This window comes from Streptomyces sp. CB02959 (assembly GCF_002803155.1).
GTDB lineage: Bacteria > Actinomycetota > Actinomycetes > Streptomycetales > Streptomycetaceae > Streptomyces.
This window is the reverse complement of sequence record NZ_NNBP01000010.1, coordinates 57672-115342: the sequence shown is the minus strand read 5'-3', so window position 1 is coordinate 115342 and position 57671 is coordinate 57672. Positions and strand designations below refer to the sequence as shown.

The following is a 57671-nucleotide window of genomic DNA, read 5'->3' as shown; positions in this document are numbered from 1 at the left end:
AGAGCTGCGCAGGATCGCGACGACGCTCGGCCTCACCCCCGGCACCAGGAAGCGGGAGCGCCTTGACGCGGTGCTCGCCCATCATCGTGCCCCCGACCGGCTGCGGGTACTGATCGACTCCGCGCCACCACGGGCCAGGGACCTCCTGGAGCGGCGCATCCGCCTCGAACGGACACCCGTCATGTACGGCTCGGCCAGCGAGAGTCCCGCGGAACGTTGGCTGTCGGATCGGGTCCTGCTGGTGGGCCGGAAGTGGTCGGTGGAGCCGGCGCGGGTACCTGCCGAGGTGACACGCGCCCTGCGCGGTCCCGGCTGGTACGCCCCTTTCGATCCGGCGCCGCCCGAGATCCCGCTCGTATCTCTCACCGCCTCCGACGTGGAGGGTGAGGCAGCAGCCGCGGCCGTGTCCTTCACGGGGCAGGCCGGCGCGCTGCTGGGAGAATGCGCGGCCCGCCCTGTGGCCGCGCTGAAGTCCGGCGGCGTCGGAGCACGCGAACTGGCCCGCCTCGGCAAGGTCGTCGGGTGTGACGAACCGGTGGTGCGCCTCGTGCTGGAGACCGCGTACGCCACTGGGCTGATGGCCTACGAGAAGCGCGCCCTGTCGGTCACCGCAGGCGTACGACGGGTGGGCCGGACAGGACCCCGCCGACCAGTTCACTTCTCTCCTCCATGCCTGGTGGCTGCTCGGCCGCACTCCCTCCGGCTCCCGGGACGACGACGGCAAGGCGCTGCCGGCCGTGGGGCGTACATCGCCCTGCACCAGTTGCCTGGCTGCCCGCCACGGACTGGTCACCGCGACAGCCGGTCTTTCGGAGTCCCACGGCGTACGGGACCCGGCCGACCTGGGACCGCTCGTGACCTGGCACCGGCCCCTCGCCCACGAACTACCGCAGGACACCACGCCGTTCGCCTGCCTGATCCGGGAGGCCGAACTGCTGGGGGTCCTAGCCCACGGCGCCGTGTCCCCGTTCGGCGCGGCCCTGCTGCACGACGACGAAGACCTCCTGCGCACGCATGCCCGGCGCCTGCTGCCGAGCGCCGCGTCGAAGGCTCATATCGGAGCGGACCTCACCGCGGTGGTGATGGGTACCCCGACCAGCCGCCTCGCGGCGCTCCTGGACTCACTCGCCGACCGGGAGGTCCATGGCACGGCGTCGGTCTGGCGGTTCGGTCCATCATCGCTGCGCCGGGCGCTGGACGCGGGCCGCACACCGGCCGAGATCCAGGCAGACCTCTCCGATGCCGCAGACGGTCCACTCCCCCAACCCCTCACCTACCTGATCGCCGACACCGCCCGAAAGCACGGACGGCTCCGCCTCGCCACCACCGCGTGCGCCATCCACAGCGACGACACAGCACTGCTCGCCGAGATCGCCGCCCACCGCAAACTGTCCCGGCTCGGCCTGCGCACTCTCGCTCCGACCGTCCTGCTCTGCCGCACCCCACTGCCCACGGCGCTGGACGCACTGCGTGCCGAAGGGTACGCACCGGTGGCCGAGGCGGAGGACGGAGCAGTCCGTCTCGAAGGGGCCCAGCAGGCCCGTGCCACGCAGCTCCTCCCCCGCCCCCGACAGCGCCCCCGCCGCACCGCCCCTGCCCCCGGACTCGCACTCCGCCTGCTGTCTGCCCCGGACCACGAGCCGCACCCCGACCCGGGGCACGGCATCCCGTTCCAGACCGACACCGAAGAGATCCTCGCCTGCTATGCGAAGGCGCTGAATCTGACGGACATCCGGCAGCTCGCCCACGCCATCCACGAGCACGAACCCATCACCGTCGAATACCTCGCCGTCTCGGGGAACCGGACCATCCGCACCGTGAGCGAACTCGAACTCGACCCGCCCCTCCTCTCCGCGTACTGCCACCTTCGCGAGGACCAACGGGTATTCACCCTCTCCCGCATCCAGGCCGTCATGCCGGTGTGACCCGGCATCCCGGAGGCCCGGTCGGGCGCGTCGCCGCGGGACGGGCACCACACCTGGGTCTCGGTACCGGCAGCCTGCGCCTGCGCGAGCAGGCTGACAGGAAAGCTCCGCTCGCCGACTCGTCCGGTCAGCCCTCGTCCGGCACCAACCGCAACGAGATCGAGTTGATGCAGTACCGCTGGTCCGTCGGCGTCGGGTACCCCTCCCCCTCGAAGACGTGCCCCAGGTGCGAGCCGCAGCGGGCGCAGCGGACCTCGGTGCGGACCATGCCGTGGCTGCGGTCCTCCAGGAGCTCGACGGCGTCGGTGTCCTTGGGGTCGTAGAAGCTCGGCCAGCCGCAGTGGCTGGCGAACTTGGTGTCGGAGCGGAACAGCTCGGCACCGCAGGCACGGCAGGAGTAGGCGCCGGTGGTCTTGGTGTCGGTGTACTCGCCGACGAAGGCGGGCTCGGTACCGCCCTGACGCAGGACGTGGTACTCGGCCGGGGTCAGCTCGGCGCGCCACTGCTCGTCGGGCTTGTCGATCTCGTACGTCATCGGGGGCCTCCTCAGCTCATGCGCCCAGGCGGGACAGGATGGCGGGGCCGAGGTCGGTCACATCGCCCGCGCCCATGGTGAGAACAAGGTCACCGGGCTCGGTCATTCCGGCAATGAGGTCCGGGATCGCGCTCTTGTCGGACTCGGGGGTGACCCGGGCGCCGGCGGCCCGGGCGGCGTCGGTGATCAGGGCGCTGGTGACACCCGGGATCGGGTCCTCGCGGGCCGGGTAGATGTCCAGGACGACGGAGGCGTCGGCGAGGGCGAGCGCCTGGCCCATCTCGGTGGACAGCTCCTGGGTACGGGAGTAGAGGTGCGGCTGGAAGACGACGAGGATCCGGCCGCCGGCCTCCTCGGTGGCGCCGCGGATGGCCTCCAGGTCGGCGGTCATCTCGGTGGGGTGGTGGGCGTAGGAGTCGATGACCTGGACGCCGGCGACCTCGCCCTTGAGCTGGAGGCGGCGCTTGACGCCGGTGTACTTGCCGAGGGCATCGGCCAGCTGGTGCGGCGGGAGGTCGAGGGCGACCCCGGCGGCCAGTGCGGCGACGGCGTTGCCCGCGTAGTGCCGGCCGGGGACGGAGACGGTGAAGGTGAGGATCTTGCCGCTGGTGAGGCTGACGGTGACGTCGCTGGCCAGGCCGTGCGGGGTGATCTGGAGGATGCGGACGTCGGCGTCCTTGGACTCGCCGTACGTGACGATCTCGATGCCCTCGCGGTCGGCGAGCCGGGCGGTCAGCTCGCGGGCGCCGGGGTGGTCGGCCGAGATGACCAGGGTGCCGCCGGGGCGGATGCGGTCGGCGAAGGTCTCGAAGGAGGCGTAGATCTCGTCCATCGAGGCGTAGTTGGCGTGGTGGTCCAGCTCGACGTTGAGGACGATGGCGACCTCGGGGGCGTACTTGTGGAAGCTGCGGTCGCTCTCGTCGGCCTCGGCGACGAAGATCTGGCCGGTGCCGTGCTCGGCGTTGGAGCCGGGGGCGTCCAGGTCGCCGCCGATGGCGTACGACGGCTTGAGGCCGAGCGCGCCGAGGGAGACCGCGAGCATGGACGTGGTGGTGGTCTTGCCGTGGGTGCCGGCGACGGCGATCGGGCGCAGACCGTCCATGAGGGCGGCGAGGGCGTCGGAGCGGTGCACGACGGGGATGCCGCGCTGCTGGGCGGCGGCCAGCTCGGGGTTGTCGGGGCGGATCGCGGAGGAGACCACCACGCTGGTGGCGTCCTGGGCGAGATGCTCGGCGGCGTGCCCGATGTGGACGGTGGCACCGAGGTCGCGCAGGGCCCGGGCGGTCGCGGAGTCCTTGGCGTCGCTGCCCGCCACCACCGCGCCGCGCTGCGCGAGGATCTTCGCGATGCCCGACATGCCGGCGCCGCCGATGCCGATGAAGTGCGGCCGTTCCATCGAGGCTGGGATGGCGGGTGCCATGGGCGGGTCTCCCTGATCGTCGAGCTGGCGTGCGGGTGGTGCGGTCGTGCCGGTCGTACGTCGTGCTGCGGACGATTCTCGCACCCGGCACCGACAGGGGCGGTCCGCGACCCCGTGGCGGAGTGCCCCGAGCGGCGAAGTGCCCGGTGGGGCGCTCAGCGGCGGATCAGGCCCTGCGCGGTGGCGGCGGCGACCGCGGCGGTGCGGGAGTCGACGCCCAGCTTGGCGTAGATGTGGACGAGGTGGGACTTGACGGTCGCCTGGCTGAGGAAGAGCCGCTTGCTGATCGCCGCGTTGGAGAGGCCGTCGGCGACGAGCTGGAGGACCTCGGTCTCGCGGGGCGAGAGGGCGGTGGCGGGCGTCCGCATCCGGTCCATGAGGCGCAGCGCGACGGTGGGGGCGAGCGCGGACTTCCCGGCCGCGGCGGACCGCACCGCGGCGGCCAGCTCGTCCGGCGGGGCGTCCTTGAGGAGGTAGCCGGTGGCGCCGGCCTCGATGGCGGCGAGGATGTCGGCGTCGCTGTCGTAGGTGGTGAGGATCAGGACGCGCGGGGCGCCGGGGCGGGCGGTGATCTCGGCGGTGGCCCGGGACCCCAGCATCCGGCCGCCGAACTGGAGGTCCATGAGGACCACGTCGACGTCGAGCCGGCCGGCCAGTTCCACGGCCTCCTCGGCGGTCGGGACGTCGGCGGCGATCTCGAAGTCCGGCTCGGTCTCCAGGACGGCGCGGAGTCCGGCCCGGACGACCGGGTGGTCGTCCGCCAGCAGCAGCCGGACGGGGGCGGCGGGTGCGGTCACGGGGCGGCTTCCCGGGGGGTCTCGGGGACGGCGGTCGGGTCGGGGCAGGGCAGGGTGACGGCGAGCGCGGTGCCCTCCCCGGGGGCGGACTCGACGGCGAGGGTGCCCTGGAGGGCGCGGGCCCGGGCGCGCATCGCGGCCAGCCCGAAGCCGGCGCCGCCGGCCCCGGAGCCGGGCGGCGGCACCTCGGAGGGCACGAACCCGGCGCCGTCGTCGACGACGTCCAGGGCCACCTCGGTGTCCATGTAGCTGAGGGTCAGCTCGACGCGGTCGGCGGCGGCGTGCTGGACGGTGTTGGCGAGCGCGGACTGGGCGATGCGCAGCAGGGCGACCTCGTGCGGGGTGGGCAGCGGGGCGGGGGCGCCGGAGACCTGGCAGTGCACGGCCAGCCCGGAGGTGCGGGCGGTGGCGGCGCACAGCCGCTCCAGGGCGGCCGGCAGCGAACCGGCCTCCAGATCGGGCGGGCTCAGGGCGCGGACGAAGCGGCGCGCCTCGGCGAGGTTGTCGACGGCGGCCGTGCGGGCCTGCCGGATGTGGCCGAGGGCGGTCTCCGGCCGCTCCGGTACGGCGCGCTCGGCGGCCCGGAGCAGCAGCTGGATGCTGGAGAGGCCCTGGGCGAGGGTGTCGTGGATCTCGCGGGCCAGCCGCTCGCGTTCGGCGAGGACGCCGGCGGCGCGTTCGGCGGCGGCCAGTTCGCTGCGGGCCTCGGTGAGCTCCTCGATGAGGCGGCGGCGCTGCTCGCTCTCCCGGTAGAGGGCCTGGTAGCCGAGGACGACGGCGACCGCGACCGCCGCGCCCAGGACGGGACCGATGACCGTACCGACGCTGAGGGTGCGGGTGTGCCAGGCGAAGCCGGCGATGGCGAGGGCCGTACTGGCCGCGACGGCGGGCAGCGCCCAGCGCAGCGGCAGCAGGTGCAGTTGGACGAAGAAGAGCGGGAAGGCCAGCCAGACGCCGTCCGGGGTGAGCGCCAGCAGCACCATCCAGACCGCGACCACGGCGGCGAGCCAGAGCGCGGCGGCGCGGGAGGAACTCCGGACCCGGGGCAGCACGGGGCCCAGGACGTAGAGCGCCAGCAGGGCCACGGCGGTGGCGAGCACGGCCGGGGCGGTGGGCCTGCCGTCGGCGACCGCGCGTACGGCGGCGAGCGCGAGCAGCGCGGCCACCATCAGGTGGAGGCACAGGCGCAGCGCGCGCAGCACGGGGGTGAGGGAGTGGTCGGTCCTGGCTTCTTCGGTCACGGCTCCTTCAGGCTACGGGCCGGTGCCGGGCCCGGCATCAATCGAAAGGTGGAGCACGGGCATCCAAAGGTGGAGGTCGGACCGCATCTTTCGGCGGCGGTGAACCACTCCTGGGCGCGATGCCCGGCACCCCCTCCACGGGCGACGGTGGGAGCACGTCGCCGGGCAGCAGGCCCGGCATCGATCCGAGGATGGCCGCGCCGGTGTTCGTCGCCTGGAGAGATCTGAGATTCGCCAAGGGCCGGTTCGCCCTGATGGGAACCGTCGTCACCCTGATCACGGTGCTGGTGGGGCTGCTGTCCGGCCTGACGGCGGGGCTGGGCCGGGAGAACACCTCGGCGATCACCGCGCTGCCCGCCGACCACCTGGTCTTCTCCGCCCCCGCCGGGGACGGCAAACCGTCGTTCACCGACTCCCGGCTACCGGAGCGGACGGTGCGGGAGTGGGCGCAGGTGCCCGGTGTGCGGAGCGCGGACCCGCTGGGCATCGCCACCACGAAGGCCGAGGGTGCCGGCGGGAAGTCGGCGGCGGTGTCGGTGTTCGGGGTACGGCCCGGGTCCCGTCTGGCGCCGTCCTCGGGGCCCGGGGACGGCGGGGTGGTGCTGTCCGAGAAGGCCGCCTCGGCGCTCGGCGTACGGGCCGGCGACCGGGTCGCGCTGGGCGGCCGGAAGGTGGCCGTGACGGCGGTGTCGGGGGCGGCGATGTACAGCCACACGCCGGTGGTGTGGGCCTCGCTGGACGACTGGCACCGGCTGTCCGGGAGCCCCGGCGGCACACAGGCTCCGGGCGCGACGGTGCTCGCCCTGTCCACCACCGCGACGGACGGTCTGGCCGCCGCGGACCGGCGGCTCGACACCCGGACCGTGGACACCGCGGACGCCCTGACGGCGATCGGCTCGTACAGCGCCGAGAACGGGTCGCTCCAGCTGATGCGCGGCTTCCTGTTCGCGATCTCCGCGCTGGTCATCGGGGCGTTCTTCACGGTCTGGACGATCCAGCGCAGCGGCGACGTCGCGGTGCTCAAGGCGCTCGGCGCCTCGACCCGCTACCTGCTGCGGGACGCCCTCGGCCAGGCCGTCGTCCTCCTGGTGCTCGGTACCGGCCTGGGGACCGCGCTGGCGGCCGGGGTGGGCGCCGCGGTGGGCGGCGCCGTGCCGTTCGTGCTCGACCCGTCCACCGTGCTGGTCCCGGCCCTGATCATGATCGCGCTGGGTGCCGTGGGCGCCGCGCTGTCCATCCGCCGCATCACCTCCGTCGACCCGCTGACCGCCCTGGGAAGTGCCCGATGAGCCTCGAACTGACCGATGTCACCCTCACCTACCCCGACGGCGACAGCCGGCTGACCGCACTGGACGCGGTCTCGCTGACCGTGCCGGCGGGCAGCCTGACGGCCGTGGTCGGGCCGTCGGGGTCCGGCAAGTCCAGCCTGCTGGCGGTCGCCGCGACGCTGATCCGGCCGGACCGCGGGCAGGTGGTGCTCGACGGCACGGACACCGCGGGGCTGAGCCGCGGCGAGCTGACGACGCTGCGCCGCAGCACCATCGGGACGGTCTTCCAGCAGCCGAACCTGCTGCCGTCGCTGACCGCGGTCGAACAGCTCCAGGTGATGGCCCACCTGGACGGCCGCTCGCCCCGTACGGCACGGTCCCGGGCGCGGGAGCTGCTGGCGGCGGTGGGCCTCACAGGGCAGGCGGACCGGCGGCCGCACCAGCTGTCGGGCGGCCAGCGGCAGCGGGTCAACATCGCCCGGGCGCTGATGAACGAGCCCGCGGTGCTGCTGGTCGACGAGCCGACCAGCGCGCTGGACCACGAGCGGGGCGCCGCGGTCCTCGGCCTGCTGACCGACCTCACGCACCAGCGCGGCACCGCGACGGTGCTGGTCACCCACGACCGCTCCCACCTGACCGAGGTGGACGCGGTGGCGGAGGTCCTGGACGGGCGGCTGACCACGGGGGCGGGCGCCGGGGTGTGAGCCCCGTACGGGACGGGCGGGGGTGCCGGCCCGTCCCGTACGCCCGTCCCGTATGCCCGTCCCGTATGCCCGGTGGGCGCTCTGCCGGACCGACCTAGTCGTCGCGGTGCGAGAAGGTGGGGAACAGGCCCGGTTTCCCGGCCCCGCGCCCCTTGGCGGGGGCGCTCGCCCCGGACTTCGCCTCCTCGGCCTCCGGGGCGCCCCGCTTCGTCCGGCCCCCGCGATGCTCCTCGTCCCGGGCCCGGTCCTCGTCCCGGCCGCGCTCCCGTTCCGCGTCCGGTTCCCGCTGCTCCGCCATGACGGCCCCTTTCCTCGACTCTCCTCAGACGACGTCGAGGACCTCGGCGCACGCGTTCTCCTCGATGCGCCGGTCCTCGGCTGTGCTGGACGCGGCCCGCTGCGGGCCGCGTTCTGACCAGGAACGCACCGATTCGGGATCGTGGTGCGCTGCAGATGGCCCGTTCGAGTGAAGAGGTGGCGCGAGATTGACGGACGGGTCGGAGCGGACCGCTCCGGTTCAGGCTTCGCCGGGCTCCCGGGGCAGATCGTCGGCGGCGTGTGAGAACAGCTTGAGCACCGGGACGCCGACCTTGTGGCGGGCCCGGGAGGCCCAGTCGCGGTGGAAGAACTCCTCGACGAAGTGCGGGGCGGTCAGCACGATCACCTCGTCCGCACCGGTCTCGTCGACGACCGACTTCAGCAGGTCCAGCGGATGGTCCTCGACCACCTGCCCGACCGCCTCGGAACCGGCGGCACGCAGCGCCTCCAGGGTGTGCGCCAGCCCCCGCCCGGCGGGGACCGCGGCGTTCACCCCGCCGGGCTCCTCGCCCTCCCGCACGGCGTCCTCGAACTCTCCGAGCGCGACGTCGTCGATGGCCCGCAGCAGGACGTCCTGTTTGCCGCGCGGCTGCATGAGGACCACGAAGGAGACCGGATCGTCACCGTGCAGAGTGGTGACGAACTCCACGTCGGCGGGCGTCAGAGGCTTCTCGATCATCAATACGCTCGTGAACACGAAGGACGCCCTTCTTCTCTTCCGCACCGTCTGCCACGGTGCCCACAGAAACCATCCTGCCCCGTCGCCACGCGGGACCTGTCGGCTTTTAGTGTGCCCAACCGAAGCTAAGCGGAACAGATAATTCCGCTCTTTTGCGGACCAGCGGACCTGTCAGGACCGGCGGTAACGGGTGAACAGGAACCCGGACTCCTCCAGTACGGACACCAGCGCGAACCGCTCGGGAACCGCGACGGCGGGCCCGTCCATGATCCGCTGCGCATCGCCCACCGCCACCACCGGGGCCAGCGAGAGGCACATCTCGTCCAGCGCCCCGGCCGCCGCGAACTGCCCCAGCAGACGCGGCCCGCCCTCGGTGAGCAGCCGGGTGTGTCCCCGTTCGGCCATGGCCGCCGCCACCCGCGCCGGGTCGACGCCCCGCCCCTCGCCCGCGAAGACCACCTCGACCCCGGCCGCGCGGGCCGCCCGCACCCGGTCCTCGGGGGCGTCGGCCCCGGTCAGCACCAGGGTGGGCACCAGCGGCTCGGTGAACAGCGGCAGGGAGAAGTCCAGGTCCAGGCCCGCGGTCACCACCGCGATGGCGGGGGCCGGGCCCTGACCGGCCGCGGCCCGCCGGTCGGCGAACGCGGCGCGGGCGCGGGCCGGCCGGTAGCCCTCCCGCCGGACCGTCTCCGCGCCCACCACGACCGCGTCCGCGAGCGCCCGCAGCACCCCGAAGATCCGCATGTCGGCGTCCCCGGAGAGCGGCTGCGACCGGCCCTCGTGGTGCGCCGCGCCGTCCAGGGAGGACACCATGTTGGCGCGCAGCCACCCGGAGCGGCCGGACCGCACCGGGTCGTCCGCCGCCGGATACGCATAGGCCGCGGCCAGCTCGTCCAGGGTCCACTCGCGGTCGGCGGTCAGGTCCCTGCCCGCGGTCCGGTCGGCGGCCGTCGCGGCGTCCACCGGGGTGTCCGGTGCGGGCGGGGCGGGGAGGGGGAACAGGCGTCGCATGGGCGCAGTGTGACATGCCTCGCTCACCGGGTCGGGTGGTACCGCGCAGCGACTAGGCTGGACAGCTGTGTCACCTTCCCAGCCCTCGTCCTCCGCCGCCCCCTCCCCGATAGCCGCGCCCCCGGCCGACGGGGACGGCGCCGCGCGCCCCACCGCGCTCACCTCCCGCGCACCGCATGTGCCGGCCGAGCGCCTGGTCGCCGAGATGGTGCCGCCGCCGCGCTTCCAGGGCGCCCGCTTCGACACCTACCTCCCGGACCCGGGACAGCCCAGCCAGGCCGAGGCGGTGCAGGTCCTGCGGACCTTCGCCGCGGGCATCGACGGCGGGGCGGACGCGGACGCCGGCGGGAAGCGGCGCTGGTTCTCCCGGGGGCCGAAGAAGCCCGCCGCCCCCAAGGGGCCGCGCGGGGTCTATCTGGACGGCGGCTACGGCGTCGGCAAGACCCACCTGCTCGCCTCCCTCTGGCACGCGGCCCCCGGAGAGCCCGAACTCAAGGCGTTCGGCACCTTCGTCGAGCTGACCAACCTGGTCGGCGCGCTCGGCTTCCAGCAGACCGTACGGACCCTCGGCGGCCACCGGCTGCTGTGCATCGACGAGTTCGAGCTGGACGACCCCGGCGACACGGTGCTGGTCTCCACCCTGCTGGGCAAGTTGGTGGAGGCGGGCGTCGCGCTGGCCGCCACCTCCAACACGCTGCCCGGCAAGCTCGGCGAGGGCCGGTTCGCGGCCGCCGACTTCCTGCGGGAGATCCAGGGCCTGAGCGCCCACTTCCGCGCCCTGCGCATCGACGGCGAGGACTACCGCCACCGCGGCCTGCCCGAGGCGCCCGCCCCGTACGACGACGAGACGGTGGCCCGCGCGGCGCACCGCACCCCCGGTGCCTCGCTCGACGACTTCCCGTCCCTGCTGGACCACCTGTCGACGGTGCACCCCAGCCGGTACGGCGCGATGTGCGACGGCATCTCGGCGGTCTGCCTCACCGACGTCCAGGCGGTGCCGGACCAGTCCACCGCGCTGCGCCTGGTGGTGCTCGCCGACCGGCTCTACGACCGCGAGGTGCCGGTGCTGGCCTCCGGCAAGCCCTTCGACGAGCTGTTCAGCGACGAGATGCTGCGCGGCGGCTACCGGAAGAAGTACTTCCGCGCCATATCGCGCCTGACCGCGCTGGCCCGGGACGCCAAGACGCTGGCTTCGTAGGCTGCGGCCGCGACGCCGGTCCTCCGGACGATGCTCGTCCTGTGGGCGCCGCCGGATCGCCGTCCGCGGCAACCGGCGGGTGCCGGGCGGATCAGCCCGAGCAGGCCGAGCGCTGGGCCTCCTGCCACTCGCAGACCGGGCAGCGGACGATGCCCGGCCGGGAAGCCGGGTACTCGGTCGGGCGGCCGCACTCGACGCAGTCGGCGCGCGGCGGACCCGCGGCGGGGCCGGTGGCCTCCGGGCTCCGGTCGGACGGCTCGGGGGCTGGTTGCGGGTCGGTGCGCGGCATGGGGCGAGCCTACGCCGCGCGGCCCGGCGCACCCCCGGCCGGACCGGGGCGGTCAGCCGCGGCGTCCGGTGAGGACGCAGGCCAGGGCCGAGGCGGCGGACGCGAGCAGCAGTGCGGCGGCGAGCGGCAGCCAGGGCACGGTGACGACGCCGCGCTCGGAGCCGGTGATCATGCCGGTCAGGGCGGCGTTGGCGGGCGACGCGCCCAGGACGAGGACCAGCAGTGCGGCGATCAGCCCGGTCGGGACGCCCCAGCCGGGGCGGCGCAGCACCGGCCAGGAGCACAGTGCGCCGATCGCGGTGCCCAGCAGCACGCAGACCAGCGCGGTGAGCAGCCCGGCAGCGGTCGCGGGCAGCACCGGGACGGCGACCCGGTGGCCGGTGGAGTGCGGGTCGGAGAGCAGCGCCACGAAGGCGGTGCCGGCGAGCGCCAGGACCAGTGCGGCGCCGGCCGCGGCCAGGAGGGCGGCCAGGTGCGCCCGGCCGGGTCCGACGGCGGCCGCGGCGCAACTGCGGGCGGCGGGCGGCTCGTTGGTGACGCAGATCCGGGTCAGCCAGACGGTGACCGGCAGCAGCCCGCCGGCGGCGTAGCCGAACGCGTCCAGGATCGGGCCGCCGGTCTGGACGCCGACGGCGAGGAACGCCGCATGGACGAGGAGCGGCGGCAGCCAGCGGTACGAACCGGTGAGCAGCGCCGCCTGATAGCGGACCAGGGCGGTCAGGGAGGCGGTCATGGGCGGGGGTTCTCTCCGGGGGCGGGGGTTCCGGGGCCGGGCACCTCGGCGGTGGCGAGGGCGCGGATGTGCCAGGGCGGGCGCGCGGTGAGCAGGGCGCGGAGCAGGGCGTCGGAGTGGGCGGCCGGGACGGTCAGCCGGAGGGTGCCGTCGGGTCCGGGGACGAGGTCCGGGGCGCCGGGGAGGCCGGTCGGCGGCGGGGTGCCCGGCGGGCCCTGCGCCTCGATGACGGTGCGCGGGCCCGCGTCGTCCTCCGCCGCGGCGACCGTCCCGGGGTCCGGGGGCAGCAGTCGCCCGTCCGCGACGCGGTAGCGGGCGTCCGCGGCCCCGGCGAGCCGGCGCGGGTCGTGGTCGACGAAGACCACGGTGCCGCCGGTGGCGACCCGTTCGGCGACCGCCCGGTCCAGGACGTCCCGGGCGGCCGGGTCCAGGCCGGTCCACGCCTCGTCCAGGACGAGGAGTTCGGGCTCGGCCAGCAGCGCCTGGGCGACCGCGACCTTCTGGCTCGTCCCCTTGGAGAGTTCGGCCAGCGGGGTCCGGGCGTGCCCGGTGGCGCCGAAGCGGGCCAGCCACTCGGCGGCGCGACGGGCGGCTTCCGGTGTCCGCAGGCCGTGGACGCGGCCGAGGTGGGTGAGGTAGCCGGTGGCGGTGAACGGGAGGGCGGCCGGGAACCGCTCGGGCACGTAGGCGGTGCGCGGACGCCCGGTGATCCGGCCGACGGTGGGCCGGTCGATGCCGGCGAGCAGCCGCAGCAGGGTGGACTTGCCGCTGCCGTTGGTGCCTTCGACGCGCAGCAGCGCGCCCTTCGGCACGTCGAGCCGCACCTCGCGCAGCACCCAGGGTCCGCGCAGGCCGTAGCGCCGTCCGACCCCGTCCAGCCGCATCCGCTGTGCCGTCTGCCGCGGCATCGGCCGCACCTCCCCCGCTCCCCTGGTCCCCCGCTCCCCCGGGTTCCCGCTGCCGCCGACGGTAGCCGGTCGGGGGGTGCGGCGCGGGTCCGGTGGCGGGTTCCGCGACCGGGGCGGCCGTGCGGGATTGTCGGTGGCGGCTGGCAGACTTCCTCATGTGACCAGGACCGAGACCGCCGGCGAGCCCGGCGAGCAGAGCCGGCCCGGCCGGGCCGACGACCAGCAGCCGAGCGCCGGCGAGGAGACGCCGCCGGAGTACGTGCTGCCGCTCGTGGTGCGCGTGGAGAAGACCGCGCCGCCCGGGCGCACGGACGCGCTGGAGACCGCCGCACGGGCGGTGCTGGTGCTGCTCTCCGACGAGCGGGCCGTCGGGGCGGGCGAATGGGCCCGGGCGGTGCACGACTGGCAGGACTCCCGGATACGCAAGGTGGTGCGGCGGGCGCGCGGCGCGGAGTGGCGGCGGGCCGCGGCGCTGCCCGGCATCACGGTCACCGGCCGGGAGGCCGAGGTGCGGGTCTTCCCGCCGGTGCCGCTGGACGGCTGGCCGAAGGAGCTGGCGCGGCTCCAGGTCTCCGGGACCGAGCTGGACGAGCCGCAGGCACCCGGGGAGCCGGCGGACGGCACGCCGGTGCTGTGGCTCAATCCGGAGCTGGAGATGTCGGCGGGCAAGGCGATGGCGCAGGTCGGGCACGGGGCGCAGCTGGCGTGGTGGGCGTTGTCCGCGGCGGACCGGGACGCCTGGTGCGCGGCCGGGTTCCCACTGGCCGTGCGGACCGCGGAGCCTTCGGCGTGGGCGGCGTCGACCGGCAGCGGGCTGCCCGTGGTGCGGGACGCCGGGTTCACCGAGATCGCCCCGGGGTCGTGCACGGTGGTCGCCGACCATCCGGCGCTGCGCGGCGCGGCGCTGCCGTCGGCCCGCTGAACACCGGACCCTGAGCGCAGGATCCTGAGCACCGGCCCCCGAGCGCCGATCGCCCCTGCCGGCCGGTGCGGTCCCCGCCGGGGGTCCGGTACGGGGCGGGACGTACCGTGTGCCCCATGCTGACCTCCCTCATCGGCTTCACCGTGGTGGCCGCACTGCTGACCGTCTCCCCCGGCCCCGACTTCGCGGTGGTCCTGCGGACCGCGCTCGGTTCGGGGCGGCGCGCCGCGCTGTGCACCGCGCTGGGGATAGCCGGCGGGTGCTTCGTGTGGGGGCTGGCCGGGGCGGTGGGGCTGACCGCGATGCTGGCCGCCTCGCAGGCGGCGTACGACGCGCTGCGGGTGGCCGGTGCGCTGTATCTGGTGTGGCTCGGGGTGCAGGCGTTGCGCAGTGCCCGGCACCGGCGCGGCGCGGACGCGGCCGCGGCGGACGAACCGGCGGACGGCGGTGCGCCCGCGGTCCCGGGCGGCCCGTGGCGGGCGTTCCGCGGCGGGCTGCTGACGAACGTCCTCAATCCCAAGGTGGGCGTGGTCTACCTCTCCCTGCTGCCGCAGTTCATCCCGCACGGCGCGCCGGTGGTCGCCACGACGATGCTGCTGGTGACCGTGCACGCGGTGCTGGGCGTGCTGTGGCTGGGCGGGGTCACCCTGGCGGTGCACCGGGCGCGGGCGGTGCTGCAGCGTCCGCGGGTGCGGCGGCGGCTGGACCAGGCCACCGGCGGGGTGCTGGTGGCGCTGGGCGCGGCGGTCGGGTTCGAGGTCGCCCGCTGAGCGGACGCCCCCGCGCCGCGGCCGGTCGTACGGGCCCCGGCCCCCGGTGATCGAAGCTCAAATCAACCTCTGAACCGCACGGGTGCGCGATTGGCCCGCCCGTGCGAGGTGATGAGTACTCCGACCAGGGGAGCAGAAGGGGGAGCCGTGCGGCGCTTGGGGACAGGAATCGGCTGGCGGCCGGAGATCGCCGCGGAGATCGCCGCGCTGCCCGGCGTGGACTGGGTGGAGGTGGTCGCCGAGAACGTCTGCCCCGGCCATCTCCCGGACGCCCTGCGGGAGTTGCGGGAGCGCGGCACGACGGTGGTCCCGCACGGGGTCTCGCTCGGGCTCGGCGGCGCGGACCGGCCGGACGCCGGGCGGCTGGCGGCCCTCGCCGAGCGGGCCACCGCGCTGGACGCCCCGTTGGTCACCGAGCACCTCGCGTTCGTCCGGGCCGGCGGCCCGCTGACCGCGTCGCCGGTGCTGGAGGCCGGGCACCTGCTGCCCGTGCCGCGCACCCGGGACGCGCTCGACGTGCTGTGCGAGAACGTCCGGATCGCCCAGGAGGCGCTCCCGGTGCCGCTGGCCCTGGAGAACATCGCCGCGCTGTTCGCCTGGCCCGGCGAGGAGATGACCGAGGGGCAGTTCCTGTCCGAGCTGGTCGCGCGCACCGGGGTGCGGCTGCTCATCGACGTCGCCAACCTCCACACCAACCACGTCAACCGCGGCGAGGACCCGGCCGCGGCGCTCGACGAACTGCCGGTCGAGGCGATCGCCTACGTCCATGTCGCGGGCGGGGTCGAGCGGGACGGGGTGTGGCACGACAGCCACGCCCACCCGGTGACCCAGCCGGTCCTGGACGTCCTCGCGGAGCTGTGCGCGCGGACCGATCCGCCCGGTGTGCTGCTGGAGCGGGACGACGACTTCCCCGAGGGCGGTGCGCTGGCCGGTGAACTCGACGCGATCCGCGCCGTGGTGGAGGGGGCGCGCCATGTCCCGGCGGCCTGAGGTGCCGGCGGGGGCCGGGCTCCCGGCGGCGGACACCGGGCCGGCGCGCGAGCGGCTGGCGCTGGCGCAGGCCGCGCTGCTGTCGGCGCTGGTGGCCGGGACGCCCGCGCCGGAGGGGTTCGACCGGGCCCGGCTGCGGGTGCAGAGCCGGGCGCTGGCCGCCAAGCGGGCCTCGGTGGTCGCCAAGGTCGCGCCCGAGCTGCCGGAGATCCTCGGCGACGCCTACCGGCCGGCGTTCCTGGACTACGCCCACCACCGCCCCATGCCCGGCGGCTACCGCCAGGACGCCCTGGACTTCGCGGCGTTCCTGCTCGCCCAGGACCGCCCCGTGGACCCGGCGGCGCGGCAGCGGCTGACCCGCTGGTGGCGCGACCGGGCCGGGCCGCGGCCGCCGTCCGGGCATCCCGCGTCGCGGCTCGTCCGGGCCGCCGGCGGGCGGGCGCGGACCCTGCGGCGCGCGCTGCGGCGCAGGTGAGGCGGCGTCATGTCCTTCACGCAGTGGGTGTATGCGGGGCTCGGCCTGTCGTCGTCGGCGCTGCTCGTCGGCGCGCTGGTGGTGCGGCTGCGGACGCCGAAGGTCCGGCCTGCGGACGCGCCGACCCATGACCTCCGGGAGCTGGCGTTCCTGGCCGGCGGGCCGGGGCGGGTGGCGGACACCGCGCTCGCGGTGATGCACGAGGACGGGCGGCTGGCGGTGGGCGGGCCGGGCGTGGTGACGGTGCGGCAGCCGGTCGCGCACGATCCGGTCGAGGCGGCCGTGCTGGACGCGGTCGCCGCCACGCCGGGCGGGGCGCTGGCCACCGTTCACGGGCGGGTGATGCGCAGCCCGGCCGTGCAGGAGGTCGGTGACCGGCTGGCGGTCCGGGGGCTGCTGCGGGCCCCGCGCGCCACCCGGGGCCGGCGGCTGCTGGCCGGCCTTCAGGTGAAGGCGAGCGTCGCGCTGTTCTTCGTCGCGGTGCTCCTGTCCTTCGCCGGCGTCCGGGACGGCGGCGGCCCGTGGGCGCCGCCGGTGGCGTTCCGGGTCTTCCCGGCGGTGGCCGGCGGATTGCTGGTCGGCCTGGTGTGCCGGCGGTTGTTCAGCCGCCGGATCACCCGGGCGGGCAGGCTTGCGCTGGCCGCGGTCCGGCCCCGGGCCGTCCGGCTCGCCGATCTCCGGGACGTCGAGGCGGCCTGGCAGGTCGCCGGGCTGGCGGTGGCCCTGGGCGGTACCGCGATGCTCGCGGACGAGCTGCTGCGGGACCACTTCGTGCAGGCGAAGGGGGCGGTGGCGGCCTCGCCGTCGTCCGACGGCGGGTCCGCCGGCTTCGCCGACTCGGGCGGTTTCGGCGGGGACTCGGCGTGGTGCGGTGCGTCCTCGGACGGCGGTGGGGGTTCCGGCTGCGGCGCGTCCTCGTGCGGCAGCGGGTCGTCGTGCGGCGGGAGTTCGGGCTGCGGGGGCGGTTCCGGCTGCGGTGGTGGCGGGTGCGGCGGCGGGGACTGACGGACCGTCAGCGTGGATGGATGATCGAAATGGCAGGTCAGCGCCGGAAGTTCGACGATTCACCACCCCGACCAGGCCGTCCACATCGTGAGATGCCTTTTGGCAGCGGCGGCCGCCGTCCCGTAGAACCAGCGCCATGTGGCTCCTCTTCCTCCTGCTCGCCTGGGTTGCCGCGGTCGTCTCCTGCGTCCGCGTCTGCCGCACCGCTTTCGCCGCCGGCCAGGCCCTGCACCGCGCGGCGGACGCACCGCCGGACGCCGGACCGGCCCCCGACGGCGCCGACGGCGGCCTGACCCTGTACGAGACGGCCTACCTCTCCGGCGGCCCGCACCGACTCGCCGATGTGGTGCTCGTCCTGATGGCCCAGCAGCGCCGGCTGCACCTCGCCCACACCGGCTGGGCCACCGTCGTCGACCCGGTCGGCCAGGACCCCGTCGAGCGCGCCGCGCTCACCGCCATAGGCCCCGAGGGACAGCGCACCATACCGGCCGTACGGCGCGCGCTGTCGAGCACCGACGAGGTCCGCGGGCTGGCCGACCGGCTGGTCCGCACCGGTCTGGCGGCACCCGCCGCGGTCCGCACCGGGATCGGTTCCGCGATCCGCCAGGTGCAGGGCGCCGCCCTCGTGGTGCTGCTGGCGGCCGGCGCGGCCTACTGGATGACACCGTCCGGCGGGGCGGGGCTGCTGCCGGCGTGGTTCGCGCTCCCGCTGATCCTGACCCTCGGCACCTGGGCCATCGCCCGCGCCGACACCCCCGCAAACACCGACTGGGCCACCGAGGCCGGGGCGGCGCGGCTGCGGCACGAGCACCACGGCGGGCGGCGACGGCCGGCCCCGGCTCCGGCCGGACTGACGGGACTGGCCCTGCACGGACCCGCCGTGCTCGCCGATCCCGGTTTGCGCGCGGCGCTCCACTCTTCCGGGGCATAGCGCCCGACACCGCCGTACGGTGCTTTACTTTGCCACCAATCGGCCCAACTATCCCTTTTGTATGCCCACCATGCGGCCTCGTGCGGGCGAGCCCCACCCCGGAGCCCCCGCACCGCGCACCGCGCACCATACGAAGGGACGGCTCGTGAGAGCACTTGCGTTGTACGGCGCCCTCGGGTCGCTGGTCCTGACCGGCCTCGCCTCCCCACCGGCCGGCGGCGCCGTCCGGGACCCGGCCGCGCCGCCCGCCCCCGTCCACCCCCTCACCTTCGGCCGGTGCGCGGCGGTGGAGCACCTCCCACCCTCCGTCGAATGCGGCACCCTCACCGTCCCGCTCGACTACGCGCGCCCGAACGGCAAGAAGATCAAGCTGACGGTCAGCCGGGCCCGGGCCACCGTGCCCGGCGCGCGGCAGGGCGCCCTGGTCTTCAACCCCGGCGGCCCCGGCGCGTCCAGCATGCAGTTCCCGCTCTACGGGACGCTGCCGACCTGGCAGCGGACCGCCCGCGCCTACGACTTCGTCGGCTACGCGCCGCGCGGGGTGGGCCGCAGCGCCCCGCTGTCCTGCCAGGACGCCAAGGACTTCGCCCAGGCACCCACGGACAGCCCGCGGTACCCCAGCGAGTCCTTCAAGCGGCGGAAGGTCGCGGAGGCCAGGGCGTACGCCCACGGCTGCGCCCAACGGGCCGGCGCCGACCTGCCGTTCTACAACTCGGTCAACAACGCCCGGGACCTGGACATGCTGCGGGCGGCGCTCGGCGAGCAGAAGCTGACGTTCATGGGCGCGTCCTACGGGACGTACTTCGGGGCGGTCTACGCGACGCTGTTCCCCGGCCACGTCCGCCGGATGATCTTCGACAGCGTGGTCAACCCGGAGCCCCGGCAGATCTGGTACCGCAACAACCTCGACCAGAGCACCGCCTTCGAGCACCGCTGGAACGACTGGCTGCGCTGGGTCGCCAAACACCACGACGCCTACCACCTGGGGACCGGCAAGGAGGCCGTGCAGCACGCCTACGACACCGCCCTGCAACGGGTGCGGCGCACACCGGTCAACGGGAAGATCGGGCCCGGACAGCTCCAGGCGGCCTTCCTCAAGACCGGCTACAACGACGCGTTCTGGCCGATGCGGGCGGAGGCGCTGTCGAAGTTCGTGCACGGCGACGCCAAACCGTTGATCGCCCAGGCGCTGCCTTCCGGGGACGGCAAGGCCGAGGAGAACGCCAACGCCGTCTACACCGCCGTCGAGTGCAACGACGCCGCCTGGCCGCGCGACTGGCGCATCTGGGACCGGGACAACACCGCCCTCGCCCGCACCGCGCCGTTCGAGACCTGGGACAACGTCTGGATGAACCTGCCGTGCGCCTTCTGGCCGGACCGCCGGGAGTCGGCGGCGGACGGCGTCGAGAAGGCGATCCGCACCGCCACCGGCCGGGCCGCCAAGGGCTCCGCGGACGGCGGCGGCCTGTTCACCGCCTACCAGCAGGCGGCCAACGCCGAACTGGACGACGCACTGCGCGGCCCGCACGGCCCGCTCAACATCCGCACCGAGCCCGGCGCGCTGCCGCCGGTGCTGCTGCTGGCCGCCGAACGGGACGCCGCCACCCCGTACCCGGGCGCGCTGGAGCTCCAGCGGCGGCTGGCCGGCTCGTCGCTGGTCACCGAGCGGGGCGCGGGCACCCACGGCATCGCACTCAGCGACAACGCCTGTGTGAACTCCTACGTCGAGGCGTACCTGCTGCGCGGAAAGGTCCCCGGGCACCGGGTGTACTGCGGCCCGCGGGCCGAGCCGGTGCCGGGCCAGTCGCTCCGGCGGGCCCGGCAGACGCCGATCACTCCGGTGAAGGGGAAGTAGCCGCCCCGGCACCCGCACGACGCACGGGCCGTCCCTCCGCGGGGCGGCCCGTCCGTCTGCGTACCGGCGTGTCCGGCAGGTCAGGCCAGACCGGCGACCAGCTCGGCGACCGGCTTGCGGCGACCGGTGTAGAAGGGGATCTCCTCGCGGACGTGGCGCCGCGCCTCGGAGGCGCGCAGGTGGCGCATCAGGTCCACGATGCGGTGCAGCTCGTCGGCCTCGAAGGCGAGGATCCACTCGTAGTCGCCGAGGGAGAACGACGCGACGGTGTTGGCGCGGACGTCGGGGAAGCCGCGGGCCATCTTGCCGTGGTCGGCGAGCATCCGGCGGCGGTCCTCGTCGGGGAGGAGGTACCAGTCGTAGGAGCGCACGAACGGGTAGACGCTCACGTAGTCGCGGGCGTGCTCGTCGGCCAGGAAGGCCGGGATGTGCGACTTGTTGAACTCGGCGGGGCGGTGCAGCGCCATGTTCGACCAGACGGGCTCCAGCGCGCGGCCCAGGCGGGTGCGGCGGAAGCGGTTGTACGCCTCCTGGAGGTCGTCGGAGTTCTCCGAGTGCCACCAGATCATCACGTCGGCGTCGGCGCGCAGACCGGAGAGGTCGTAGGTGCCGCGGACCACCACGTCCTTGGCGGCGAGCTGGGCGAACAGCTCCTCGACCTCGTCGGCGTAGCCGGACCGGTCCTCGGGCAGGACGTCGCGCAGCTTGAAGACCGACCAGAGGGTGTAGCGGATGACCTCGTTGAGGTCCTTGGCCTTCTTGCCGGCGTTGGGAGTCTTTGCGGAGTCGGGGGTGGAAGCGTCTGTCATGTCGTCCATTCTCACTCGCCGCCGGCGGAGCCCGCCGCCAGGGTCCCGAGGACCTCGTCGGCGGCCCGGCGCGCGGAGCCGATGCACGCGGGGATGCCGACGCCGTCGTAGAGCGCGCCGCAGACCCGCAGCGGTCCCGGCAGGTCCGCGACCGCGGCCCGGATCCGCGCCATCCGCTCCACGTGGCCGACGGCGTACTGCGGCAGCCCGCCGTCCCAGCGGGTGACCGCGGAGGCCACCGGCCGGGCGGTCAGGCCGACCGCCTCGCCGAGGTCCGCGAGGGAGAGCCCGACCAGTTCGCCGTCGTCGCGCCGGAGGTCGGCCTCGTCGCCGTGGCGGCCGAGGGAGGTGCGCAGCACGAAGAGGTCCGGGTCGGCCTCGGCGATCCAGTTCCACTTGTGGCTGGCGAAGGTCGACGCCTTGATCCGGTGGCCGTCGACCGGCGGAACGAGGAATCCGCTGCCGCTGGGGACGGTGGCCAGGTCCGCGCGCCGGAAGGCCATGGTGACCAGCGCCATCGAGGCGTACTCGACGGCGGCCAGCTCGTCGGCGGCGACCGGGCAGTCGGCGCGCAGCAGGCGTTCCGCGGCCGCCGCGGGCGCGGCCATGACCACCGCGTCGGCGGTGAACGTGCGGTCGCCGGCCAGGACCCGCCAGCCGTCCGCGGCGGTCCGGTGCAGTTCGCGCACCGGCGTGCGCAGCAGGATCTCGCCACCGGACCGGCGCACCGCATCGGCGACCGCGCCCGGCAGCGTCCCGATGCCGCCGGCGATGCCCATGAAGACCGAGGTGGGGCCGGTCGCGGCCGGGCCCTCCGGGACGGCGGCCGCGGCGCGCTCCTGGATGCCCCGTACGCCCTCGATCAGTGAACCGCCGCGCCGCGCCGCCTCGAACAGCTGCGGGACCGCGGCGCGCATCGAGATGCGGTACGCGTCGCCCGCGTAGACCCCGCCGAGCAGCGGTTCGACGAGCCGGTCGACGACCTCCCGGCCGAGCCGGGCCGCGACGTACTCGCCGACCCCGACGTCGGTGCCGGCCTCGGTCGTCGGCAGCGTCCGGTCCGCCTCGATCCGCGCCAGGCCCTCGGGGGAGAGCACGCCGGAGGCGGCGAGCGGCCCCAGGTCGCCGGGGACACCCATCACATGCCCCTTGGGCATGGGGCGCAGCGCACCGCGGGTCCACAGCGAGGCGGTGGCGGTGCCGGGTGGCTGGAGGCGGTCGCCCAGGCCCACGGCCCGCGCCAGCTCCACCGCCTCCGGCCGCCTGGCCAGCATCGACTCGGCGCCGAAATCGACCGGTACGCCGGCGATCTCGCCGGCCAGCAGCTTGCCGCCCAGCCGCTCCGACGCCTCCAGCAGGGTCACCCGGGCCCCGCCCGCCAGCAGCCGGTGCGCGGCGGTCAGCCCCGCGATACCGCCACCGACGACCACGACATGACCGGCCGCCCGGCCCGTACCGCTGTGCGCTGTGCTCATGCCCTCCACTCTCTCAGAGCCCCTCCGGCGCCCCCGCGTCCGGGCCGTGACCTCTTCGAGACCCCGGAACGGCAACCCCCGCCCGGGCCGCCCCGTCGAACCGGCGTCACGATCCGGCCACTTGGCCGGGCCGCCCGGATACCGCGCGGCCCGGCGGCCGACGACGCGGAAGGGGAACAGTCTGTGATGTGGGGATCACGGGGGCGGCGGGGGGCCGCGGCGGCGGCGCTGCTGCTGGCGGTGGCGCCGGCGGTCGCCGGGTGCGGCGCAGCGGGCGCCCGGCACAGCGCCGCGGTGGACGCGGCAGGGCCCGGGGAGGCGGCGGTGGCACCCCGGCAGCGGGCCGGCGGCCAGGAGGGTTCGACGGCCCGGACTCCGGGCGGCGGTGCCCGGACCGGCACGCCGCTGAAGGCGGCGCGGTCGCAGATCGTCCGCACCGCCACGCTGACCGTGCAGACCACCGACGTGGCCGGGGCGCTCACCAGGGCGCGCAGTGCCGTCGAGAACGCGGGAGGCTATCCGTCCGACGAGACCACGGACCGGGACCCCGACGGCCGGGACCGCTCGAAGGTCGTGCTGCGGGTGCCGCCGGAGCACTACGACGCGCTGCTGGCGCGGCTGTCCGGGCTGGGCAAGGTCCTCTCCCGCGAGGTGTCCGCCACGGACGTCACCGACCAGGTGGTGGACGTCGACAGCCGGGTGAAGTCCCAGCGGGCGAGCGTCGAGCGGATCCGGGCGCTGATGGACCGCGCGACGTCGATCAGCGACATCACCGCCCTGGAGTCCGAACTGGGCACCCGGGAGGCGGACCTGGAGTCCCTGGAGTCCCAACTCGCGTCCCTGAAGGACCGCACCGGGACGGCCACCGTGACCCTGCTGCTGCGGCAGCCCGGCGCCACCCCGGACCCGAAGCCGGACGACGGCACCTCCTTCGGGGACGCGCTGGCCGACGCCTGGCACGCCTTCACGGCGGCGGTGCGCTGGGTGCTGGTGGCGCTCGCCGCGGCGCTGCCGTTCGCGGCCGCGGCGGCGGCCCTGTACGCGCTGTGGCGGGCGATCCGCGGCCGGGCGGTGATCCGCCCGGCCGGCCGGCGCCGGCTCAAGGGGACGGCCGCGGACACCGGCCCCGTGGAACCGGCCGGGACGGAACCGGCCGACGGCGCACCGGCCGACAAGGAAGCGACCGGCGCGGAACGGACCGAAGCGGATCCGACCGGGACGGACCGGACCACCGCGGACCCGACGGCCACGGACTCCGGCGCCAAGGACTCCGCCGCGACGGAGTCGGGCGTGCCGGAACCGGGCACGACGGATCCGAGCGCCGTGGAACCGCCCGCCGCGGCCGATGCGCCCAAGGCGCCCGGCGCGTCCGGTGAAGGTGGCCGGGCGCCCCGTTGACACCGGGCGGTACCGGGCAAAGACTCGGGTCGGCGGGTGGCGATCTTCGTACCGCCCGGCCGCCGAGCCGGTATCGCGAGGACAGCGAAGACAGCGAGGACACAGCCTGATGACCGAGCCACACGTACGGGACTCCGTGCGGGACGTCTACATCGTCGACGCGGTACGGACACCGGTCGGCAAATACGGCGGCGCACTGGCCGCGGTGCGCCCCGACGACCTCGCCGCCCATGTGCTGCGCGCCCTGGTGGCCCGCACCCCGGAACTCGATCCGGCGCGGATCGACGACGTCTACTTCGGCGACGCCAACGGCGCGGGCGAGGACAACCGCAACGTGGCGCGGATGGCGGTGCTGCTGGCGGGGCTGCCGGTCAGTGTCCCCGGGGTGACCGTCAACCGGCTGTGCGGTTCCGGGCTGGAGGCGGTCATCCAGGCGGCCCGCGCCGTCGCGCACGGCGACGCGGAGATCGCGGTGGCCGGCGGCGTGGAGTCGATGAGCCGGGCGCCGTACGTGCTGCGCAAGCCGGACCGGGCCTTCCCCGCCGGGCATCAGGAGATGTTCTCCTCGACGCTGGGCTGGCGGATGGTCAATCCGCGGATGGCGCCGCAGTGGACGGTGTCGCTGGGCGAGGGCGCCGAGCTGATCGCCGACAAGCACGGCATCACCCGGGAACAGCAGGACGTCTTCGCGCTGGCCAGCCACCAGAAGGCGGTCCGGGCCTGGGCGGCCGGCGCCTACGACGCGGAGGTCGTGCCGCTGCCGGGCGTGGACCTCACCCGTGACGAAACGATTCGGGAGAACTCCTCCCTGGAGGCGCTCTCCAAGCTGAAGCCGGTCTTCCGCACCGAGGGAGGCACCGTCACCGCCGGCAACTCCTCCCCGCTGAACGACGGCGCCGCCGCGCTGCTGCTGGTCAGCGAGGAGGGGCTGCGGGCCACCGGGCGGGAGCCGCTGGCCCGCATCCGGTCGAGCGCGGTGACCGGCATCGAGCCGCAGCTGTTCGGGCTCGGCCCGGTCGAGGCGGTCCGGCGGGCGCTGGAGCGGGCCGGGCGGAGCTTCGGCGACCTGGCGGTCTGCGAGTTGAACGAGGCGTTCGCGGCCCAGGCGCTCGGCTGCGTCGCCCAGTGGCCGGAACTCGACCCCACCGCGGTCAACCCACGCGGCGGCGCCCTCTCCATCGGGCACCCGCTGGGCGCCTCCGGGGCCCGGCTCGCCGGCGCGGTGGCCCACCAGCTCGCCGCACAGGGCTCGGGCACCGGGCTGGCGGCGCTGTGCATCGGCGTGGGACAGGGGTTGGCGATGGTGCTGGAGCGCTAGGCCGTTACGCGAGGGGCGACCCGGCCGTGATCCACCGGGCCGCCCCTCGGCGGGCGTCCGACCGGCCGGCGGTCCGACCGGGATCGCCGACCTACCGGCGCGCGCCACCTCCATGGGGCAGACTCGTCCACCCATCAACTGTCCCCGTTCTTCCGGAGGTTGGCGCGATGTCCCTGCTCGAACCCAACGACTGGCTCGCCCTGCGCGGCGGTCCGGCCGAGGCGGTGGAGCCCGCGACGGGCGAGGGACTGGCGGCGCTGACGCTCGCCGCGCCGGCCGACGTCGCGGACGCCGCGGCCGGGGCCGCCGAGGCGCAGCGGGACTGGGCGCGTCGGCCGTACGCCGAACGGGCCGCGGTACTGCGCCGGGCCGGCGACCTCGTCCACCGGCACGCCGCGGAGATCGGCGCGTGGATAGTGCGGGAGGCCGGCAGCGTCCGGGGCAAGGCCGAGTTCGAGATCCGTACCGCGGCCGAGGAGTGCTACGAGGCCGCCGCGCTCGCCCACCGCCCGCTCGGCCAGGTGCTGCCCTCAGGTGCGCCGCGCCTGTCGTACACCACCCGGGTGCCGGCCGGAGTGGTCGGCGTGATCGCACCGTTCAACGTCCCGCTGGTGCTCGCGATCCGGTCCGTCGCACCGGCCCTGGCGCTGGGCAACGCCGTGCTGCTCAAGCCGGACCCGCGGACCGCGGTGTGCGGCGGGCACGTCCTGGCCGCGGTCTTCGCCGAGGCCGGTCTGCCGGCGGGGCTGCTGCACGTCCTGCCCGGTGGCGCGGACGCCGGGCGGGCGCTGGTCGAGGACCCGCGGGTGCGGGTGGTCTCCTTCACCGGCTCGACCGCGGCCGGCCGCAGCGTCGGCGCGCTGGCCGCGCGGCACCTCAAGCGGGCCCACCTGGAACTGGGCGGCAACAGCGCCTTCCTGGTGCTGGCCGACGCCGACCTGGACGCCGCGATGTCCACCGCCGCCTGGGCGTCGTTCTTCCACCAGGGCCAGGTGTGCATGACGGCGGGCCGGCACCTCGTCCACGCCTCGCTCTACGACGAGTACGTGGCGCGGCTGGCGGCGAAGGCCGACGCGCTGACCGTCGGGGACCCGTTCCGCGAGCAGGTGCACCTCGGTCCGGTCATCGACCGCGGGCAGCTCGGCAAGATCGACGCGCTGGTCCGGGAGAGCGCCGCGGCGGGCGTGCGGATCGCCGCCGGCGGCACCCACCGGGAGCTGTTCTACCGGCCGACGGTCCTCGCCGACGCGGGCCCGGACGCCACCGGGCCGGGTTCGGTGGGCGCCTCCCCCGCGTACGGCCAGGAGGTCTTCGGCCCGGTGGCCCCGGTCCGCGCCTTCCGGACCCTGGACGAGGCGGTGGCGCTGGCCAACGAGTCCTCCTACGGGCTGGCGCTGGGCATCGTCACCCGTGACGCGGCCCGCGCGCTGGACCTGGCCGACCGGATCCCCACCGGCCTGCTGCACATCAACGACCAGACCGTCAACGACGAGCCGGTGGCGGCGTTCGGCGGACTGGCCGACTCCGGGACCGGCTCGCGCTTCGGCGGCGAGGCCAACCTCGACGCGTTCACCGAGACCCGCTGGACGACCGTGCGCGCCACCCCGGCCGGCTACCCCTTCTGACCGACGCCCGATACGGGCCCCGCAACGCATCGAAACGGTCGGAACCGGGCAGTACTGAGCCGCAACCGAGGGACCCGCGAACCCGCGGGACTCCCCGAACACGAACGCGAACACGAACACGAACACGACGAGAGGACGCGGGGATGGCGGCGCCGGAGCGGCTGGTGGTCATCGGCGGGGACGCGGCGGGGATGTCCGCCGCGTCACAGGCCCGTCGGCACAAGGGGCCGGACGCGTTGGCCATCACGGCCTTCGAGCGCGGCCACTTCACCTCGTACTCCGCCTGCGGCATCCCGTACTGGGTGGGCGGACAGGTGGACGGACCGGACGCGCTGATCGCCCGGACGCCGGAGGAGCACCGGGCCCGGGACATCGACCTGCGGCTGCGCACCGAGGTCACCGAGATCGACCTGGACCGGGGCCGGGTGCGCAGCCGGGACCTGGAGGACGGCGGCCGGGAGGCGTGGACCGGCTTCGACAAGCTGGTGGTGGCGACCGGGGCGCGCCCGCTGCGCCCGCCGCTGCCGGGGATCGACGCACCGGGCGTGTACGGGGTGCAGACCCTGGACGACGGGCAGGCGCTGCTGTACGGGCTGAAGGGGGCGTCGGGCCGGCGGGCGGTGGTCATCGGCGCCGGGTACATCGGCGTGGAGATGGCCGAGGCACTGGTCCACCGCGGCTACCAGGTCACGGTCCTGGAGCAGGGCGCGCAACCGATGTCCACCCTCGACCCGGACATGGGCGCGCTGGTGCGCACCGCGATGTGCGGGATGGGTGTCGAGGTGGTGACCGGCGCGCGGGTCACCGGCGTGCTGACCGACACGGCGGACGGCCGGGCCCGCGCGGTGGTCACGGACGACGCCGAATACCCGGCGGACGTGGTGGTGCTGGGGCTGGGCGTCCGCCCGGAGACCGCCCTGGCCGAGGCGGCCGGGCTGCCGCTGGGCACCTCCGGGGGCCTGCGCACCGACCTGGCGCTGCGGGTGTCCGGCCAGGAGCACGTCTGGGCGGGCGGGGACTGCATCGAGGTGCGCGACCTGATCACCGGGGAGCACCGGCACATCGCGCTGGGCACCCACGCCAACAAGCACGGCCAGGTGATCGGCGCCAATGTGGCCGGCGGCTACGCGACCTTCCCGGGGGTCGTCGGCACGGCCGTCAGCAAGGTCTGCGATCTGGAGATCGCCCGCACCGGGCTGCTGGAGCGCCAGGCCCGCGCGGCGGGGCTGCGGTTCGTCACCGTCACCATCGAGTCGACCAGCCGCGCCGGCTACTACCCCGGCGCCCGCCCGATGCACGTGAAGATGCTCGCCGAGCGGCGTACGGGGCGGCTGCTGGGGGTGCAGATCGTCGGCCGGGAGGGCGCGGGGAAGCGGGTGGACATCGCCGCGGTGGCGCTCACCGCGGGGATGACGGTGGAGCAGATGACCGCCCTGGACCTGGGGTACGCCCCGCCGTTCTCGCCGGTCTGGGACCCGGTCCTGGTGGCGGCCCGCAAGGCGGACGCGGCGGTGCGAGCGGCCGGGAGCACGACCTAGCTAGGGCGCGTCCGCCGGCCGGGAAGGGACCAGGAGCGGGGGCGGGCCCGCCCCTTGCAGAGCCGGCCCTCCCCCGTCCCGCTCAGCGCGCGGTCTGCGTGTGGACGTACTCGACGAGGCGGGTCAGCGCGTCCGGGTCGGTGTCGGGCAGCACGCCGTGGCCGAGGTTGAAGACGTGGCCTTCCAGGCCGGCGGCGGCGTCGAGGACCTCACGGGCCTTGGTCTCGACGGCCTCACGGGGGGCGAAGAGCACGGCCGGGTCGATGTTGCCCTGGAGCGCCTTGCCGGGGCCGACCCGGCGGGCCGCCTCGTCCAGCGGGATCCGCCAGTCGACGCCGACCACGTCCGCGCCGGCCTCGCCCATCAGGCCGAGGAGTTCGCCGGTGCCGACGCCGAAGTGGATCCGCGGGACGCCGTAGGAGGCGACCGCGTCGAAGACCTTGGCGGAGGCGGGCATCACCGAGCGCCGGTAGTCGGCCGGGGAGAGCGCGCCGACCCAGGAGTCGAAGAGCTGGATCGCGCTGGCGCCGGCCTCGATCTGGACCTTGAGGAAGGCGGCGGTGATGTCCGCGAGCCGGTCGAGCAGGTCGGCCCACAGCTGCGGGTCGCCGTACATCAGGGCCTTGGTGTGCTCGTGGTTGCGGGACGGGCCGCCCTCGACGAGGTAGCTGGCGAGCGTGAACGGGGCGCCGGCGAAGCCGATGAGCGGGGTGGCGCCCAGCTCGCGGGTGAGCAGGCCGATGGCCTCGGTGACGTAGGAGACGTCGCCGGGCTCCAGCGGGCGCAGCCGCTCCAGGTCGGCGCGGCTGCGGATGGGGTTCTCGACGACCGGGCCGATACCGGGCTTGATGTCGAGGTCGACGCCGATGGCCTTCAGGGGCACCACGATGTCGCTGAAGTAGATGGCGGCGTCCACGCCGTGCCGGCGCACCGGCTGCAGCGTGATCTCGGTGACCAGCTCGGGCCGCATGCAGGAGTCGAGCATCGCGATGCCCTCGCGGACCTTGCGGTACTCGGGGAGCGAGCGCCCGGCCTGGCGCATGAACCACACCGGCGTGTGCGGCACCGGCTCGCGCCGGCACGCCCTGAGAAAGGCCGAGTCGTACGTCGCGGTCTGCTGCTGGCCCGTAAGGGCATCGTTGGCGCTCACGCGGCAAATCTTCGCATGCGCCCGTCGGCACCTCCGAATGGGCGACGCGCGCACCGGGTGTCCTCCCCATATGTACGCCGTCTTCCGCCTACCCTTCCGGGCATGGCTGCGGCTCAAGAACACCTCGCGGACAGCGCGGACGAGACCCCGATCCCCTTCCGTCAGGCGGTCGAGGCGCTCCGCGCGGCACGGCTGCGGCCGGAGATCGAGACCGACCCGACACCTGCACCCAAACGCCTCGCCCCGTACGCCTACGCGCTGGAGGCCGCGGTGGTCGAGCGCGGGGCGGGGCCGGACGGCGAGGACCGGGACCTGGCGGACGGGCGGCTGGTGGTGCTGCACCAGCCGGCCGGCGACGAGACCTGGCAGGGCACGTTCCGGGTGGTGACGCTGGCCCGCGCGGAACTGGAGCCGGAGATGGGCGCCGACCCGCTGCTGCCCGAGGTGTCGTGGTCCTGGCTGACCGGTGCGCTGGAGGCACGCGGGGTGCACTACGGCGCGCCGAGCGGGACGGTCACCCGGGCCGGGTCGTACTACTTCGGCGGGCTCGCGGCGCGGGAGCCGGCGACCCAGATCGAGATCCGGGCGTCGTGGACGCCGGCCGAGGGGCCGGGCGGGGTGCCGGACCTCGCGGCCCATCTGTCGGCGTGGTGCGATCTGCTGTGCCAGGTGGCGGGGCTGCCGCCGGCCCCGCTCGACCCGGTGCCGCGCGGCGGAGTGGTGGCGCTGCCGCAGCGCCGCGGTCCACAGGCCCGCTGAGGGGCTTACACGACGGCGAGGTGCCGCGCGTCCGGGATGTCCGGAAGCGCGGCATCTCGCCGTTTCCGTACGCCTGTGATCACCTCGATGTGCACTCCATGCTCACCTTGATCGCTCACGCATCCGATTTGCCCGAATTGCCCCTAACTAAATCGTGATCAAAGTCTAAAGTCCCGCCGGATTGCTGCCGAAGAGGTCAGTGACCCTTCAAACACGGATCATTCCGGCTTTCCCCAGTCGGCTTCCGTCCCCGCCACTCCCCAGGAGGCCCGGTGTCAGTTCTCCTTGAGCAACCTTCGAGCCTGGTCGCCTACCGCCCGAACAAGCCGACCGCCATGGTCGTCGTGGCCGACCCCCGCGTCCGCTCCACCGTCACCCGCCACCTGTGGGCCCTCGGCGTGCGGGACGTGATCGAGGCGTCGTCCATCGCGGAGGCCCGTCCCCGCGTCGGCAACCCGCGCGACATCTGCGTGGCCGACGTCCACCTGCCCGACGGCTCCGGCCTCACCCTGCTGTCCGAGACCCGGGCGGCCGGCTGGCCCAACGGCCTCGCACTCTCCGCCGCCGACGACATCGGCGCCGTCCGCAACGCCCTCGCCGGCGGCGTCAAGGGCTACGTCGTCACCGGCACCCGCACCAACCTCGGCCTGCCGGGCCGGCCGGGCGCCGCGCCGATCGGCGCCAACGCGGCCCGGATGCAGCGCCGCCCGCCGGGCGCCCCGGGCCACCCCGGTGGCTACCGCGAGCTGTCGGGGCGCGAGGTGGAGGTGTTGCGGCTGGTGGCGGAGGGTCAGTCCAACAAGGCCATCGGCGTCTCGATGGGACTGTCCGCGCTCACCGTGAAGAGCCACCTCGCCCGGATCGCGCGCAAGCTCGGCACCGGCGATCGGGCCGGGATGGTGGCGGTCGCGCTGCGCACCGGCATCATCCACTGAACCCCGCTTCCTGACCCGTCCCGCCCGTCGAGGGAACATTCCCCCGACGGGCGACGTGCATACACAGATACCCTTGACTGGTGACCGACGCCCAAAAGACCGCAGCAGACACGACACTGCGAGCACCCGGAGAATCGCCTCCGGATTCCCGACCGGCGCCGGTACCCCTACTGGAACCCCGCGAGGGCATCCCCCCGGTGACCGCCGCCGGCGAGGCGCTCACCGAGGTCGTCGCCGCCTTCGCGGCCGGCCGAGGCCCGGTCGCCGTGGACGCCGAGCGCGCCTCGGGCTACCGCTACGGCCAGCGCGCCTACCTCGTCCAGCTGCGCCGTGAGGGTGCCGGCAGCGTGTTGATCGACCCGGTCGGCTGTCCCGACCTCGCCACGCTCGGTGGCGCGATCTGCGACGCCGAGTGGGTGCTGCACGCCGCGACCCAGGACCTGCCCTGTCTGCGCGACATAGGGATGGTCCCCACCAAGCTGTTCGACACCGAGCTGGCCGGGCGGCTGGCCGGCTTCGCCCGGGTCGGCCTGGGCGCCATGGTCGAGAACGTCCTCGGCTACGCCCTGGAGAAGGGGCACTCCGCCGTCGACTGGTCCACCCGCCCGCTGCCCGAGCCGTGGCTGCGCTACGCCGCGCTCGACGTCGAGCTGCTGGTGGATCTGCGCGACGCGCTGGAGGAGGAACTGGACCGGCAGGGCAAGCTGGAGTGGGCCCGGCAGGAGTTCGCGGCCATCGCCGCCGCTCCCCCGGCGCCGCCCCGCAAGGACCCCTGGCGCCGGACGTCCGGGATGCACAAGGTGCGCCGGCGCCGGCAGATGGCGGTCGTCCGGGAGCTGTGGACGCTGCGCGACCAGGTCGCCCAGCGGCGCGACGTCTCGCCCGGCAAGGTGCTCGGCGACGCCGCGATCATCGAGGCCGCGCTCCAACTCCCGCCCAACGTCCACGCGCTGGCCGCGCTGCCCGGGTTCGGGCACCGGATGGGCCGGCGTCAGCTGGAGCAGTGGCAGACCGCCGTCGACCAGGCCCGGGGGCTGCCGGACAGCGAACTGCCGCAGCCCGGCCAGCAGCTCAACGGCCCGCCGCCGCCCCGCTCGTGGGCCGACAAGGACCCGGCCGCCGCGGCCCGGCTGTCGGCCGCCCGCACGGCGGTGACCGCCCTCGCCGAGCAGTTGAACCTCCCGCAGGAGAACCTCATCACCCCGGACACCGTGCGCCGGCTGTGCTGGGAGCCGCCGGCCGGCCCGACCCCGGAGACGGTCGCCGAGGCCCTGTCCGCACACGGCGCCCGCCCCTGGCAGATCGAGCTGGTCGCACCGCTCCTGACCGAGACCCTGGTGGCCAACGGCTCCTGACCGGGCCCGGTCCGACGCCACCGAGGGCCCCGGCCGCGCATCCCCCGCGCGGCCGGGGCCCTTTTGCGTGCGCCGGGTCCCCCGGCTTCCTCCCGGCTCCCCGGGCCCTTCGCGCCGGCGGGTTCCGGCCACCGGGCGGTGTGACGTTCGCCGCTCCGGGCGAGGGGGGTGTGCAGCTTGGTTACCCGTAAGTAGCATGGGCGTGTGACGCGTCCTCCGGGGCGCGCCCGCAGCAGTGCCATCCCGCACCTGGAGGAGAGCCAACGTGCCTCGTACCGCTAGGGACGTCGTCTTCGTCGACGGCGTCCGCACCCCGTTCGGCAAGGCGGGCCCGAAGGGCATCTACCACGAGACCCGCGCCGACGACATGGTCGTCAAGTGCATCCGGGAGCTGCTGCGCCGCAACCCGGACCTGGACCCGGCCCGGATCGACGAGGTCGTCCTCGCCGCCACCACCCAGATCGGCGACCAGGGCCTGACCCTGGGCCGCACCGCCGCCATCCTGGCGGGGCTGCCGCAGTCCGTGCCCGGTTTCTCCGTCGACCGGATGTGTGCCGGTGCGATGACCGCGGTGACCAGCGTCGCCGGCGGGGTGGCCTTCGGTGCGTACGACATCGCCGTGGCCGGCGGTGTCGAGCACATGGGCCGGCACCCGATGGGCGAGGGCGTGGACCCCAACCCGCGCTTCGTGTCGGAGAAGCTGGTCGACCAGTCGGCCCTCTTCATGGGCATGACGGCGGAGAACCTCCACGACCGGCTGCCGCACATCACCAAGCAGCGCGCCGACGAGTACGCGGTGCGCAGCCAGGAGAAGGCCGCCAAGGCGTACGCCGACGGCAAGATCCAGGCCGACCTGGTGCCGATCTCGGTCCGCCGCACCAACGCCGAGGCCGGCGAGACCGGCTGGGGCCTGGCCACCACCGACGAGCCGATGCGTCCGGGCACGACGCTGGCGAACCTCGCCGGGCTGAAGACCCCGTTCCGTCCGCACGGCCGGGTGACCGCGGGCAACGCCGCCGGCCTCAACGACGGCGCCACCGCCTCGCTGGTCGCCGCCGAGGACGTGGCGCGCGAGCTGGGCCTGCCGGTCAAGATGCGCCTCGTGGACTACGCCTTCGCGGGTGTCGAGCCCGAGGTCATGGGCATCGGCCCGGTCCCGGCGACCGAGAAGGCGCTGGCCAAGGCCGGTCTGACGATCGATGACATCGGTCTGTTCGAGATCAACGAGGCGTTCGCCGTCCAGGTGCTCTCGCTGCTCGACCACTACGGCATCGCCGACGACGACCCGCGGGTCAACCAGTACGGCGGCGCGATCGCCTTCGGCCACCCGCTGGCGTCGTCCGGTGTGCGTCTGATGACGCAGCTGGCGCGGCAGTTCGAGGAGCAGCCGCAGGTCCGCTACGGCATCACCACCATGTGCGTCGGCTTCGGCATGGGCGGCACCGTTATCTGGGAGAACCCGCACTTCGAGGGGGCAGGCAAGTGAGCGAGCGCAGCGAGCGAACTACGGAGAGGTGCGCACCGTGCGCATGCACGGCCGAGCGAAGCGAGGACAAGGCATGAGCACCACCGCTGAGCTGTTGAAGGGTGCGGCCGAGCTGTTCCCCGACGAGGTCGTGACGCAGGCGCACGTGCGCCACCTCGACCTCCCCAAGGGCGCGGGCCGGTTCGCGCTCATCACGCTGGACAACGGCCTGGACCACACCAAGCCGACGACCTTCGGGCCGCAGTCGCTGGCGAACCTCAACGTCGCGATCGACCAGGTCGAGAAGGAGGCCGCGGACGGCGCGATCGTCGCCGCGGGCATCACCGGCAAGCCGTTCATCTTCGCCGTGGGCGCCGACCTCAAGGGCGTCGAGCTGCTCAAGCGCCACGAGGACGCGCTGGCCATCGGCAAGGGCGGCCACGACGTCTTCAAGCGGCTGTCGTCGCTGGCCGTGCCGACCTTCGCGTACTACAACGGCGCCGCGATGGGCGGCGGTGTCGAGGTCGGTCTGCACTGCACCTACCGCACCGTCTCCAAGGCGCTGCCGGCCTTCTCGCTCCCCGAGGTCTTCCTCGGCCTGGTCCCCGGCTGGGGCGGCTGCGCGCTGCTGCCGAACCTCATCGGCGCGGACCGCGCGGTGAGCGTGATCATCAAGAACTCGCTCAACCAGAACAAGCAGCTCAAGGGCAAGCAGGTCTTCGAGCTCGGCATCGCGGACGCGCTCTTCGAGGGCGCGGACTTCCTGGAGCAGTCGCTGATCTGGACCGCTTCGGTGCTGACCGGCGAGACCGAGGTCGTACGGGCCGAGGTCGACCGCGGTGAGGCGTGGGACGCCGCCGTGGCACGCGGCAAGGCCATCGCCGACAGCAAGGTGCACGGTGCGGCCCCCGCCGCCTACCGCGCGCTGGACATCATCGCGGCCGCCAAGAACGCGGGCTCCGCCCGCGAGGGCTTCGACGCCGAGACGCTGTTCGATCTCGAAAACGTGGCCCTCGCCGACCTGATCATGGGCGGCGAACTGCGGTCCGGCATCTACTCGTTCAACCTGGTGCAGAAGCGCGCCAAGCGGCCCGCCGGCGCGCCGGACAAGTCGCTGGCCCGCCCCGTCACCAAGGTCGGCGTGGTCGGCGCGGGCCTGATGGCCTCCCAGCTGGCGCTGCTGTTCGCCCGCCGCCTGGAGGTCCCGGTCGTCCTCACGGACATCGACCAGGCGCGGATCGACAAGGGCGTGGCGTACGTCCACGGCGAGATCGACAAGCTGCTGCTCCAGGGCCGGGTCAACCAGGACAAGGCGAACCGCCTCAAGGGCCTGGTCTCCGGCCACCTCGACAAGGCCGCCGCGTTCGGCGACGCGGACTTCGTCATCGAGGCCGTCTTCGAGGAGATGGGCGTCAAGCAGCAGGTGTTCGCGGAGGTCGAGGCGGTGGTGCCGGAGCACGCCATCCTCGCCACCAACACCTCCTCCCTCTCGGTCACCGAGATGGCCGCGAAGCTCAAGCACCCCGAGCGGGTCGTGGGCTTCCACTTCTTCAACCCGGTCGCGATCCTGCCGCTGCTGGAGATCGTCCGCGCCGAGAAGACCGACGACGCGTCGCTGGCCACCGCCTTCGCGGTCGCCAAGTCGCTGAAGAAGACGGCCGTGCTGGTGAAGGACGCCCCGGCGTTCGTCGTCAACCGCATCCTGACCCGCTTCATGGGCGAGATCCAGAACGTCATCGACGAGGGCACCCCGGTCGCCGTCGCCGAGAAGGCGGTCGAGCCGCTCGGTCTGCCGATGTCGCCGCTCGTCCTCCTGGAGCTGGTCGGCCCGGCGATCGGCCTGCACGTCTCCGAGACGCTGCACGGCGCCTTCCCGGAGCGCTTCACGGTCTCCCCCAACCTCAAGGCGGTCGTCGAGGCCGGCAAGCGCGGCTTCTACGTCTACGACAGCGGCAAGCCGGAGCTGGACCCGGAGGTCGCCGCGCTGCTCAAGCAGGGCGACTCGGTGCTGACCGAGGAGCAGGTCCGCGACCGGGTGCTGGACGCCGTGGCGCAGGAGATCGGCCTGATGCTGGACGAGGGCGTGGTCGCCGAGGCGCAGGACATCGACCTGTGCCTGATCACCGGCGCCGGCTGGCCCTTCCACCTGGGCGGCATCACGCCGTACCTGGACCGCGAGGGCGTCTCCGAGCGGGTGACCGGCAAGAAGTTCCTGGCCCCGGGTATCGCGAGCGTGCCCGTCTAAGGGCCCGTAGCGGACGGCAGCCCCGCGGAACTCGACGCGCGGACCGGCTCGGTGGAGCCGGTCCGCGCGTCGTGCGTGCGGCGCCCACCGGGCGGCCGGCGGCCCCCCGCCCGTGGCAGGCTGGCGGTATGGATTCCTTGGTCATTGTCGATGCCGCGAACGTCGTCGGGTCGGTGCCCGACGGCTGGTGGCGGGACCGGCGCGGCGCCGCCGAGCGGCTGCGGGACGCGTTGGTCGGCCACGCCGGGACGGGACTGCCGGGGCTGGTCGATCCGCCGCTGGAACTGGTCCTGGTGGTGGAGGGCGCGGCGCGCGGGGTGGCGTCGGTGCCGGGCGTGCGGGTGGTGTCGGCGGACGGCAGCGGCGACGACGCGATGGTGCGGCTGGTGGCCGAGGAGGGCGCGGAGCGGGACTGCCTGGTGGTCACCGCGGACCGCGGACTGCGCGAACGCGTACAGGCCCTGGGCGCCCGCGTGGCGGGCCCGCGGACGGTCCGGGGCGGCAGGGGTCGGGGCGGGGCCTCATAGTCCGTCAGAGCGGCGTCCGCGGCCGCGCACGGGCGGGACCGCGGCGGCCGGCCGGTGCCGTACCGCCGCACTCCCGCCCTCTCGCAACTACGGCCGGGCGTCGGCCTCGTCACGCTGCCGCTGCCGGACGGCGAGGCGGCTGTGGCCGCGCCCGTAGACGAAGTAGACGACGAACCCGAGCGCCATCCAGAGGGCGAAGCGGATCCAGGTCTCGGCGGGCAGGTTGAGCATCAGCCAGAGCGAGGCGAGCACCGACAGCAGCGGGATGTACGGCACGAGCGGGGTCCGGAAGGCGCGCGGCAGGTCGGGGCGGGAACGGCGGAGCAGGACCACGCCGACGGCGACCACGACGAACGCGAAGAGCGTCCCGATGTTGACGAGTTCGGCCAGGACGTCGATGGAGGTGAATCCGGCGACCACCGCGACGACGATGCCGAGCGCGATGGTCGACCGGTGCGGGGTGCCGAACTTCGGGTGCACGCGGGAGAAGACCTGGGGCAGCAGCCCGTCCCGGCTCATCGCGAAGAACACCCGGCTCTGGCCGAGCAGCAGGATCATGCAGACCGAGGTCAGGCCGACCGCCGCGCCGAAGCTGATCAGGCCCGCGAAGAAGGGGTACCCGATGTGCTTGAAGGCGTCGGCGAGCGGGGCGTCCACGGAGAGCTGGCTGTACTTCTCCATACCGGTGACGACCACCGAAACGGCCACGTAGAGCAGCGTGCAGATGGCCAGGGAGCCGAGGATGCCGCGCGGTACGTCGCGCTGCGGGTTCCGGGTCTCCTCGGCCGCGGTGGCGACGATGTCGAAGCCGATGAAGGCGAAGAAGACCACCGCGGCCGCCGAGAAGATGCCCATCACGCCGAAGTGGGACGGGGCGAAGCCGAACATCAGCTGGGAGAGCGGCGCTGCCAGTCCGCCGCCGGCGGCGACGGGCTGGCTCGGCGGGATGAACGGCCGGTAGTTGGCCCCGGAGACGAAGAACGCGCCGGCGATGACGACCAGCAGCACGACGGTCACCTTGACGCCGACGACCACCGCCGTCACCCGGGAGGAGAGCTTCATGCCGAGCACCAGGATGCCGGTGATCACCAGGACAAGGATGCAGGCGAGCAGATCGAAGCCGAACCGCCCGCCGTGGCTGCCGGACAGCACCGGCGGCAGGTGCAGCCCCCCGGTGTCCAGCAGGGAGCGCACGTAGCCGGACCAGCCGACGGCGACCACCGCACAGCCCAGGGCCAGCTCCAGGATCAGATCCCAGCCGATGATCCAGGCGGGCAGTTCGCCCAGCGAGGCGTACGAGAAGGTGTACGCCGACCCGGCGACCGGCACGGTGGAGGCGAACTCCGCGTAGCACAGCGCCGCCAGCGCGCAGACCACGCCGGCGACGACGAAGGAGAGCGCGACGGCGGGTCCCGCCTGCTCTTTGGCGATCTTTCCGGTGAGGACGAAGATGCCGGTGCCGATGACCACACCGACACCGAAGACGGTCAGGTCGAGCGCCGAGAGGGACTTCCTGAGGGCGTGTTCGGGCTCCTCGGTGTCCCGGATCGACTGCTCGATGCTCTTCGTTCGCAGGACGCCGCGGTCGCGGCGCGTCTCGCTCCGGGGCCCCTGCGGCGGGCCCCCTGGTCCGTGTCCCTGTGGTCCGTGCTCTGTGCTCATGGGCGAACCTCCGCCTGGACGACCCTCGCAACTCTCCTGAACTGACCGAGTCTCCGCAATGTCTTGAAATGGTCAGCGTCGGCGGGCCTTCCAGAACCGCGGATTCACCCGATGGGGTGGGAAGCCCGGAGTTGCCGATGGGCCGGCCGGAACATCCGTGCGGACGTCCGGCCGGCCCATCGGGCGGGCGGTGCGGGGCGCGGGTCAGTCGCGGGCGGCCTCGGCGGGCTCGGCCACGACCTCGGCGGCGTCCTCCGGGGCGGCGGCCGCGGCGGCCGGGTCGGCGCTTCCGGCGTCCTCGTCGCGGTTGTCCATCTTGGCGACCAGACCGGTCACCTGACGGGCGATGTCCGGCGCGGTGAGCCCGATCTGGGCCATGACCTCTTTGCGGGAGGCGTGGTCCAGGAACCGCTCGGGGATACCGAAGTCGCGCAGCGGGACGTCCACCCCGGCGTCCCGGAGCGCCTGGGCGACGGCGGAACCGACGCCGCCGGTACGGATGTTGTCCTCGACGGTGACCACCACCCGGTGCTTCGCGGCCAGGCCCGGCAGCGCCTCGTCGACCGGCTTGACCCAGCGGGGGTCGACGACGGTGGTGGAGATGCCCTGCTTGTCCAGCAGGTCGGCGACCTCCAGGCACATAGGGGCGAGCGCGCCGACCGAGACCAGCAGGACGTCCGGACGCCCGGTGGCGGCGGGCTCCCGCAGCACGTCCATGCCGCCCACCTTGCCGACCGCCTCGACGGCCGGACCGACCGCGCCCTTGGAGTAGCGCACCACGGTCGGGGCGTCGTCGATCTCGACGGCCTCCCGCAGCTGGGCGCGCACCTGCTCGGCGTCGCGCGGCGCCGCCAGCCGCAGGCCGGGGACGACCTGGAGGAGCGACATGTCCCACATGCCGTTGTGCGAGGCGCCGTCGGTGCCCGTGACGCCGGCCCGGTCCAGGACGAAGGTGACGCCGCACTTGTGGAGCGCGACGTCCATCAGGACCTGGTCGAAGGCGCGGTTGAGGAAGGTGGCGTAGACCGCGAAGACCGGGTGCAGTCCGGCGGTGGCCATACCGGCCGCGGAGACCGCGGCGTGCTGCTCGGCGATGCCGACGTCGTAGACCCGGTCCGGGAACGCCTTGGCGAACTTCTCCAGGCCGACCGGCTGGAGCATGGCCGCCGTGATGGCGACGATGTCCGCGCGCTCGTTGCCCAGCGCGACCATCTCGTCGCCGAAGACGGACGTCCAGTCCTTGCCGCCGGAGGAGACGGGCAGGCCGGTGTCGGGGTGGATCTTGCCGACGGCGTGGAAGCGGTCCGCCTCGTCCTGGAGGGCGGGCTGGTAGCCGCGGCCCTTCTCGGTGAGGCAGTGGACGATCACCGGGCCGCCGAACCGCTTGGCGCGGGTCAGCGCGGACTCCAGCGCCTCGATGTCGTGGCCGTCGATCGGGCCGACGTACTTCAGGCCCAGGTCCTCGAACATGCCCTGCGGCGCGATGAAGTCCTTCAGGCCCTTCTTGGCGCCGTGCAGCGTCTCGTAGAGCGGCTTGCCGACGACCGGGGTGCGCTCCAGGATGTCCTTGCCGCGCGCCAGGAAGCGCTCGTAGCCGTCGGTGGTGCGCAGGGTGGCGAGGTGGTTGGCGAGGCCGCCGATGGTGGGCGCGTAGGAGCGCTCGTTGTCGTTGACGACGATGACCAGCGGGCGGTCCTTGGCGGCGGCGATGTTGTTGAGCGCCTCCCAGGCCATACCGCCGGTGAGGGCGCCGTCACCGATGACGGCCGCCACCCGGTCGTCCCGGCCGCGGACCTCGTTGGCCTTGGCGATGCCCTCGGCCCAGCCCAGCACCGTGGAGGCGTGGCTGTTCTCGATGACGTCGTGCTCGGACTCGGCCCGGGAGGGGTAGCCGGAGAGGCCGCCCTTGGCCTTGAGCTGGGAGAAGTCCTGGCGGCCGGTCAGCAGCTTGTGGACGTAGGACTGGTGTCCGGTGTCCCACAGGACCTTGTCCTTGGGGGAATGGAAAACACGGTGCAGGGCGATGGTCAGCTCGACCACGCCGAGGTTCGGGCCGAGGTGTCCGCCGGTCTTGGAGACCGCGTCGACGAGGAACCCACGGATCTCCCCCGCCAGCTGCGTGAGCTGCTCGGGGGAGAGCCGGTCCAGGTCGCGCGGCCCCTTGATACGGGTCAGCAATGCCACCCCATGCCTCCTTGCTGCCGTAGGTCGAGCTTGCCGATCAGATGAGTCTAATGTCGCGGCCGGCGCCGGCGCGGCCGGGCCCGGCGATGTATGTCACTCGGGTGAGGGCCGGTCGAACGCCTGCCTCCCGGCCGTAGTGGCGGCTCACCGGGCACGGCGCGGCCCCCATCGGGGGGCTTTCGATGGGGGCCGGATCCCGCCGTTCCGCGGAGACTGTTGCCGTCCTATGACACAGCGGCGGTCATGTGCGGCCGGCGGTCTTCTGGGTCCGGCGCGACAGCGAGTCGATCACCACGGCGGCCAGCAGCACGGCGCCGGTGATCATGTACTGGATCTCACTGGCCATGCCGAGCAGGTTCAGCCCCTGCTGGATCGACTGGATGACCAGCATGCCCAGCAGCGCGGACCAGATCTTGCCGCGGCCGCCGAAGAGGCTGGTGCCGCCGATGACGGCCGCCGCGATCACGTTCATCAGGGTGTTTCCGGAGCCCAGGTTCTTGGTGGCGCCGCCGGAGAGACTGGCGATGAACAGGCCGCCGAAGGCCGCGAGCATCCCGGAGATCGCGAAGACGGTGATCCGGACCCGGTTGACGTTGATACCGGCCCGGCGGGCCGCCTCGGCGTTGCCGCCGACCGCGAAGATCTGCCGGCCGTATCCGGTGCGGCGCACCACGAAGTCGGCGATGACCAGGACGGCCAGGAAGAGCACCAGGGCCAGCGGCAGGCCGCGGGCGCCGGACGGCTCGTTGAGGACGTAGGCGACGGCGAAGGCGATCACCGCGACCACGCCGGTGCGCAGCAGGATCTCGCTGAACGGCCGGTACGGCAGGGCCGCGGTCCGGCGGCGCCGGCCCTCCAGCAGCAGCGAGCCCGCGTACCCGAGGACCGCGATCAGCGCCAGGCCGTAGGCGGCGGCCTTGTCCTCGAAGTAGTAGCCGGTGAGGTTCTCCACCAGGCTGCCGCTGGGCGTGTTGATGGAGCCTTCCTTGCCCATCAGCCAGATCTGCAGGCCGCTCCAGCCGAGGAACCCGGCCAGGGTGACGACGAACGCGGGCACCCCGATCTTGGCGAAAAAGAATCCATGCAGGACGCCGATGACGGCGCCGGCGGCCACCGCGATCAGCACCGCGAGCCAGTCGTTGACGCCGTGGGTGACGCTGAGCACCGCCCAGACCGCCGCGCCGACGCCGGCGACCGAGCCGACCGAGAGGTCGATCTCGCCCAGCAGCAGCACGAAGACGATGCCGACGGCCATGATGCCCAGGCCGGAGGTGTAGACGCCGATGTTGGCGAGGCTGTCCGCGGACAGGAAGCTGCTGTTCTTGAGCTGGAAGACGACCGCGATGACGATCAGGCCGATGATGACCGGCAGGGACCCCAGCTCACCGCCGCGGATCCGGCGCGCGAACTCGCCGAAGTAGCCGGAGAATCCTTTCTCCCGGACCAGCAGCCGGGGATCGACGGCGGCCGGCTGCGGGGTGCCGGGCGTGGCCTCGGCAGTCTGCTGCTCGCTCATGCCGAAACCTCGCTTCGCTCGGCCCCGCATGTGCGGGGCGCGCACCTTTCGATGGTTCGCTCGCTGCGCTCGCTCACGCCCCGGCCTCCTTCTTGAGCTGGTCGGTGCGCGCCTTGCGGCGGGTGACGGCGTTGTCGGAGGCACCGGTGATGGCGGCGATGATCTTTTCGTGGGAGGTGTCGGCGACGTCGAAGACACCGTTGTTGCGGCCCAGCCGCAGGACCGCGACCCGGTCCGCGACGGCCTGTACGTCGGCCATGTTGTGGCTGATCAGGATGACGCCGAGGTCGCGCTCGCGGAGCCGCTCGACCAGGTCGAGGACCTGCGCGGTCTGCTCGACGCCCAGGGCGGCGGTCGGCTCGTCGAGGATGACGACCTTCGGCTCGCCGATCAGCGCGCGGGCGATGGCGACGACCTGCCGCTGGCCGCCGGAGAGCGCGGCCACCGGGATCCGGACGCTGGGGATCCGGATGGACAGGGTGTCGAGGAGCTCCTTGGCCCGCTTCTCCATGGCGATCTCGTCGAGGACGCCGGCGGTGCTCAGCTCGTTGCCGAGGTAGAGGTTGGCGACCACGTCGAGGTTGTCGCAGAGCGCGAGGTCCTGGTAGACGGTGGCGACGCCGAGGCCCTGGGCGTCGTGCGGCTTCGCGATGCGGACCGGCGCGCCCTCCCATTCGATGACGCCGTCGTCGACCGGGTGGACGCCCGAGATGGTCTTGACGAGGGTGGACTTTCCGGCGCCGTTGTCGCCGACGAGGGCGACCACCTCACCGGCGTGGATCTCCAGCGTGACGTCGGTGAGCGCCTGGACGGCGCCGAACCGCTTGGAGACTCCGCGCAACGCCAGCACGGGCGGAGCGGACACGTGAATCATCTCCTTCACCGCCGTCGGTACGGCGGGAATGGTGGTGCGAGTGCGGGGGTGTGCGGGCCCCCGGTGCGGCGGCCGGACGACTGCCGGACGGCTGTCGGGCGCCTGCCGGACCGGGGGCGGAACGGGAGCGGGCCGGACGGGACCCGCTCCCCGCCTTACTTGATGCCCGCTGCCTCGCAGGCCGCCTTGGCGTCGTCGGCGCAGATCCGGCTGGCGGGGTAGACCTTGTCCTTGACGACCGTGTCCTCGATGTTGTCCTTGGTCACGATCTGGGCGTCGTAGAGCTTGGCGGGGATGCCCTTGACCTCGCCGCTGAGGCTGTCGACCTTGGTGGGCGTCAGGGAGTCGATCTTGTCGCCCTTGAGCAGCCGGACCGCGATCTCGGCGGTGGTGTCGGCCTGCGGCTGGATCTGCTTGTAGATCGTGAACGCCTGGTCGCCGGTGAGGATCCGCTGCAGACCCGCGAGCTCGGAGTCCTGGCCCCCGACCGGGACCTTGATGCCCTGCTGCTTGAGGGCGGTGATGATGCCGCCGGCCATGCCGTCGTTGGCGGAGTAGACGCCCTGGATGCCGTCCTTGCCGAGCGAGTCGATGGCGGCGGCCATCTTCTTGTTGGCCTCGTCCGACGACCAGTCCGGGATGTCCTGCTCGTAGACGACCTTCTTGACCTGCTTGTCGAGGACGCTGTGGGCGCCGCGCTTGAAGAACGGAGCGTTGGGGTCGGTCGGCGAGCCGTTGATCATGACGACATTGCTGTCCTTGGCCTTGTCGCCGAGCGCCTTGACCAGCGCCTGGCCCTGGAGGCGGCCGATCTTCTCGTTGTCGTAGGAGACGTAGGCGGAGATGTTGCCCTCGGCCAGCCGGTCGTACGCGACGACCTTGACGCCCTTCTTGGCGGCCTGGTTCACCCAGGACTTGGTGGCCTTGTAGTCGACCGGGTCCAGGATGATCACCTTGACGCCCTGGGTGATCAGGGCGTCGAACTGCTTCTTCTGGTTCTGGGTGTCCTGGTCCGCGTTGTTGTACTTGACCTGGCAGTCGCCGCAGAGCGCCTCGATCTTCTTGGTGATCAGCGGGCGGTCGAAGGTCTCGTAACGGGTGGTCTTGTTCTCCGGCAGCAGCAGACCGATGGTCTTGCCGTCGCCGCCGCTCTTGCCGCCGTCGCCGGCCTTGCCGCAGGCGGCCACGGAGAGCGCCATCGAGACGGCGGCGGTGCCTATGACGACGCGACGCGTCCACACATTCATGGGGGTTGCCTCCCTGACATGGCCGCGTCGTTGCGGCCGAGGTGGCTGGAAGTCAACTCGGCCGCCAGCCGACCGTCAAGGAGTAAATCCTTAACGAGATGACAACGGTGCCATGCGTTAGGGGCGTGAACTTAAGCCGCTCACGCTATAGCGGGCGCGTCCGCATTCCGGGCCCCGTCGAGCAGGGTCGAATCGCCCATCTCGCTCAGCACCAGGGCGAGCGCGCCCAGCACCTCGGCACGGCCGCCGAGGGTGCCCGGCACGACGCCCAACTGCCGTGCGGCGCTGGGGATCGCGTACCGCGACACCGACTCCCGGATCGGCCCGAGGACCAGCTCACCGGCCTCGGCGAGATCGCCGCCGAGCACCACCCGGCTGGGGTTGAGCAGGTTGCACAGGTTCGCCACGCCGCTGCCGATGTGGCGGCCTACGTCCGCGATGACCCGCCGGCAGCCCGGGTCGCCCTCACGGGCCAGCTCGACCACCCGCGCCATGGTCAGGTCGGGGCCGTGGCTCGGCTGGAGCAGCGGGAGGACGTACCGGGCGGCGGTGAAGGTCTCCAGGCAGCCGCGGTTCCCGCAGCGGCAGACCGGGCCCGACTCGTCCAGCGTGATGTGTCCGATCTCGCCGGCCGTGCCGCCCGGACCGCGGTAGATCTGGCCGCTGATCACCAGCCCGGCGCCGACGCCGCTGGCCACCTTGATGTACGCCAGGTCGGCCGCGCCGCGGCCGCCGCCCCACACCAGCTCGCCGAGCGCGCCGAGGTTGGCGTCGTTGTCGACGTAGACCGGGACGCCGAGCCGCCCGGACAGCTCCTCGCCGGGCCTGGTCCCGGACCAGCCCGGCAGGATCGCGGTCGAGCCCAGGGTGCCGGACTCCACGTCGATCGGGCCGGGGACGCCCAGGCCGACCCCGATGACCTTGTCCGGGCTGACCCCGGTCCGCTCGATCAGCCGGCTGACCAGCTGCTCGGCCCGGTCGAAGCCCTCCGCCGCCGAGGCGTCCACGTCGATCGGCTCGGCCTCCTCGGCGAGCACCTCGTGGGCGAGGTTGCCGACCGCCACCCGCAGGTGGGAGTGGCCGAAATCGACGCCCACCACGATGCCGGCGTCGCCGGACAGCGAGACGCTGCGCGCCCGCCGGCCGCCCGCCGAGGTGGGCGTCACCTCGACGGTCCCACCGTCCTTCAACTCGCGAACGATGTTCGAGACGGTGGCCGCGGACAGCCCTGTGCTCCGGGCGATCTCCGCCTGGGTGAGCGAGCCCGCCATGCGCACCGCGCGGACGACCCGCTCCAGATTGGCCCGGTGCAGCGAGGACTGCGACCCCGGAGTCTCCATCGACTCATCCACTCCCGCCTGGGGCGGACAGTGCGACGACTGCCCGCCGGCCGCACCCGCGTCATCGGGGGACGGCAACCGATTTCAACATGTGAACTCTAAGCAGAACTCCAGCGGGGAAGTCTCGTCAAGGCGTTGAGCCCGGGCGGAATCGGGGCGGCCGGGCATGCGCGAAGGGCGGTTCCGCCCTCGGGGAACCGCCCTCCGGCGCGCGGCGCTACTTGAGCGCGCCGGCCGTCAGTCCGGCCTGCACCTGCCGCTGGAAGATGATGTAGACGAGCAGGACCGGCAGCATCGCGATCATCATGCCGGCCATCAGCCCGCCCCAGTCGCCCTGGTAGCCCTGCTGGAGCGCGAGGTTGGCCAGGCCCTGGGTGAGCACGTACTTGTCCTCGTCCTGGTTGAGGACCATCGGCAGCAGGTACTGGTTCCACTGCCCCAGGAAGTTGAAGATCCCGACGCTGATCAGGCCGGGCTTGGCCATCGGCAGCATGACCTGGAAGAACGTCCGGGCGTGCGAGGCTCCGTCGATCATCGCCGCCTCCGCCACCGACGTCGGCAGGGTACGGAAGAACGCCGTCATGAAGAAGACGGTGAACGGCAGCGAGTAGGCGATGTAGACCACGATCAGGCCCTGGTACGTCGCCAGCAGCGGGACGCCGGGGAAGTCCCGCAGCACGAAGAACAGCGGGATCACCAGCATGAAGACCGGGAAGGACATCCCGGCGACGAAGAGGTAGTAGATGACGCGGTTGCCCGGGAAGCGGAAGCGGGCCAGGACGTAGCCCGCCATCGAGCCCAGCACCATCGTCCCGGTGAGCGAACCGCCCACCACGATGAGGGTGTTGAGGAACATCTTGCCGATGTTGGCCTTCTGCCAGGCGTTGATCCAGTTCTCGAAGTGGAGCTTGCCCGGGAGGGACCAGGGGGCGGTGAGGATGTCACCGCTGCTCTTGAAGGAGCTCCACAGCACCCACAGCAGGGGCATGCCCACCATCAGCGCCCACACGACGAGCATGCCGTGCGAGAAGACGTTGAGCGTGCCGCCCTCGGAGGTCCGGCGCGGCCGTGCCGCGTTGGTTCGTGTCGTCATGCGCCCTGCCCCTAGTACTCGATCCGCTCACGACGCGCGAAACGCATCGTGAGGACGGCGAACAGCAGCGTGACGACGAGCATGGCGACGCCCATCGCCGCCGCGTAGCCGAACTGACTGTCGCGGAAGGCGGTCAGGTAGAGGCGGAGCGGGACGACGTCGGTCGCGCCGTCCGGGCCGCCCATGTTGACCGACATGATCTGCACCAGCGCGAAGGCGTCCATCGCGATGATGCCCATGTAGACCCAGCCCGTCTGCACGGTGTCCCACAGCAGCGGCAGGGTGATCCGGAAGAAGGTGTGCGAGCGGCCGGCGCCGTCCAGCAGCGCGGCCTCGTAGATCTCCCGGGGAATGGAGGCCATGGCCGCGGAGAACAGCACGACGTAGAAGCCGACGTTCGCCCAGGCCATCACCACCATGATGCAGGCCAGCGCCAGGCTCCCGGTCCCCAGCCAGGAGTTCTGGAGGGAATCCAGACCGACCGCGCCCAGCAGCGAGTTGAGCATGCCGTCGTGCGGATCGGGATTGTAGATGTTGAACCAGATCACCGAGATGATGGTGATCGAGATGACCTGCGGGAAGAAGTAGACGAATTTGTAGAACGTCGCGCCGCGGACGCCGGTGACGACCGCGCCGCGGCGGGACCGGCCGCCGATGTTCAGCATGAACGCGAAGAACAGCCCCAGTGCCAGCGTGGCGATCGGCACCAACACCAGCATGACGACGTTGTGTTTGAGCGCATTCCAGAATTCATCGCTCTGCAGCAGTTTGCCGTAGTTGCCCAGCCCGACGCTCTTGGCGGTGCCGCGCAGGCCGCTCCATTCCGTGGTGGAAATCTGGAACGCCTGGACGAACGGTGAGATCACGAAGATCCCGTAGAGCAGCAGGGGCAGGGCCAGGAACCCCACGATGAATCGGTACTTGCCGTGGCGCATGAGCTCCCCGGCCCTCCCTCGTCAGCGGTGGTACGTGGATGGATCCCGGTCGGGAAGCCCGGTCAGGAGGCGCGGTGGAACTTGGTGACGGAGCTGTCCTTGGCGACCTCGTCCGCGTATTGCTGGGCCTTCTTGATCCAGTCCGCGGCCTTGAGGTCGCCGGTGAGCAGCTGGCTGGTGAGGCCGCCGAGCTTTTCGTCGGTCAGCTTCGGGTACCACTCCTGGAGCTGGATCATCAGGAGGTTCTTGCCGCCCTCCTTGACGGCCTTGGCGGCGGACGCCAGACCGGGCGAGAGCTGCATTCCGTCGGTCGCGCCCTGGACGGCGGTGAGCGACTTGACCTTGGTGGCGAAATTCTGCGCGTGCTTCTTGGAGACCAGGATCCGCAGCAGTTCCATTCCGCCGATGGGGTTCTTGCCGCCCTTGGCGACGATGAACGGTTCGCTGGGTTCGGCGCGCAGCGTGCCGTGCGGCATCCGGTCGCCGCTGCCGCCGTCGAGGAGCGGGCCGACGGCCATATCGAAGTCGGCCGGGGTGGTGGGCGCGGCCTCGTTCTCCACCCAGGAGCCGTTGGGGATGAAGACCGCCTTGCCGCGGGTCCAGGAGGTCTGCGACTGAATGTGCGTCAGGCCCTGGCTGCCCTCCAGGAAGTACCCCTTGGCGGCCAGTTCCTCGTAGTGCCCGATGACCTGCTTGACCGCGTCGTTGGAGGTCCAGGCGTTGGGCTCCAGGTTGTCGATGGCGATCCACTTGTCCAGGCCGCCGATCTTGGCGATCTCCGCGAAGATGTTGAAGTGGACGTAGTACGGATACTTTCCCGGATACGTCCAGGGCGCGATGCCGGCCTTCTTGATCTCGGCGCAGAGCTTGATCATCTCGTCGAAGGAGGTGGGATAGGCCCAGCCCTTGTCCTTCAGGAGCTTGTTGGAATACCACGTGCCGTACACCGTGAAGGCGTAGTAGAAGACGTCGAAGGCGTCCTTGTGCTTGCCCTTTTCGATGGTGCTGGGGAAGAGCGTGTCCCGCACCTTCTTCTTCGGGTCGTCCAGCGACGGGGCGTCGAGCAGCGCGGTGAGGTCCTGCAACTGCCCTTGTGCGGACAGCTTGTTCATGTCCAGGTGGTCGGCGCCGGAGTTGTCGATCAGGTCGGGCGGATTGCCGCCGGCGAAGCGCGGCTGGAGTTTGGGGCCGATCTGCTGGGTGCCGGTGTGCTTGACCGTCACGCCGTACGCCTTGTTGTAGTCGGCCTCGGCGTCCTTGGCGTACTGGTCGCCCAGTCCGCCCTTGAAGATGAATGTCTCCAGCGGCGCGCCGTTCTTCACGCCGAGCGGATTCTTGGCGGAGGTCGCGCCCTTGTTCTTGGTGCCGTCCTCCGAGCCGCCCCCGCCTCCGGTGGCACAGGACGTCAGCGTGCCCATGGCCGGTACGGCGAGAATTCCCAGGGCCGCAGCCCGCTTGACCAGATCGCGACGGTTGACTTCTGAGGTGGATCCCATGCTCAAGTCCTCGCCTTCTTCAGGACTCAGGCGGTGTACCGGAGCCACCCCGGCACCGCGGGTCAGATGAAGCTGAGTTGTACGGGATGTGCACCGGGCGAGCTAGGGATATGCGGGGAATTCCGTCCCTCCCCGCTTTCCCCCCGGATTCCGGCCTGGCGGTCGTACGGCCGGTTTCGGACGCCGATAGGTATAGTCCACTTCCGGCCGAACGGGCAAGATCGGGCACCGAGTTGGCCGGGAGTCTTTCCCTAGTTGAGACCTCCCCGGTATGCCTCGCGGGTGCCCCTCGGACGCCGCCGCGACACGGCCGCCGCCGGCTCGCCGCCACACCCTTGACACCCGCGCCGCCGCGCACCTTACTTATCTCTGCACTACGCAACTGACAACGATGTCAATCTCGTTGAGAGGGCTCGCGTGCGGCACAGACACCGGCACAGTCCACTGCGGGGGATCGCCCGCCCCGCCGCCCTCGCGGCGGCCGCCCTGCTCGTCCTCACCGCGCCGGGCACCACCGGCGCGGCCCAGGCGGCGCCGCCACCACCACCGCGTACCGCGGTGGAGTTCAGCTCCTCCTTCGAACCGGGCCAGCCCGCACCGGACTGGACCGACACCGTCGAGACCGGCCCCGACGGCCGGCCGAAGACCTCCGGCGTCTCCCGCACGGCCCCCGCCGGGCCCGGGATGAGCACCGCGCCCGACACCGGCCCCGCCGACTCCCCCACCGCGAAGGCGCACGCCGGATTCACCGGCGGCCACGCCCTGCGCTACGCCGGCACCCACACCGCCGCCGGCCGGGCCTACTCGTACAACAAGCTGTTCGCCGTGCACATCCCGGTCACCCCCGCCACCACGCTCTCGTACAAACTCTTCCCGGAGCTGGCGGAGACCGACCTCGACTACCCCGCCACCCACGTCGCGGTCGACCTGGCCTTCACCGACGGGACGTACCTGAGCGAGTCGGCCGCGACCGACCAGTACGGGGCCCGGCTGACCCCGCAGGGCCAGGCCGCCGCCAAGACGCTCTACGTCAACCAGTGGAACAACCGGGAGTCGCGGATCGGCGCGGTCGCCGCCGGGAAGACCATCGCCCGGATCCTGCTCGCCTACGACGCGCCCCGGGCACCGCGCACCGCACCCGCCTTCCGCGGCTGGCTCGATGACCTCGCCATCGGCCCCAAGGCGCCGGAGAAGCCGCTCGGCCACCTCTCCGACTACGCCGTCACCACCCGCGGCACCCTCTCCAGCGGCAGCTTCTCGCGCGGCAACACCTTCCCCGCCACCGCGGTGCCGAACGGCTTCACCTTCTGGACCCCGGTGACCAACGCCGGCTCCGCCGACTGGCTCTACGAGTACGCGCGGAAGAACAACGCCGACAACCTCCCCACCCTCCAGGCGTTCAGCGCCAGCCACGAGCCGAGCCCCTGGATGGGCGACCGGCAGACCTTCCAGGTCATGCCGTCCACCGCGGCCGGCACTCCGGACGCCTCGCGCACCGGGCGCGCGCTGCCCTTCCACCACGAGCGCGAGTCCGCGCGGCCGTACCAGTACGCGGTGGCCTTCGACAACGGCCTGCGCACCGAGATCGCGCCGACCGACCACGCGGCGGCGATGCGGTTCACCTTCCCCGGCGCCGACGCCAACCTGATCTTCGACAACGTCAACAACAAGGGCGGCCTGACCCTGGACGCCGCGCACGGCGTCATCTCCGGCTACTCCGACGTCCGCAGCGGGCTCTCGACCGGCGCCGGCCGGCTGTTCGTCTACGGCGTGGTGGACGCGCCGGTCACCGCGAGCGGCCGGCTGGCGGGCGGCGGCGGCAAGGACGTCACCGGCTACCTGCGGCTGCGACCGGGCGCGGACCGCACCGTGACGCTGCGACTGGCCACCTCGCTGATCGGCGTCGACCAGGCGAAGGCCAACCTCGCCCGGGAGATCCCCGACGGCACCTCCTTCGCCACCGTCCGGGACCGCGCCCGCGCCCAGTGGGACGCGCTGCTGGGCCGCATCGAGGTGCAGGGCGCCAGCCGCGACCAGCTGACCACCCTCTACTCCAGCCTCTACCGGCTGTACCTCTACCCCAACTCCGGTGCAGAGCAGGTCGGTTCGCGAGTGCGGTACGCCAGTCCCTTCTCGCCGCCGACCGGCCCGGACACCCCCACGCACACCGGCGCGAAGATCGTCGACGGCTCGGTCTACGTCAACAACGGCTTCTGGGACACCTACCGCACCACCTGGCCGGCCTACTCCCTGCTCACCCCCGGCCGGGCCGGGAAGATGGCGGACGGCTTCGTCCAGCAGTACAAGGACGGCGGCTGGATCTCCCGCTGGTCCTCCCCCGGCTACGCGGACCTGATGACCGGGACCAGTTCCGACGTCGCGTTCGCCGACGCCTACGTCAAGGGCGTGCCGTTCGACGCCGCGGCGGCCTACGACGCGGCCGTCAAGAACGCCACCGTCGCCCCGCCGTCCTCCGGCGTCGGCCGGAAGGGCATGGCGACCGCGCCGTTCCTCGGCTACACCAGCACCGACACCCGCGAGGGCGCGTCCTGGGCGCTGGAGGGCTATCTCAACGACTTCGGCATCGCCCGGATGGGACAGGCCCTCTACGCCAAGACCCACAACCCCCGCTACAAGGAGGAGTCGGCGTACTTCCTGGGCCGGGCCCGGAACTACGTGCGGCTCTTCGACGACCGCACCGGCTTCTTCCAGGGCAAGGACGCGCAGGGCGGCTGGCGGCTGCCGCCGGACCGCTTCGACCCGCGCGTCTGGGGCTACGACTACACCGAGACCAACGCCTGGACCTTCGCCTTCGCCGCCCCGCAGGACACCCGCGGACTGGCCAACCTCTACGGCGGCCGGGCCGGCCTGGCGAAGAAGCTGGACGCCTACTTCAGCACCCCGGAGACCGCCACCAAGCAGTTCGCGGGCTCCTACGGCGACGTCATCCACGAGATGACCGAGGCCCGCGACGTGCGGATGGGGATGTACGGGCACAGCAACCAGCCCTCGCACCACATCACGTACCTCTACGACGCGGCCGGGCAGCCCTACAAGACGCAGGCGAAGGTCCGCGAGGTGCTCTCCCGGCTCTACCTCGGCAGCGAGATCGGCCAGGGCTACCCGGGCGACGAGGACAACGGCGAGATGTCCGCGTGGTACGTCTTCAGCTCCCTGGGCTTCTATCCGCTGGTGATGGGACAGGGCGAGTACGCGGTGGGCTCACCGCTGTTCACCAAGGCCACGATCCATCTGGAGAACGGCCGGGACCTGGTCGTCAACGCGCCCCGCAACAGCGCCCGCAACGTCTACGTGCAGGGCCTCCGGGTGAACGGCAAGCCGTGGCAGAGCACCGCCCTGCCGCACACCCTGCTCGCCCGCGGCGGGACCCTGGACTTCGCCATGGGGCCGCGCCCCTCCGCCTGGGGCTCCGGGCCGGACGCCGCGCCCACCTCGATCACCAAGGACGACAGGGTGCCGGCCCCGGCCACCGACCTGACCGTCCCGGACGGCGGCCCGCTGACCGACAACACCTCCGACACCTCCGCGGAGTTCTCCCGCGCCGCCTTCACCGTCCCCGCCGGCGCCACCGTCGCCTCCTACACGCTCACCTCGGCAACCGCCTCGGCCGCCCCACAGGAATGGATCCTGGAAGGGTCCGACGACGGCGAGCACTGGACCGAACTGGACCGCAGGAGCGGCCAGCGCTTCACCTGGTCCCACCAGACCCGCCCCTTCGCCCTTGCCACCCCGGGCACTTACCGCCACTACCGCCTCACGCTCCCCCACCCGGCCACCCTCGCCGAGACCGAACTCCTGGGACAGCGCCCCTGAGTTGGTGCTTTGCGGCCCGAAGGGCGTGATGCCTCATTTGACAGATAAACCCCCCATACAAGGAATCGATAAATCCCGCGCCATGCCCTGCCATAGGGCATGGCGCCACCAATGTCCGACCAACGGCAGATTTACGCGGGTTTCCTACAAGGGCACCGGCAACGCCCGCGCCCCGTACGCCGAGCCCGTCAAGGCCGACTGGGGCTACCACACCTACCGCCCGATGTTCCGAGCCACGCCGCTCACAGCGCCCGTAGGCCGGGTGTTGGAAGGATCACAGGACGGAACAACACGGGTGGAGCCGGACAGAAGGACCGGCCGGTTCTTCGCCCGGGACCACCGGACTCGGGTCTTCCCGATCGGTTCGCCGGGTTCGTACCACCACTCCCGAATCGTCTCCGCGGAAAAGGTTGTACGGCCGGAACGGGAGCCTCCGGCGCCGTCGGCAAGGTAGTTGACAGGTGAAGAAGCCGTGAAAAGATCCTGAGCTCCGGAGACCTTCGGCGCGCCCCCACGGGGGCGCGCCGTCGTCGTACCGGATCCCATCACGATCCCAACCACGGAGAACTACGTGGCAATACCCTTCGGCCGCAAGCGCGGACGCGCCCTGTCCCGTCTCGCCACCGCGGCCATCGCCGTCGCGCTCGCCGGCACCGCAGCCGGCACGTCTTTCGCGGCGGACAACCCGGGCACGGCCGCCCGGAACACCGTGCAGGCCGCCCCCAAGGCGCCCGCCAAGGCCCCGAAGGCGCTCACCGGCGCCACCGGTGCCACCGCCGCCGGCGCGACCGCGGCCAACCCGGTCTTCGGCCTCTTCGGCGTGGAGTCCGCGGGCGCCACCTACGTCTACGGCCCCAACGGAAGCGGCGGGTTCACCGCCCGCGAGAAGGTCGACGACCTCGGCGACGTCCGCGCCAACCAGCAGGCGCTGGACAACGACGGCGACGGCTCCGGCGACGCGGTCTGGCTCTGGGACCCCACCGGCGACCTGTACTTCAGCAACGACGCGACCCCGGACAGCGTCCGGATCGGCGGCGGCTGGAACACGTACGACAAGGTGCTCTCCCCCGGCAACCTCGGCGGCGCCAAGGAGTACGACATCCTCGCCCGCGACCGCAGCGGCGTGCTCTACCTCTACCTCGGCTACCCCGACGGCAAGGTCACCGCACGCACCAAGGTCGGCGCCGGCTGGCAGATCTACGACCAGATCACCGGCAAGGGCGACCTGACGGGCGACGGCAGGACCGACATCATCGCCCGCGAGAAGGCCACCGGCGACCTGTACCTGTACAAGGGCACCGGCAACGCCGCCGCGCCCTTCGCGGCCCGCCAGAAGATCGGCACCGGCTGGGGCGGCTACAACGCCCTGGTCTCCACCGGCGACCTCAACCTCGACGGCAAGACCGACTTCATCGCCCGCGACGGCTCCGGCCGCCTCTACGCCTACTACGGCACGGGCAACGCCGCCAGCCCCTACCAGGCGCGCGTCCAGATCGGCACCGGCTGGAACATCTACACCAAGCTGTTCTCCTGACCGGTCCCGTCGGCCGGTCCCGCTGACCGGCCCGACCGGCCGGCACCGCTGACGGCGTACGACGCGAGGGCCGCACCCCCTTCCCGGGAGTGCGGCCCTCGTGCGCTGTGCCGTACCGCTTACTTGCGGATCAGGTTCCGCAGCACGTACTGCATGATGCCGCCGTTGCGGTAGTAGTCCGCCTCACCGGGGGTGTCGATGCGGACCACCGCGTCGAACTCCACACCGGTGTCGGTGGTGACCTTGACCGTGCGCGGCGTGGTGCCGTTGTTGAGCTCCTCGACGCCGGTGAAGGAGAAGGTCTCCTCGCCGGTCAGGCCGAGGGTCTCGGCGGACTGGCCCTCCGGGAACTGGAGCGGCAGGACGCCCATGCCGATGAGGTTCGAGCGGTGGATGCGCTCGTACGACTCGGCGATGACGGCCTTGACGCCGAGCAGCGCGGTGCCCTTGGCGGCCCAGTCGCGGGACGAGCCGGAGCCGTACTCCTTGCCCGCGAGGATCGCGAGCGGGATGCCCTGCTCGATGTAGTTGCGCGAGGCGTCGTAGATGAACGACACCGGAGCCGCGTCGGCGGTCGCAGCCTGGGTGAAGTCGCGGGTGTAGCCGCCCTCGGTGCCCGGCGCGATCTGGTTGCGCAGGCGGATGTTGGCGAACGTGCCGCGGATCATGACCTCGTGGTTGCCTCGGCGCGAGCCGTAGGAGTTGAAGTCACGACGCTCCACACCGTGCTCGGTGAGGTACTTGCCGGCCGGGGTGTCGGCCTTGATCGCACCGGCCGGGGAGATGTGGTCGGTGGTGACCGAGTCGCCCAGCTTGGCCAGGACGCGCGCACCGGCGATGTCGGCGACCGGAGCCGGCTCCATCTGCATGCCCTCGAAGTACGGGGGCTTGCGGACGTAGGTGGACTCGGTGTCCCACTCGAAGGTGTTGCCGGTCGGGATCGGCAGCGCCTGCCACTGGGCGTCGCCCGCGAAGACGTCCTGGTAGGACTTGTTGAACATGTCCTCGCCGATGGCGTTCGCCACGACGTCGTTGACCTCGGCCTCGGTCGGCCAGATGTCCGCGAGGTGGACGGGCTTGCCGTCCTGGTCCACGCCGAGCGCGTCGCGCGTGATGTCCACCTTCATCGAACCGGCGAGGGCGTACGCGACGACCAGCGGCGGGGAGGCGAGGTAGTTCATCTTGACGTCCGGGTTGATCCGGCCCTCGAAGTTCCGGTTGCCGGAGAGGACGGACGTCACGGCGAGGTCGTGGTCGTTGACGGCCTTGGAGACCTCCTCCGGCAGCGGGCCGGAGTTGCCGATGCAGGTGGTGCAGCCGTAGCCGACGAGGTTGAAGCCGACCTTGTCGAGGTAGGGGGTCAGGCCCGCCTTGTCGAAGTAGTCGGTGACGACCTTGGAGCCCGGGGCGAGGGTGGTCTTGACCCACGGCTTGCGGGTCAGGCCCTTCTCGACCGCCTTCTTGGCCACCAGCGCGGCGGCGACCATGACGTACGGGTTCGAGGTGTTGGTGCAGGAGGTGATGGCCGCGACGGTGACCGCGCCGTGGTCGATCTCGTACGTCGAGCCGTCGGGGGCGGTCACGGTGACCGGGTTGGACGGGACGCCGTCGATGGACGCCGGGGCGTCGGAGGCCGGGAAGGACTCCTTGCCCGCCTCGTCGGCGGTGTCGACGTAGTTGCGGACGTCCTGCTTGAACTGCTCGGCGGCGTTGGCCAGGACAATGCGGTCCTGCGGGCGCTTCGGGCCGGCGATGGAGGGGACGACCGTGGCGAGGTCGAGCTCCAGCTTCTCGGAGAAGTCGGGCTCGGCGGCCGGGTCGAGCCAGAGGCCCTGCTCCTTGGCGTACGCCTCGACCAGCGCGACCTGCTGCTCGGAGCGGCCGGTCAGCTTCAGGTAGTTCAGCGTCTCGCCGTCGATCGGGAAGATCGCCGCGGTGGAGCCGAACTCCGGCGACATGTTGCCGATGGTGGCGCGGTTCGCGAGGGAGGTGGCGGCCACGCCCTCGCCGTAGAACTCGACGAACTTGCCGACGACGCCGTGCTTGCGCAGCATCTCGGTGATCGTGAGCACCAGGTCGGTGGCGGTGGTGCCGGGCTTGAGCTCACCGGTCAGCTTGAAGCCGACGACGCGCGGGATGAGCATGGAGACCGGCTGGCCGAGCATCGCGGCCTCGGCCTCGATGCCGCCGACGCCCCAGCCCAGCACGCCCAGGCCGTTGACCATGGTGGTGTGCGAGTCGGTGCCGACGAGGGTGTCGGGGTAGGCCTGGCCGCCCCGGACCATGACCGTGCGCGCCAGGTGCTCGATGTTGACCTGGTGGACGATGCCGGTGCCCGGCGGGACGACCTTGAACTCGTCGAACGCGGTCTGGCCCCAGCGCAGGAACTGGTAGCGCTCCTTGTTGCGGCCGTACTCCAGCTCCACGTTCTGGCCGAACGCGTCCTTCGTGCCGAACTTGTCGGCGATGACGGAGTGGTCGATGACCAGCTCGGCCGGCGCCAGCGGGTTGATCTTCGCCGGGTCGCCGCCCAGCTCCTTCACGGCCTCGCGCATGGTCGCCAGGTCCACGACGCACGGCACGCCGGTGAAGTCCTGCATGATCACGCGGGCCGGAGTGAACTGGATCTCCTGGCTGGGCTGCGCCTGGGAGTCCCAGTTGCCGAGCGCCCGAATGTGGTCGGCGGTGATGTTGGCGCCGTCCTCGGTGCGGAGCAGGTTCTCCAGCAGCACCTTGAGGCTGTAGGGCAGACGGGCGGCGCCCTCCACCTTGTCCAGCCTGAAGATCTCGTACGACTCGTCGCCCACCTGCAGCGTGCTACGGGCGTCGAAGCTGTTCGCCGACACGACAGTCTCCTTCAATGATTTCGCGCGTACCACCGCGCTGCGCACACTATGCGACTGCCGTCGCGCGGTGCCGTCCCAGGGTCGTCACCGATCCGCTAAGGTGAACCTAAGTTAGGTATCCCTTACTAGTACGGCAGCGGTACGCCTCCCGGCAGATATCTCGATGTCGAGATAACTCTAGTACATCGCCGCTGCCGGGTCATGCCCCGAGGCGGCTGCGCCACCCCCTTCCCGTCGAACCGTCGACGGAACGACACCCCCGAACCCCCCTTTTCGTCACTCTTTCTTCGGTACCCCTTTGCATGACCATGCGCGAGGATGCATACTCTTCCTATGTCTAAGGTCCTCACCTCCCTTCCCGCCGGCGAGCGCGTCGGCATCGCCTTCTCGGGCGGCCTCGACACCTCCGTCGCGGTCGCGTGGATGCGCGACAAGGGCGCCATCCCGTGCACCTACACCGCCGACATCGGTCAGTACGACGAGCCCGACATCGCCTCGGTGCCCGGCCGCGCGAAGACCTACGGCGCCGAGATCGCC

General features: G+C 72.8%; 45 protein-coding genes and 1 pseudogene (1 of these 46 only partly in view). 23 read left to right on the top strand and 23 right to left on the bottom strand.

The genetic code is table 11. The features are described 5' to 3' along the window. Positions 1–737 precede the first annotated feature (737 nt). Entirely contained in the window at positions 738–1925 is a 1188-nt protein-coding gene (locus CG747_RS49540) for a helicase C-terminal domain-containing protein (RefSeq protein WP_257980508.1), read from the top strand. Between the two features lie 127 nt (positions 1926–2052). Here CG747_RS49540 and msrB read toward each other — a convergent pair whose 3' ends face one another. From msrB to CG747_RS18175, 4 genes are all read right to left on the bottom strand, one after another. Continuing rightward, positions 2053–2460, bottom strand: coding sequence for a peptide-methionine (R)-S-oxide reductase MsrB (gene msrB / locus CG747_RS18190; protein WP_100602802.1), 408 nt, complete (start codon positions 2458–2460; stop codon positions 2053–2055). 16 nt (positions 2461–2476) lie between these two features. Continuing rightward, the gene (gene murC, locus CG747_RS18185) at positions 2477–3880 is read right to left on the bottom strand and encodes a UDP-N-acetylmuramate--L-alanine ligase (protein WP_100602801.1); all 1404 of its coding nucleotides are present in this window, start codon (positions 3878–3880) and stop codon (positions 2477–2479) included. A gap of 155 nt (positions 3881–4035) precedes the next feature. Next, positions 4036–4677 (bottom strand): response regulator transcription factor, encoded by a 642-nt coding sequence (locus CG747_RS18180; RefSeq protein ID WP_100602800.1) that lies wholly within the window; start codon positions 4675–4677, stop codon positions 4036–4038. Further along, a complete protein-coding gene (locus tag CG747_RS18175; RefSeq protein WP_100602799.1) occupies positions 4674–5918 on the bottom strand; it encodes a sensor histidine kinase in 1245 nt (414 codons plus the stop codon). The genes CG747_RS18180 and CG747_RS18175 overlap by 4 nt, the downstream gene beginning before the upstream one ends. 203 nt (positions 5919–6121) lie before the next feature. On the opposite strand from CG747_RS18175, the gene CG747_RS18170 reads away from it, so the two are divergent. Next, positions 6122–7207 (top strand): ABC transporter permease, encoded by a 1086-nt coding sequence (locus CG747_RS18170; RefSeq protein ID WP_100602923.1) that lies wholly within the window; start codon positions 6122–6124, stop codon positions 7205–7207. Next, positions 7204–7890 (top strand): ABC transporter ATP-binding protein, encoded by a 687-nt coding sequence (locus CG747_RS18165; protein WP_100602798.1) that lies wholly within the window; start codon positions 7204–7206, stop codon positions 7888–7890. Before CG747_RS18170 ends, CG747_RS18165 begins: the two co-directional genes overlap by 4 nt. A gap of 94 nt (positions 7891–7984) precedes the next feature. Here CG747_RS18165 and CG747_RS48070 read toward each other — a convergent pair whose 3' ends face one another. The 3 genes from CG747_RS48070 to CG747_RS18150 all read right to left on the bottom strand — a co-directional run bounded on the left by CG747_RS48070 (position 7985) and on the right by CG747_RS18150 (position 9898). After that, a complete protein-coding gene (locus CG747_RS48070) occupies positions 7985–8188 on the bottom strand; it encodes a hypothetical protein (protein WP_180985590.1) in 204 nt (67 codons plus the stop codon). Between the two features lie 219 nt (positions 8189–8407). Then, positions 8408–8887, bottom strand: coding sequence for an indole-3-glycerol phosphate synthase (locus tag CG747_RS18155; protein WP_100602797.1), 480 nt, complete (start codon positions 8885–8887; stop codon positions 8408–8410). 171 nt (positions 8888–9058) lie between these two features. Further along, positions 9059–9898, bottom strand: coding sequence for a pyrimidine reductase family protein (locus tag CG747_RS18150; RefSeq protein ID WP_100602796.1), 840 nt, complete (start codon positions 9896–9898; stop codon positions 9059–9061). A gap of 67 nt (positions 9899–9965) precedes the next feature. On the opposite strand from CG747_RS18150, the gene zapE reads away from it, so the two are divergent. After that, entirely contained in the window at positions 9966–11096 is a 1131-nt protein-coding gene (gene zapE / locus CG747_RS18145; RefSeq protein ID WP_257980507.1) for a cell division protein ZapE, read from the top strand. A gap of 91 nt (positions 11097–11187) precedes the next feature. On the opposite strand, the gene CG747_RS18140 is transcribed toward zapE, so the two are convergent. The 3 genes from CG747_RS18140 to CG747_RS18130 are packed head-to-tail and all read right to left on the bottom strand — an operon-like array spanning position 11188 to position 13002. Further along, positions 11188–11385 carry a hypothetical protein gene (locus CG747_RS18140; RefSeq protein ID WP_100602795.1) on the bottom strand — a complete coding sequence of 66 codons (198 nt, stop codon included), beginning with the start codon at positions 11383–11385 and terminating at the stop codon, positions 11188–11190. 52 nt (positions 11386–11437) lie between these two features. Further along, positions 11438–12118 carry an ABC transporter gene (locus tag CG747_RS18135; protein WP_257980506.1) on the bottom strand — a complete coding sequence of 227 codons (681 nt, stop codon included), beginning with the start codon at positions 12116–12118 and terminating at the stop codon, positions 11438–11440. After that, positions 12115–13002, bottom strand: coding sequence for an ATP-binding cassette domain-containing protein (locus CG747_RS18130; RefSeq protein WP_100602920.1), 888 nt, complete (start codon positions 13000–13002; stop codon positions 12115–12117). The genes CG747_RS18135 and CG747_RS18130 overlap by 4 nt, the downstream gene beginning before the upstream one ends. 181 nt (positions 13003–13183) lie before the next feature. On the opposite strand from CG747_RS18130, the gene CG747_RS18125 reads away from it, so the two are divergent. The 6 genes and pseudogenes from CG747_RS18125 to CG747_RS18100 all read left to right on the top strand — a co-directional run bounded on the left by CG747_RS18125 (position 13184) and on the right by CG747_RS18100 (position 19974). Beyond that, a complete protein-coding gene (locus CG747_RS18125; RefSeq protein ID WP_100602794.1) occupies positions 13184–13948 on the top strand; it encodes a peptidyl-tRNA hydrolase in 765 nt (254 codons plus the stop codon). A gap of 116 nt (positions 13949–14064) precedes the next feature. Beyond that, complete coding sequence (locus tag CG747_RS18120) at positions 14065–14718, top strand: LysE family translocator (RefSeq protein WP_100602793.1); 654 nt, start codon at positions 14065–14067, stop codon at positions 14716–14718. Between the two features lie 111 nt (positions 14719–14829). After that, positions 14830–16183, top strand: a pseudogene (locus CG747_RS18115) (DUF692 domain-containing protein). 9 nt (positions 16184–16192) lie between these two features. Next, the gene (locus tag CG747_RS18110; protein WP_100602792.1) at positions 16193–17188 is read left to right on the top strand and encodes a TIGR04222 domain-containing membrane protein; all 996 of its coding nucleotides are present in this window, start codon (positions 16193–16195) and stop codon (positions 17186–17188) included. A gap of 136 nt (positions 17189–17324) precedes the next feature. After that, a complete protein-coding gene (locus tag CG747_RS18105) occupies positions 17325–18119 on the top strand; it encodes a TIGR04222 domain-containing membrane protein (protein ID WP_100602791.1) in 795 nt (264 codons plus the stop codon). A gap of 145 nt (positions 18120–18264) precedes the next feature. Continuing rightward, on the top strand, positions 18265–19974 hold the full coding sequence (locus CG747_RS18100) for an alpha/beta hydrolase (protein ID WP_257980505.1): 1710 nt from the start codon (positions 18265–18267) through the stop codon (positions 19972–19974). Positions 19975–20054: 80 nt separating this feature from the next. On the opposite strand, the gene hemQ is transcribed toward CG747_RS18100, so the two are convergent. Beyond that, positions 20055–20792, bottom strand: a complete 738-nt coding sequence (gene hemQ / locus CG747_RS18095) for a hydrogen peroxide-dependent heme synthase (protein ID WP_100602789.1) — start codon at positions 20790–20792, stop codon at positions 20055–20057. A 2-nt stretch (positions 20793–20794) separates the two neighbouring features. Then, on the bottom strand, positions 20795–22258 hold the full coding sequence (hemG, locus tag CG747_RS18090) for a protoporphyrinogen oxidase (RefSeq protein WP_100602788.1): 1464 nt from the start codon (positions 22256–22258) through the stop codon (positions 20795–20797). A 186-nt stretch (positions 22259–22444) separates the two neighbouring features. Between hemG and CG747_RS18085 the strand changes: the two genes are divergently transcribed. From CG747_RS18085 to CG747_RS18070, 4 genes are all read left to right on the top strand, one after another. After that, positions 22445–23656 (top strand): DUF4349 domain-containing protein, encoded by a 1212-nt coding sequence (locus tag CG747_RS18085; RefSeq protein ID WP_100602787.1) that lies wholly within the window; start codon positions 22445–22447, stop codon positions 23654–23656. 109 nt (positions 23657–23765) lie between these two features. Further along, positions 23766–24974, top strand: coding sequence for a thiolase family protein (locus CG747_RS18080; protein ID WP_100602786.1), 1209 nt, complete (start codon positions 23766–23768; stop codon positions 24972–24974). Between the two features lie 167 nt (positions 24975–25141). Beyond that, positions 25142–26599, top strand: coding sequence for an aldehyde dehydrogenase family protein (locus CG747_RS18075; RefSeq protein WP_100602785.1), 1458 nt, complete (start codon positions 25142–25144; stop codon positions 26597–26599). Positions 26600–26742: 143 nt separating this feature from the next. Next, positions 26743–28137: an FAD-dependent oxidoreductase gene (locus CG747_RS18070; RefSeq protein ID WP_100602784.1), complete on the top strand. Its 1395-nt coding sequence runs from the start codon at positions 26743–26745 to the stop codon at positions 28135–28137. An 82-nt stretch (positions 28138–28219) separates the two neighbouring features. Here the strand turns inward: CG747_RS18070 and hemE are convergent, their stop codons facing one another. Next, the gene (gene hemE, locus CG747_RS18065) at positions 28220–29287 is read right to left on the bottom strand and encodes a uroporphyrinogen decarboxylase (RefSeq protein WP_100602783.1); all 1068 of its coding nucleotides are present in this window, start codon (positions 29285–29287) and stop codon (positions 28220–28222) included. A 102-nt stretch (positions 29288–29389) separates the two neighbouring features. Here hemE and CG747_RS18060 point away from each other — a divergent pair, with 102 nt between their 5' ends. The 6 genes from CG747_RS18060 (at position 29390) to CG747_RS18035 (ending at position 36573) form a co-directional block, all read left to right on the top strand. Then, a complete protein-coding gene (locus tag CG747_RS18060; RefSeq protein ID WP_100602782.1) occupies positions 29390–30046 on the top strand; it encodes a DUF3000 domain-containing protein in 657 nt (218 codons plus the stop codon). Between the two features lie 272 nt (positions 30047–30318). After that, positions 30319–30981, top strand: a complete 663-nt coding sequence (locus CG747_RS18055; RefSeq protein ID WP_016573641.1) for a response regulator transcription factor — start codon at positions 30319–30321, stop codon at positions 30979–30981. Between the two features lie 80 nt (positions 30982–31061). Then, positions 31062–32336, top strand: a complete 1275-nt coding sequence (locus CG747_RS18050) for a ribonuclease D (RefSeq protein WP_100602781.1) — start codon at positions 31062–31064, stop codon at positions 32334–32336. 265 nt (positions 32337–32601) lie between these two features. Beyond that, a complete protein-coding gene (locus tag CG747_RS18045; RefSeq protein WP_100602780.1) occupies positions 32602–33822 on the top strand; it encodes an acetyl-CoA C-acyltransferase in 1221 nt (406 codons plus the stop codon). Between the two features lie 73 nt (positions 33823–33895). Next, complete coding sequence (locus CG747_RS18040) at positions 33896–36046, top strand: 3-hydroxyacyl-CoA dehydrogenase NAD-binding domain-containing protein (protein ID WP_100602779.1); 2151 nt, start codon at positions 33896–33898, stop codon at positions 36044–36046. A 128-nt stretch (positions 36047–36174) separates the two neighbouring features. Then, a complete protein-coding gene (locus CG747_RS18035; protein ID WP_100602778.1) occupies positions 36175–36573 on the top strand; it encodes an NTP pyrophosphohydrolase in 399 nt (132 codons plus the stop codon). A gap of 87 nt (positions 36574–36660) precedes the next feature. Here CG747_RS18035 and CG747_RS18030 read toward each other — a convergent pair whose 3' ends face one another. The 9 genes from CG747_RS18030 to ngcE all read right to left on the bottom strand — a co-directional run bounded on the left by CG747_RS18030 (position 36661) and on the right by ngcE (position 48920). Further along, the gene (locus CG747_RS18030; RefSeq protein ID WP_257980504.1) at positions 36661–38235 is read right to left on the bottom strand and encodes an amino acid permease; all 1575 of its coding nucleotides are present in this window, start codon (positions 38233–38235) and stop codon (positions 36661–36663) included. Positions 38236–38439: 204 nt separating this feature from the next. Then, on the bottom strand, positions 38440–40419 hold the full coding sequence (gene dxs / locus CG747_RS18025) for a 1-deoxy-D-xylulose-5-phosphate synthase (protein WP_100602777.1): 1980 nt from the start codon (positions 40417–40419) through the stop codon (positions 38440–38442). A gap of 241 nt (positions 40420–40660) precedes the next feature. Further along, complete coding sequence (locus tag CG747_RS18020) at positions 40661–41935, bottom strand: sugar ABC transporter permease (protein ID WP_100602776.1); 1275 nt, start codon at positions 41933–41935, stop codon at positions 40661–40663. Between the two features lie 73 nt (positions 41936–42008). After that, the gene (locus CG747_RS18015; RefSeq protein WP_100602775.1) at positions 42009–42809 is read right to left on the bottom strand and encodes an ATP-binding cassette domain-containing protein; all 801 of its coding nucleotides are present in this window, start codon (positions 42807–42809) and stop codon (positions 42009–42011) included. 155 nt (positions 42810–42964) lie between these two features. Further along, entirely contained in the window at positions 42965–44056 is a 1092-nt protein-coding gene (locus CG747_RS18010) for a sugar ABC transporter substrate-binding protein (RefSeq protein WP_257980503.1), read from the bottom strand. 140 nt (positions 44057–44196) lie between these two features. Next, complete coding sequence (locus CG747_RS18005) at positions 44197–45396, bottom strand: ROK family transcriptional regulator (RefSeq protein WP_100602774.1); 1200 nt, start codon at positions 45394–45396, stop codon at positions 44197–44199. A 217-nt stretch (positions 45397–45613) separates the two neighbouring features. Then, positions 45614–46489 carry a carbohydrate ABC transporter permease gene (locus CG747_RS18000; RefSeq protein ID WP_100602773.1) on the bottom strand — a complete coding sequence of 292 codons (876 nt, stop codon included), beginning with the start codon at positions 46487–46489 and terminating at the stop codon, positions 45614–45616. Positions 46490–46500: 11 nt separating this feature from the next. Next, a complete protein-coding gene (locus CG747_RS17995; protein ID WP_100602772.1) occupies positions 46501–47424 on the bottom strand; it encodes a carbohydrate ABC transporter permease in 924 nt (307 codons plus the stop codon). Between the two features lie 62 nt (positions 47425–47486). Continuing rightward, a complete protein-coding gene (gene ngcE / locus CG747_RS17990; protein ID WP_100602771.1) occupies positions 47487–48920 on the bottom strand; it encodes an N-acetylglucosamine/diacetylchitobiose ABC transporter substrate-binding protein in 1434 nt (477 codons plus the stop codon). A gap of 417 nt (positions 48921–49337) precedes the next feature. Between ngcE and CG747_RS17985 the strand changes: the two genes are divergently transcribed. Together CG747_RS17985 and CG747_RS17980 are read left to right on the top strand one after the other, a co-directional pair. After that, positions 49338–52754, top strand: a complete 3417-nt coding sequence (locus CG747_RS17985) for a GH92 family glycosyl hydrolase (RefSeq protein ID WP_100602770.1) — start codon at positions 49338–49340, stop codon at positions 52752–52754. 571 nt (positions 52755–53325) lie between these two features. Next, positions 53326–54288, top strand: a complete 963-nt coding sequence (locus tag CG747_RS17980; protein WP_100602769.1) for a VCBS repeat-containing protein — start codon at positions 53326–53328, stop codon at positions 54286–54288. A 119-nt stretch (positions 54289–54407) separates the two neighbouring features. Here the strand turns inward: CG747_RS17980 and acnA are convergent, their stop codons facing one another. Continuing rightward, entirely contained in the window at positions 54408–57134 is a 2727-nt protein-coding gene (acnA, locus tag CG747_RS17975; RefSeq protein WP_100602768.1) for an aconitate hydratase AcnA, read from the bottom strand. Between the two features lie 333 nt (positions 57135–57467). On the opposite strand from acnA, the gene argG reads away from it, so the two are divergent. Next, a protein-coding gene (gene argG / locus CG747_RS17970) for an argininosuccinate synthase (protein ID WP_100602767.1) crosses the window boundary here: on the top strand, positions 57468–57671 show its 5' end (the start). It continues 1242 nt past the right edge of the window; only the first 204 of its 1446 coding nucleotides appear in the window; it begins with the start codon at positions 57468–57470; its stop codon lies off the right edge, out of view.

Bases quoted from the DNA above. Each gene is read 5' to 3' on its own strand.
- msrB (WP_100602802.1), bottom strand. From the start codon at position 2,460: ATGACGTACGAGATCGACAAGCCCGACGAGCAGTGGCGCGCCGAGCTG.
- murC (WP_100602801.1), bottom strand. From the start codon at position 3,880: ATGGCACCCGCCATCCCAGCCTCGATGGAACGGCCGCACTTCATCGGC.
- CG747_RS18165 (WP_100602798.1), top strand. From the start codon at position 7,204: ATGAGCCTCGAACTGACCGATGTCACCCTCACCTACCCCGACGGCGAC.
- CG747_RS48070 (WP_180985590.1), bottom strand. From the start codon at position 8,188: ATGGCGGAGCAGCGGGAACCGGACGCGGAACGGGAGCGCGGCCGGGAC.
- CG747_RS18155 (WP_100602797.1), bottom strand. From the start codon at position 8,887: ATGATCGAGAAGCCTCTGACGCCCGCCGACGTGGAGTTCGTCACCACT.
- CG747_RS18150 (WP_100602796.1), bottom strand. From the start codon at position 9,898: ATGCGACGCCTGTTCCCCCTCCCCGCCCCGCCCGCACCGGACACCCCG.
- CG747_RS18140 (WP_100602795.1), bottom strand. From the start codon at position 11,385: ATGCCGCGCACCGACCCGCAACCAGCCCCCGAGCCGTCCGACCGGAGC.
- CG747_RS18135 (WP_257980506.1), bottom strand. From the start codon at position 12,118: ATGACCGCCTCCCTGACCGCCCTGGTCCGCTATCAGGCGGCGCTGCTC.
- CG747_RS18130 (WP_100602920.1), bottom strand. From the start codon at position 13,002: ATGCGGCTGGACGGGGTCGGACGGCGCTACGGCCTGCGCGGACCCTGG.
- CG747_RS18120 (WP_100602793.1), top strand. From the start codon at position 14,065: ATGCTGACCTCCCTCATCGGCTTCACCGTGGTGGCCGCACTGCTGACC.
- CG747_RS18110 (WP_100602792.1), top strand. From the start codon at position 16,193: ATGTCCTTCACGCAGTGGGTGTATGCGGGGCTCGGCCTGTCGTCGTCG.
- CG747_RS18105 (WP_100602791.1), top strand. From the start codon at position 17,325: ATGTGGCTCCTCTTCCTCCTGCTCGCCTGGGTTGCCGCGGTCGTCTCC.
- hemQ (WP_100602789.1), bottom strand. From the start codon at position 20,792: ATGGACGACATGACAGACGCTTCCACCCCCGACTCCGCAAAGACTCCC.
- hemG (WP_100602788.1), bottom strand. From the start codon at position 22,258: ATGAGCACAGCGCACAGCGGTACGGGCCGGGCGGCCGGTCATGTCGTG.
- CG747_RS18085 (WP_100602787.1), top strand. From the start codon at position 22,445: ATGTGGGGATCACGGGGGCGGCGGGGGGCCGCGGCGGCGGCGCTGCTG.
- CG747_RS18080 (WP_100602786.1), top strand. From the start codon at position 23,766: ATGACCGAGCCACACGTACGGGACTCCGTGCGGGACGTCTACATCGTC.
- CG747_RS18075 (WP_100602785.1), top strand. From the start codon at position 25,142: ATGTCCCTGCTCGAACCCAACGACTGGCTCGCCCTGCGCGGCGGTCCG.
- CG747_RS18070 (WP_100602784.1), top strand. From the start codon at position 26,743: ATGGCGGCGCCGGAGCGGCTGGTGGTCATCGGCGGGGACGCGGCGGGG.
- CG747_RS18060 (WP_100602782.1), top strand. From the start codon at position 29,390: ATGGCTGCGGCTCAAGAACACCTCGCGGACAGCGCGGACGAGACCCCG.
- CG747_RS18040 (WP_100602779.1), top strand. From the start codon at position 33,896: ATGAGCACCACCGCTGAGCTGTTGAAGGGTGCGGCCGAGCTGTTCCCC.
- CG747_RS18035 (WP_100602778.1), top strand. From the start codon at position 36,175: ATGGATTCCTTGGTCATTGTCGATGCCGCGAACGTCGTCGGGTCGGTG.
- CG747_RS18030 (WP_257980504.1), bottom strand. From the start codon at position 38,235: ATGAGCACAGAGCACGGACCACAGGGACACGGACCAGGGGGCCCGCCG.
- CG747_RS18020 (WP_100602776.1), bottom strand. From the start codon at position 41,935: ATGAGCGAGCAGCAGACTGCCGAGGCCACGCCCGGCACCCCGCAGCCG.
- CG747_RS18015 (WP_100602775.1), bottom strand. From the start codon at position 42,809: ATGATTCACGTGTCCGCTCCGCCCGTGCTGGCGTTGCGCGGAGTCTCC.
- CG747_RS18010 (WP_257980503.1), bottom strand. From the start codon at position 44,056: ATGAATGTGTGGACGCGTCGCGTCGTCATAGGCACCGCCGCCGTCTCG.
- CG747_RS18005 (WP_100602774.1), bottom strand. From the start codon at position 45,396: ATGGAGACTCCGGGGTCGCAGTCCTCGCTGCACCGGGCCAATCTGGAG.
- CG747_RS18000 (WP_100602773.1), bottom strand. From the start codon at position 46,489: ATGACGACACGAACCAACGCGGCACGGCCGCGCCGGACCTCCGAGGGC.
- CG747_RS17995 (WP_100602772.1), bottom strand. From the start codon at position 47,424: ATGCGCCACGGCAAGTACCGATTCATCGTGGGGTTCCTGGCCCTGCCC.
- ngcE (WP_100602771.1), bottom strand. From the start codon at position 48,920: ATGGGATCCACCTCAGAAGTCAACCGTCGCGATCTGGTCAAGCGGGCT.